This is a genomic window from Mesoflavibacter sp. CH_XMU1404-2, from assembly GCF_037029465.1.
GTDB lineage: Bacteria > Bacteroidota > Bacteroidia > Flavobacteriales > Flavobacteriaceae > Mesoflavibacter.
This window is the reverse complement of the sequence record NZ_JAYMEM010000009.1, coordinates 346,030-403,419: the sequence shown is the minus strand read 5'-3', so window position 1 is coordinate 403,419 and position 57,390 is coordinate 346,030. Positions and strand designations below refer to the sequence as shown.

The 57,390-nt window shown below is 32.9% G+C and carries 44 protein-coding genes (1 of these 44 only partly in view); 3 read left to right on the top strand and 41 right to left on the bottom strand.

The genetic code is table 11. The annotated features are described in order from the left end of the window. A partial coding sequence (locus WA327_RS07765) for a choice-of-anchor L domain-containing protein (protein ID WP_336068297.1) occupies positions 1 to 3,828 on the bottom strand: 3,828 nt, incomplete at its 3' end. A 198-nt stretch (positions 3,829 to 4,026) separates the two neighbouring features. Here WA327_RS07765 and WA327_RS07760 point away from each other — a divergent pair. After that, positions 4,027 to 4,836, top strand: a complete 810-nt coding sequence (locus WA327_RS07760) for a mechanosensitive ion channel domain-containing protein (protein ID WP_336068295.1) — start codon at positions 4,027 to 4,029, stop codon at positions 4,834 to 4,836. Here the strand turns inward: WA327_RS07760 and tsaB are convergent, their stop codons facing one another. The 28 genes from tsaB to WA327_RS07620 all read right to left on the bottom strand — a co-directional run bounded on the left by tsaB (position 4,837) and on the right by WA327_RS07620 (position 39,221). Then, positions 4,837 to 5,505 (bottom strand): tRNA (adenosine(37)-N6)-threonylcarbamoyltransferase complex dimerization subunit type 1 TsaB, encoded by a 669-nt coding sequence (gene tsaB / locus WA327_RS07755; protein WP_336068292.1) that lies wholly within the window; start codon positions 5,503 to 5,505, stop codon positions 4,837 to 4,839. A gap of 4 nt (positions 5,506 to 5,509) precedes the next feature. Beyond that, positions 5,510 to 6,847 carry a TolC family protein gene (locus tag WA327_RS07750; RefSeq protein WP_336068289.1) on the bottom strand — a complete coding sequence of 446 codons (1,338 nt, stop codon included), beginning with the start codon at positions 6,845 to 6,847 and terminating at the stop codon, positions 5,510 to 5,512. Then, on the bottom strand, positions 6,831 to 7,952 hold the full coding sequence (locus WA327_RS07745; RefSeq protein WP_106677493.1) for an efflux RND transporter periplasmic adaptor subunit: 1,122 nt from the start codon (positions 7,950 to 7,952) through the stop codon (positions 6,831 to 6,833). Before WA327_RS07745 ends, WA327_RS07750 begins: the two co-directional genes overlap by 17 nt. A 30-nt stretch (positions 7,953 to 7,982) precedes the next feature. Further along, positions 7,983 to 9,224, bottom strand: a complete 1,242-nt coding sequence (locus tag WA327_RS07740) for an ABC transporter permease (protein WP_336068285.1) — start codon at positions 9,222 to 9,224, stop codon at positions 7,983 to 7,985. Position 9,225: 1 nt separating this feature from the next. Beyond that, complete coding sequence (locus tag WA327_RS07735; protein ID WP_336068282.1) at positions 9,226 to 10,455, bottom strand: ABC transporter permease; 1,230 nt, start codon at positions 10,453 to 10,455, stop codon at positions 9,226 to 9,228. Beyond that, complete coding sequence (locus WA327_RS07730; RefSeq protein ID WP_336068279.1) at positions 10,448 to 11,149, bottom strand: ABC transporter ATP-binding protein; 702 nt, start codon at positions 11,147 to 11,149, stop codon at positions 10,448 to 10,450. Before WA327_RS07730 ends, WA327_RS07735 begins: the two co-directional genes overlap by 8 nt. Before the next feature lie 133 nt (positions 11,150 to 11,282). Next, the gene (locus WA327_RS07725; RefSeq protein ID WP_336068307.1) at positions 11,283 to 12,101 is read right to left on the bottom strand and encodes a carboxypeptidase-like regulatory domain-containing protein; all 819 of its coding nucleotides are present in this window, start codon (positions 12,099 to 12,101) and stop codon (positions 11,283 to 11,285) included. A 136-nt stretch (positions 12,102 to 12,237) separates the two neighbouring features. After that, the gene (locus tag WA327_RS07720; RefSeq protein ID WP_336068277.1) at positions 12,238 to 12,456 is read right to left on the bottom strand and encodes a hypothetical protein; all 219 of its coding nucleotides are present in this window, start codon (positions 12,454 to 12,456) and stop codon (positions 12,238 to 12,240) included. 36 nt (positions 12,457 to 12,492) lie between these two features. Then, positions 12,493 to 13,038: a DUF420 domain-containing protein gene (locus tag WA327_RS07715; RefSeq protein WP_336068275.1), complete on the bottom strand. Its 546-nt coding sequence runs from the start codon at positions 13,036 to 13,038 to the stop codon at positions 12,493 to 12,495. Positions 13,039 to 13,093: 55 nt separating this feature from the next. After that, positions 13,094 to 13,843, bottom strand: a complete 750-nt coding sequence (locus WA327_RS07710; protein ID WP_336068273.1) for an SCO family protein — start codon at positions 13,841 to 13,843, stop codon at positions 13,094 to 13,096. Next, complete coding sequence (locus WA327_RS07705) at positions 13,836 to 14,555, bottom strand: hypothetical protein (RefSeq protein ID WP_336068272.1); 720 nt, start codon at positions 14,553 to 14,555, stop codon at positions 13,836 to 13,838. Before WA327_RS07705 ends, WA327_RS07710 begins: the two co-directional genes overlap by 8 nt. An 89-nt stretch (positions 14,556 to 14,644) precedes the next feature. After that, the gene (locus tag WA327_RS07700; protein ID WP_336068270.1) at positions 14,645 to 15,025 is read right to left on the bottom strand and encodes a cytochrome C oxidase subunit IV family protein; all 381 of its coding nucleotides are present in this window, start codon (positions 15,023 to 15,025) and stop codon (positions 14,645 to 14,647) included. Positions 15,026 to 15,046: 21 nt separating this feature from the next. Beyond that, the gene (locus WA327_RS07695) at positions 15,047 to 16,027 is read right to left on the bottom strand and encodes a cytochrome c oxidase subunit 3 (RefSeq protein WP_336068269.1); all 981 of its coding nucleotides are present in this window, start codon (positions 16,025 to 16,027) and stop codon (positions 15,047 to 15,049) included. A 109-nt stretch (positions 16,028 to 16,136) separates the two neighbouring features. Further along, positions 16,137 to 16,721, bottom strand: coding sequence for a cytochrome c oxidase subunit 3 (locus WA327_RS07690; RefSeq protein ID WP_336068267.1), 585 nt, complete (start codon positions 16,719 to 16,721; stop codon positions 16,137 to 16,139). 3 nt (positions 16,722 to 16,724) lie between these two features. Continuing rightward, positions 16,725 to 17,618 carry a heme o synthase gene (gene cyoE, locus WA327_RS07685; protein ID WP_336068305.1) on the bottom strand — a complete coding sequence of 298 codons (894 nt, stop codon included), beginning with the start codon at positions 17,616 to 17,618 and terminating at the stop codon, positions 16,725 to 16,727. Between the two features lie 108 nt (positions 17,619 to 17,726). Beyond that, positions 17,727 to 19,862 (bottom strand): gliding motility protein RemB, encoded by a 2,136-nt coding sequence (locus WA327_RS07680; RefSeq protein WP_336068265.1) that lies wholly within the window; start codon positions 19,860 to 19,862, stop codon positions 17,727 to 17,729. Positions 19,863 to 19,973: 111 nt separating this feature from the next. Beyond that, the gene (locus WA327_RS07675; protein ID WP_336068263.1) at positions 19,974 to 20,789 is read right to left on the bottom strand and encodes an energy transducer TonB; all 816 of its coding nucleotides are present in this window, start codon (positions 20,787 to 20,789) and stop codon (positions 19,974 to 19,976) included. Between the two features lie 110 nt (positions 20,790 to 20,899). Continuing rightward, a complete protein-coding gene (locus WA327_RS07670) occupies positions 20,900 to 21,616 on the bottom strand; it encodes an energy transducer TonB (RefSeq protein ID WP_336068261.1) in 717 nt (238 codons plus the stop codon). Positions 21,617 to 21,674: 58 nt separating this feature from the next. Beyond that, positions 21,675 to 22,040 (bottom strand): VanZ family protein, encoded by a 366-nt coding sequence (locus WA327_RS07665; protein ID WP_336068259.1) that lies wholly within the window; start codon positions 22,038 to 22,040, stop codon positions 21,675 to 21,677. Continuing rightward, positions 22,033 to 22,413, bottom strand: a complete 381-nt coding sequence (gcvH, locus tag WA327_RS07660) for a glycine cleavage system protein GcvH (RefSeq protein WP_336068257.1) — start codon at positions 22,411 to 22,413, stop codon at positions 22,033 to 22,035. Before gcvH ends, WA327_RS07665 begins: the two co-directional genes overlap by 8 nt. Before the next feature lie 64 nt (positions 22,414 to 22,477). Continuing rightward, complete coding sequence (gene sprA / locus WA327_RS07655; RefSeq protein ID WP_336068254.1) at positions 22,478 to 29,710, bottom strand: cell surface protein SprA; 7,233 nt, start codon at positions 29,708 to 29,710, stop codon at positions 22,478 to 22,480. Between the two features lie 6 nt (positions 29,711 to 29,716). Beyond that, positions 29,717 to 30,298: a Holliday junction branch migration protein RuvA gene (gene ruvA, locus WA327_RS07650; protein WP_027879445.1), complete on the bottom strand. Its 582-nt coding sequence runs from the start codon at positions 30,296 to 30,298 to the stop codon at positions 29,717 to 29,719. Between the two features lie 51 nt (positions 30,299 to 30,349). Beyond that, positions 30,350 to 32,647, bottom strand: coding sequence for an NADP-dependent malic enzyme (locus WA327_RS07645; RefSeq protein ID WP_336068252.1), 2,298 nt, complete (start codon positions 32,645 to 32,647; stop codon positions 30,350 to 30,352). Positions 32,648 to 32,793: 146 nt separating this feature from the next. Then, on the bottom strand, positions 32,794 to 33,705 hold the full coding sequence (locus WA327_RS07640; protein WP_336068251.1) for a carbohydrate kinase family protein: 912 nt from the start codon (positions 33,703 to 33,705) through the stop codon (positions 32,794 to 32,796). Position 33,706: 1 nt separating this feature from the next. Beyond that, entirely contained in the window at positions 33,707 to 34,870 is a 1,164-nt protein-coding gene (locus tag WA327_RS07635; RefSeq protein ID WP_336068249.1) for a glycoside hydrolase 100 family protein, read from the bottom strand. A gap of 3 nt (positions 34,871 to 34,873) precedes the next feature. Further along, on the bottom strand, positions 34,874 to 36,172 hold the full coding sequence (locus WA327_RS07630; protein ID WP_336068245.1) for an MFS transporter: 1,299 nt from the start codon (positions 36,170 to 36,172) through the stop codon (positions 34,874 to 34,876). 5 nt (positions 36,173 to 36,177) lie between these two features. Continuing rightward, on the bottom strand, positions 36,178 to 36,531 hold the full coding sequence (locus tag WA327_RS07625) for a glutaredoxin family protein (RefSeq protein ID WP_336068243.1): 354 nt from the start codon (positions 36,529 to 36,531) through the stop codon (positions 36,178 to 36,180). 74 nt (positions 36,532 to 36,605) lie between these two features. Beyond that, entirely contained in the window at positions 36,606 to 39,221 is a 2,616-nt protein-coding gene (locus tag WA327_RS07620; protein WP_336068240.1) for a TonB-dependent receptor, read from the bottom strand. Between the two features lie 155 nt (positions 39,222 to 39,376). Here WA327_RS07620 and WA327_RS07615 point away from each other — a divergent pair, with 155 nt between their 5' ends. Continuing rightward, positions 39,377 to 40,408 carry a LacI family DNA-binding transcriptional regulator gene (locus WA327_RS07615; protein WP_336068237.1) on the top strand — a complete coding sequence of 344 codons (1,032 nt, stop codon included), beginning with the start codon at positions 39,377 to 39,379 and terminating at the stop codon, positions 40,406 to 40,408. Here WA327_RS07615 and queG read toward each other — a convergent pair. The 11 genes from queG to WA327_RS07560 form a co-directional block, all read right to left on the bottom strand. Beyond that, complete coding sequence (gene queG, locus WA327_RS07610) at positions 40,392 to 41,312, bottom strand: tRNA epoxyqueuosine(34) reductase QueG (protein ID WP_336068233.1); 921 nt, start codon at positions 41,310 to 41,312, stop codon at positions 40,392 to 40,394. The two genes, WA327_RS07615 and queG, sit on opposite strands and share 17 nt — an antisense overlap. A 2-nt stretch (positions 41,313 to 41,314) precedes the next feature. Beyond that, complete coding sequence (locus WA327_RS07605; RefSeq protein WP_336068231.1) at positions 41,315 to 42,643, bottom strand: cytochrome P450; 1,329 nt, start codon at positions 42,641 to 42,643, stop codon at positions 41,315 to 41,317. A gap of 16 nt (positions 42,644 to 42,659) precedes the next feature. Beyond that, positions 42,660 to 43,682: a Holliday junction branch migration DNA helicase RuvB gene (gene ruvB / locus WA327_RS07600; protein ID WP_336068230.1), complete on the bottom strand. Its 1,023-nt coding sequence runs from the start codon at positions 43,680 to 43,682 to the stop codon at positions 42,660 to 42,662. A gap of 67 nt (positions 43,683 to 43,749) precedes the next feature. Beyond that, a complete protein-coding gene (locus WA327_RS07595) occupies positions 43,750 to 45,540 on the bottom strand; it encodes a cbb3-type cytochrome c oxidase subunit I (RefSeq protein ID WP_336068228.1) in 1,791 nt (596 codons plus the stop codon). A 45-nt stretch (positions 45,541 to 45,585) separates the two neighbouring features. Beyond that, the gene (locus tag WA327_RS07590; RefSeq protein WP_336068226.1) at positions 45,586 to 46,659 is read right to left on the bottom strand and encodes a cytochrome c oxidase subunit II; all 1,074 of its coding nucleotides are present in this window, start codon (positions 46,657 to 46,659) and stop codon (positions 45,586 to 45,588) included. 30 nt (positions 46,660 to 46,689) lie between these two features. Next, entirely contained in the window at positions 46,690 to 48,072 is a 1,383-nt protein-coding gene (locus WA327_RS07585) for a quinol:cytochrome C oxidoreductase (protein WP_336068224.1), read from the bottom strand. Positions 48,073 to 48,098: 26 nt separating this feature from the next. Next, the gene (locus WA327_RS07580) at positions 48,099 to 48,656 is read right to left on the bottom strand and encodes a cytochrome c (RefSeq protein WP_336068222.1); all 558 of its coding nucleotides are present in this window, start codon (positions 48,654 to 48,656) and stop codon (positions 48,099 to 48,101) included. A gap of 9 nt (positions 48,657 to 48,665) precedes the next feature. Then, complete coding sequence (locus tag WA327_RS07575; protein ID WP_336068219.1) at positions 48,666 to 49,196, bottom strand: DUF3341 domain-containing protein; 531 nt, start codon at positions 49,194 to 49,196, stop codon at positions 48,666 to 48,668. A gap of 9 nt (positions 49,197 to 49,205) precedes the next feature. Continuing rightward, entirely contained in the window at positions 49,206 to 50,957 is a 1,752-nt protein-coding gene (nrfD, locus tag WA327_RS07570) for an NrfD/PsrC family molybdoenzyme membrane anchor subunit (RefSeq protein WP_106677451.1), read from the bottom strand. A 29-nt stretch (positions 50,958 to 50,986) separates the two neighbouring features. Then, entirely contained in the window at positions 50,987 to 54,094 is a 3,108-nt protein-coding gene (locus WA327_RS07565; RefSeq protein WP_336068214.1) for a TAT-variant-translocated molybdopterin oxidoreductase, read from the bottom strand. Positions 54,095 to 54,126: 32 nt separating this feature from the next. Then, positions 54,127 to 55,422 (bottom strand): ammonia-forming cytochrome c nitrite reductase subunit c552, encoded by a 1,296-nt coding sequence (locus WA327_RS07560; protein WP_336068302.1) that lies wholly within the window; start codon positions 55,420 to 55,422, stop codon positions 54,127 to 54,129. 213 nt (positions 55,423 to 55,635) lie between these two features. On the opposite strand from WA327_RS07560, the gene WA327_RS07555 reads away from it, so the two are divergent. Continuing rightward, positions 55,636 to 56,034, top strand: coding sequence for an SPOR domain-containing protein (locus tag WA327_RS07555; protein WP_336068212.1), 399 nt, complete (start codon positions 55,636 to 55,638; stop codon positions 56,032 to 56,034). A 73-nt stretch (positions 56,035 to 56,107) separates the two neighbouring features. Here WA327_RS07555 and infB read toward each other — a convergent pair whose 3' ends face one another. Continuing rightward, positions 56,108 to 57,390 carry the 3' portion of a translation initiation factor IF-2 gene (gene infB, locus WA327_RS07550; protein ID WP_336068209.1) on the bottom strand. Its footprint extends 1,477 nt past the window's final position, so only the last 1,283 of its 2,760 coding nucleotides appear in the window; its start codon lies beyond the right edge, outside the window; its stop codon occupies positions 56,108 to 56,110.

Sequence of the window (57,390 nt, the reverse complement as noted above, 5' to 3'; positions counted from 1 at the left end):
TGTTACTTGCGTGTCTGCATCGGTTAACATAAATTCTCCAAAACCATCACTGTCTGGATCACAAAACTCTAATGGTGTTGGTGTAAAGGCTGTTGGTGCTTGTTCTACTTGTAACTCTAAAGTTGTTGTATCATAACATCCTGTGTTTGCATCTTCTACTCTTACATGAATTATTTGTCCATTTACAAGGTTTGTGTATGGTATTGGTAGTGGATTTGTTGCTGTATCTGCATCGGTAAATGTTAGATAATAACTTGCCACATAAGTCGCTATACCTCCTGTTACTTCTGTATCTTTTAAAGTTAAATCAATTTGCGTGATACCATCTGGCACGTTATCATCACATACCTCTAATGGTGTTGGATCTATCGCAATTACTTCTGGATGCACCACTACATTTTGCGTCGTTGTTGTTGGACACGGTCCATTTGTTGTATACTCTACAGTATGTACTGAGCTTGGCAATGCTCCTGTTATGGTTCCTGTTACTGGATCTATCGTTGCGCCTGTTGTGGTTAATGCAAAGGTTCCGCCTGATAATCCTGTTACGGTTGCTGTTGCTCCGTCACAGGTTGGATCCAATATAAAACTTGAGTTATCTGCTGGTAATACATTTAATACAAATGTACTGGTCGCTGGACATTGGGTTGCTGTTGTATATTCTACTGTATAACTTGTTCCTGGTGTCGCTGTTGTTACTTCTCCTGTTGTTGGGTTTATTTGAACAGTGTCTCCTGCTGGTGCTGGTGGATTAAATGTATAGGTTCCACCTGGCATTGCTACTGTATCTACTATACCTCCATCACAATTTGGTATCATCGTAAAGCTTGGATCGTCTTCTGTTAATGTGGTCACGTTTTGAGTACTTACTTCCGGACATGGTCCTGATGTCGTATATTCTATGGTAAACGTTACACCATAGTCGCCTCCTGTAACTTCTCCTGTTGATGCGTCTATCGTTACTGGTGCGCCTGGATCTGGGTTTAAGGCAAAGGTTCCGCCCGCATCTCCTGTTATAGTCACTGTTGCGCCATCACAGGTTGGTGTTACCGTAAAACTTGGATCTTCTACTGGATATACTGTTACATCTACGGTTGTTGATGCTGGACATACTCCATTGGTAGTATGCTCTACAGTATATGTTGATCCTTGTGTTCCATTCATTATAGTTCCTGTGGCTGAATCTATCGTTGCTCCATCTCCTGGTAATGGATTAAAGGCGTAGGTTCCTGGTGTCGCTTCACTGTCTACTACTGCGCCATCACACGTCGGTTGCATCGTGAAACTTGCATCATCGGTAATTAATACTGTAAAGTCTACTGATGTTGTCGTTGGACATATACCTGCGGTTGTGTAGGTTACGGTATGTGTTGATCCTGATACTGCGCCTGTTACCGTACCGGTTAATGGATCTATCGTTGCTCCTGTTGTAGTCAATGCAAAGGTTCCCCCTGGTGTTGATACATTACTCATCACTGCCCCATCACAGGTTGGACTCGCTGTGAAACTGGAATCGTCATTAGTATTGACTATTAAATAAAATAATGGCATTGCTGTAGCACTATAACAAGTGGCATCGCCTGCTGCTTCTATCCTTACATATATTGGCTCGTTTGGCCCGCCAATGTATGGACTAACTAATGCGTTTGTACCTGAATCTGCCTCCGCAAAACTATTATGATACGTTACTACATAATCTGCTGCTGGTTGTGTCCCTAATATTAATGGCGTCTGACTCTCTAAATCAAAGGGCTCTACACCATCATTGGACGGATCATCACAAACCTCCATGTCGGGCGCTGGATTGATTGATAAGGAATAAATATCAAGAATAAAACTACTAGTATCAACACATGTTTCTGATGCAATATCTTCAATTCTTATATGAATCGTTTCTGGATAAGGACCTGAAGTTACATAGTTATCTGGAGTTGTAATGGCGTTAGTTCCATTTAGAGCATCTGTTGCTGAATTATGGTAGCTAACATTAAATAAAGATGCATCTTGAGTTCCTATAGCTTCAGTATCATTAACTGTTAAATCAAAAGTTTCATCTGCAGAAAACACATCACATTCTAAAATATCTATTGTGTTTTCTATTACTGGATTAGGTAGAAATTCAATATAGATAGAATCTGAGGTTTGACATGATGCAGAATAAACAATATCGACACTATAATTTCCTTCTTGATACACATCTATAGATGGTCCAGTTTCTCCAGAGATAGGACTACCTTCAAAATACCAAGTGTGTGTTGCTGTTGACAGCCCTGTATCAAGTGTTACAGCTCCTCCTTCACAAATAGCAGTTCCTGCAGATATAGTTACATCATCTCCTAAATCTCCTCCCAAATCGAAAGAACCAGCCCCTAAAAACACTGCTGCGTTAAATAGAGTATCTCCATCATCTGCTATAACCAACTTTATTCTGTAGTTGTTGTTAGGTGTAACATTTGAAAAAGCTGTCATTGATCTAGTGTAACCTCTAAAATCTATTGGATCGTTCACTAGAGGCTGACCTCCTGTACCATAGAAAGAGTCAAAATAACCTGGATTAACAGAAGCGCAACTTGCATTATATGCATTATCACGTACAGTAAACACAGAAACTACATCTGTAGTACCTGGTACTAAAGCTAGGTTAGTTGTTACGCCTGTTGTTAAATCTGTTAATAAAAAGGCAAATGCATCTGTAAAACCACATTGAAATGTTCCATATTCTTCAGATGCGAATAAAAAGTCGAAGCTTATAGAGTTGGCGATAGGAACAAAGTCAAATTCTATAAAGCTTGCATCATTTGTATCACCTGCATTTAAAGCTGGAATTGCGTTTTCTAAATCAGCATCACCTGGCCAACCTCCACTACTTTGGGTTCCTGTTTCCGGACCTTCTGCCTCCATTGCATCACCTGAATTTAAAATAATTCCTGCTTCGAAAGGAAAAGCTCCTGGTAAGGCTGTAAAATATCCAATCCCGTTTTCTTGACCAAAATTAGTTCCTGTGCTCCAGTTAATATTTGAAACTGCTGCACATGGACTATCTATCAAAACATCAGTAACCAACTCATCTACAGTATAAGTAGTCTGATCGACGTCTATATAAGGGCTTAAAACCTCAACTTGAACTTGATAAAACGTTGCACAACCCGTGGGATTTGTATCTGTAACCGTAAACGTTACTGTGAATGTACCTAAGTTATTATATGTATGACTTACTGACTGCCCTGTAGCCACAGCAGCATCTCCAAAATTCCAGCTGTAAGTAGCACCAGTTCCATCTTCTTCAAAAGTAGCGCTACCATCAAATAGTACAGTTCCGCCTAAAGGAATTTGAATAACACCAGAACCATTAGCAACAGGATCTGTAGAATCTATAGTCGGAATAATTGTTTGACAAGACTGCAAACACGATATATTAGCTGCCCAACCCAAAGTGTTAGCAGAACCATCTGAAGTAAATTGTATTGTAATACAGCCTGTTGCACTTGTAGTTGATGCAGAAACCGTACCAGGGTTATTTGCTGCTCCTCCACCAGAATATGTACCAATTACAGGTGCTGTTGTATCGTCTCCATCATAAATAGTCATGACATCTAGATTCATTTGCGTACTAAACAAAGTAAAATCTAACTGAATAAACTGATCAGGTCCATCAGGACAGATAGTCACAACAAAGTCTTCATCATTAGCATAATTAGCTGAGTCTCCTCCTGAATCATAAAAAACTCCTGAACATTGGTTAAATGTTCCATTTTGCATATTAATATCTTGTGCATATCCTAAGATTACAAAGAAAAAAGACAATAACGATAGTAAAAATTTCTTCATGCTTTTTGTAAAGAATTTGTTAAAATAAGGCTGAATTTACAACTTAGAGCGAATTCTGCCTAATAAATCTGATTATTTAACTATTTCATCGATAAAAATCGCTTTTCGACTATTTAAATAGTTTCACCAAATATAAAACAAGTTAACATAATAAATTCCTAACTTTGAACTTAAAATCAACTGAATAAATATTTAATTATGAAAGAAGAATGGATTGATACAGGTATTAAATACGCTGCTGATTATGGATTAAGAATTATTGCCGCAATTATTATCTGGATTGTTGGATCATGGATTATTAAAAAACTCCTTAGTTCTACTAAGAAATTTATGGAAAAAAGAGAGTACGACGAAAGCCTAAAAAAGTTTTTAGTTAACTTCTTAGGATGGGTTTTAAAAATCTTACTAATACTTGCAATTCTATCTAAACTTGGTGTAGAAACTACATCTTTTGCAGCAATTTTAGCAGCTGCTGGTTTAGCAATTGGTATGGCATTACAAGGTTCTTTAGGCAACTTTGCAGGCGGAGTTTTATTAATGATTTTTAAACCTATAAAAATAGGCGATTTAATTGAAGCTCAAGGTGAAATTGGTGTTGTAAAAGAAATTGAAATTTTTACAACAAAACTTATCGGACTATCCAACAAAGAAATTATTATCCCAAATGGTGCATTATCTAATGGAAACATTGTAAACTACACTACAGAAGGTACAAGACGTGTAGACTTAGTGTTTGGTGTTGGATACGATTCTGATATTAAAAAAACCAAAGAGGTTTTAATGAAAGTTATTACAGAAAACCCTAAAGTTTTAAAAGAACCTGCTCCTACGGTTAACGTTTTAGAACTAGCTGATAGCTCTGTAAACTTCGCTGTTAGACCTTGGTGTAAGGCTGAGGATTATTGGGCTGTATATTTTGAAACTATGGAAAACACAAAAGAAGCTCTAGACGCTGCTTGTATAGAAATACCTTACCCACATCAAGTTGAAATACAAAAAAAAGGCTAATTATTTAGCTTTTACAGCAACAAAATCTTTTAAATAAAAAGGTTCAAAATAAGCAACATCTTGTATGTTGCTTATTTTGTATGCTTCAAAAGACAATACACTCATTTCTTTAGCTGAAGGCAACTTTTCTTCTATAAAAATTGCGTTTTCGCTTTTAATTAAATCCATTGTCTTTTTTACACCATTCCCTATAAAATAGACTTTATTCTCTTTTAAATATTCAGAGAAAGAGTTTTCATCTAAAACTTGAGCTTCAATAGCTCTTACTTCTTGATAATCTGAATTGAAAATTGCTGAATACACTTCTAAGCGTCTCGCATCTAACATTGGTACAATTAAGCCGCTTTCAGCTTCAACTTGATGTGCTAAAGCCTCTAAAGTAGATACAGCAATTAAAGGAACTTCTAACGCAAAGCACAATCCTTTTGCTGCTGATACACCAATACGCAAACCAGTATAAGAACCTGGTCCTTTACTAACCGCAACTGCATCTAATTGTTGCTTTTCGATTTGTGCTTCTTTTAAAACTTCATCTATATAAACATGAAGCTTTTCTGCATGACTATAACCGTTGTCATAGTCTTCTTTTAAAGCTATAGTTTTACCGTCTTTTGCAACAGAAACAGAACAGTTTGTTGTTGCAGTTTCTATATTTAAAATGTATGCCAAAGTATTACTGAGTTATTGGTTTACCAAGGTAGAAATCTAACACTTTTGTTTTAAAAATAAAATCGTATTTAGCATTAATTAAAGATGATTCTGCATTGACCAATCTTAATCTTGATTGTTCTAAATCAAAAGCATTCATTGCGCCTATATCATATCTTTCTTGTGAGTTTTGAAATGCAATTTTTTGAGATTGCAGGCTAGACTTTGCCGCTTCGTAAGCTCTTAAAGCTGCTTTAGCATCTGTAAAGGCACGTTGTACATTTGCTTCTACATCTAACTTAGCTTGTTTAAGATTAAGCTGAGCATTTTCTTCTTGAATTTTTGCTTTAGCGACATTGGTTTTATTCTGAAACTGCGAAAATATTGGAACGCTTACATTTAAAGAAAATCTATGTCCTTTTTGGTTATTTAACTGATTGAAAAAAGAATCTTCTGTGTCTATAAGATTTGTAAAAAAGACATTCGATCCAAATGCGTAGTTAAATGAAACTGTTGGTAAATATCCACTCTTAGATATTTCTGTATTTAAAGCAGAGTTTTCAATGTTTTTTTGAGCTACTTTAATTTCGTATCTATTGTCTAGAGCATAACTAACTATTGGACTAGCATTCTTATACATCAATTCTGATGAAGGGTTATCTAACTCTATTACTTCTACTTCAAAACCTTCATAGGGTAATTGTAACAATTGAGATAAAGAAAGTAATGCTAATTCATAATTATTTTCAGCAACTGTTACATTTTGAAGATCACTGCTTAGTGTTGCTTCTGCATCATAAACATTGGCTTGAGGTTGTACACCTGCTTCAACCAACTCTCGTACTTGATCTAATTGTTTCTTACTAAAATCGTACTGCGCTTGTGCTATTTCAAGATTTTCGATATTGAATAGCACATTTAAATATGCGTTAACAACGTTTAAAGAAATATCGTCCTTTATTCTATTAAGTTCTAGCTTTGAAGTTTCTAAATTAAGTTGTGACTGCTTATAAAGATTTGTTAATCTAAATCCATTAAAAACAGTTTGACTCAAACTTATAGAGGCATTTGTAGAGTTATCTGTACGATCTACAAATTGCCCAGGGAAAAGTTCTCTGTTTCCTAAGGATACTGTATGACCTACAAATCCGCTTACACTTGGTAAAAATTGTCCATTGGCAGCATCTACATTTTGCTCATTAGTTAAAATAGCATTTTCACCTTGTAAAATAGTTATATTATTCTCAAGCGCATAATCTACACACTCTTGTAAGCTCCATTTTTTTTGTTGTGCTGAAGCAGATAATCCTACTAACAGCAATCCTGCTAGGGCTAGTTGTTTTATCTTAGTTGTTACCTCCATCATTATTATCTTTTGATGCTTTATTCCACACTTTTATTTTATCTCCTTCGCTTACACCTTCAGTAATTTCGATATTGATACCGTCTGATATACCAGTTTCTACATCTACTTTTTCAAAAGTGCCGTCTTCTTTTTGTTTTTCAACAAATGGCTTTTCTGTTATTCTATCAAACTGAAGTAATGATTCTTTAATTGAAAGAATACTGTCTTTGCTTTCCATTTCTATTTCTGCATTAGCACTATAACCTGCTCTAATTTTTGTAGATTGTTCTACATCTACATCTGCTTTAATAGTAAATTGTACTGCACCATTTTCTTCTATTCCTTTAGGCGCTACAAAGGTTAAAGTTGCAGGGAAGTCTTTTTCGTTTAAAGCTCCTAAAACTACTTTTATCTTTTTGCCTTCTTCTATTTTACCAACTTCAGCTTCGTCTACTTTTCCTTCAAAAATCATTTTACTCATATCTGCAATAGTAGCAATAGTTGTACCTGCATTAAAGTTGTTACTTTGAATGACTTGGTCACCTTCTCGAATTGGGATTTCTAGAATTGTTCCTGCAATTTGTGCAGTAATGTTTGTGTTTGCACTACTTCCGCCAGATAACGATCCGCGTTTTATGATTTGATAATCGTTTAAAGCTTGGTTATAAGTTTCTTTAGCTTGGTTGTAAGACAGCTCGCTATTTTCAAAATCTTGTTTAGAAACTACTCCTTTTTCAAAAAGAGTTTTGTTTCTGTTGTACAGTGTTTCAGCATTATTCATAGATAATTTAGCTGATGCAATACGACTGCTTGCACTTGCTAAATTTTGCTCGTTAGGAACGACTCTAATTTTTGCAATTAAATCTCCTTTTTCTACGATATCTCCTTCTTCTACTAACACTTTATCTACGATTCCTGAGATTTGAGGTTTAAGCTCAATTTCTTCCTCTGGATTTAATTTTCCTGTTGCGACAACTTTAGTGTTAATTGAGGTATAAAATGGCTCTTCCACTTTAAACTCTTCAATAGCTTTAGAATTAGCGTTATTAAAATACTTTAAAACTACAGCTAGCAGTAATACTATTACTATGACGCTAATTAGGATTTTTGCTGTTTTACTCATTGTATTGATTATTAATTTTGATTGTTTAGTTTATTCTTCTCTTAATGCTTCTATTGGTTTTATACTTGTGGCTTTAAATGCTGGTATTAATCCTATTAATGTTCCTAAAACAACAAGTATAATTAATGCTATAAAAACGACTGCTATAGAGACTGAAGCGTTTACTATAACCGCTTCATCACCTTGTCCAAAAGCTGCATCTAATGCTATTAATATCCAACCTCCAGAAATTATTCCTAATATTCCTGCAAATATGGTTAAGAAAACGGCTTCTACTAAAATTTGTCGTTTTATCTCAAAAGGTGTTGCCCCTAATGCTCGTCTTACACCAATTTCTTTAGTACGTTCTTTTACTGTAATTAGTAAAATATTTCCAATTGCAAAAACACCTGCAATTAATGTTGCTATACCTACAAACCAAGTTAAAAACTGCATACCAACTAAAAAGCCGGTTACTTTTTTAAACTCTTTACCTAAGTTAAAACTACCAAAAGCACGATTATCTTCTGGGTGAATTCTATTTAGATTACGCAGTAATAATTTTGCGTCTTGTTCTATTTGAGCGATATCATATTCTGGTTTACCGGTAATCATCATCCAACCAATTCTATCTCCTAAATTATAGATCTGCTGAAATGTTGTAAACGGTATGTGCATATCACTGGTTGGTCCCATATTTACATTTCCGTTTTGGAACATACCAACCACTTTAAAATTCATGTCGTTTATTTGAACGTATTCGCCAATCATTTCGGCATCTTTTTCAAATAATTGCTTGTAGACTTCTTCTGAAATCACAACAACTTTTCTATTATTATCTATATCATTTTGATTGATAAATCTACCGTGAATTAGCTTTTTCTTCTGTACTTTATCTAATAAAGGATAATCTCCATTTAAACTAAATGTCCCTGATAAAAAATTTCTAACAACTTGTGCTTGATTTTGATTACGAGGTACAACAAACTCAATCCCTTCTACATTTTCTTCTACTTTTTTAGCGTCAGATAATTGTAATTGTACTTGTCTTCCTTCTTGAAAACCTTTAAAAGGTTTGCTTGTACTTTGTCCCCAAACAAATACACTGTTTGTAGCAAAGTCACCAAATAATCTGTTAAACGAATTTTCTAATCCGCGTGCAGCACCAAGTAAACCGATAAGGAGTAAAATTCCCCACCAAACACCAACCATGGTTAATATGGTACGAAGTTTATTTTTGCTTAAACTTTCGTACACTTCTTGCCAAGTATCTCTTTCGAATAAAAACTTCATATTAATCGTTTCTAAGTGCTACTATTGGTTTTATTTTTGATGCCTTTTTTGCTGGTAAATATCCTGCTATAGATCCTGCAATAATTAACGTAATGGTTGCACTTACAACCAAACTGGTACTTACACCTGGATCTTTAATAAAGTAAGGCTCTAAAATTGGTCCAACAAATTCTAAAACACCAACACCAATTAACAATCCTACATAACCAGCAATTGCTGTAATTAGGATAGATTCTATTAAAATTATTGAAACTATTGATCGTGGTGATGCCCCAAGTGCTTTACGTATACCTATTTCTTTGGTACGTTCTTTCACTATAAAAATCATAATGTTGCTAATACCAACAATTCCTGCAATCAAAGTTCCAAACCCGATGACAATGATAATAACAGTTAAACCAAAGGTCATCATACCAATCTGCTGAGTTCCTTCTGCCATATTACGAATTCTAATGGCGCGTTGATCTTTAGGTGAAATTGTAAAACGTTCTTTTAATTTATTTTCTAATTGTCTTCCAAAATTTATAGCTTGATCATAATCCATCTCTGGATTATACCCTAAGTTGATCTGATCTATATAATCATTATTACCATAAACCTGTTGCGCAGTTGATACTGGCATATAAATCATTCGTTCTTCATTATCTCCACCATCATCAGTAAAAATTCCTACGACTTTATAAGGTATACCACTTAAGTTGATATATTTACCCAAAGCAGTTGTTTTTAAGAATAAATCTTCTTCAACTAAACGACCAATAACAACAACTTTAGACTTATTATCAATATCTAATTGATTTATATATCGTCCATCTCTTATCATCGTTTTTTCTAAAAACTGATGATCTGGATTTACAGCTCTTAAATTGTAACTGTTTTTTTCATTACGGAAAGATGCGTTGACGTTTTTGTAAATTCTTGAAGTGATATATTGTATTTTATTTCCGTATTCGTCTTCTATGAAATCTTGATCTTCATTTTTAAGTTGAATACGTCTACCTGATTGCAACCCTTTGTAGGCTTTGGTTGTCATACCAGCAAAAATATTAATAGAATTGGCGGCATCATCTACAAAAGCTTCTGCAAAGGTATTTTTAAGTCCGTTGGCAATACCAAAAAGTATAACAAACAACAAAATAGCAAATGCTACCGTAAAACCAGACAGTAAACTTCTAGTTCGGTTTTTGTTGATACTTTGAAATATCTCGCGCCAAAGATCTATATCAAACATATTGAGATGCTCTTACTTGTTCTACAACTGTATCTTCCATAATCACACCATCTTTAAGACGTACTATACGCTTGCACATATTGGCTATATCTTCTTCGTGGGTAACCATTAATATTGTTTTTCCTTCATCATTTAAAGACTGGATAAAATCCATAATCTCATAAGATGTTTTGGTATCTAAAGCTCCTGTTGGCTCATCTGCTAGTAACAGTTTTGGGTTGGCTGCTAAAGCGCGAGCAATTGCAACACGTTGTTTTTGTCCTCCAGAAAGCTCGTTTGGCAAGTGATGTGCCCATTCTTTTAAACCTACTTTTTCAAGATGAAATAAGGCTTTTTCTAAACGTTCTTTTCTTTTTTGACCTTGATAGTATAGCGGTAGCGCCACATTTTCTAAAGCGTTTTTGTAACTGATTAAGTTAAACGACTGAAATATAAATCCTAAAAATTTATTACGATAAATGGCTGCTTTTTTCTCGGTAAGATTTTTAATGGGTACGCCATCTAAAATATATTCACCTAAATCTGCTTCGTCTAACATACCAATAATGTTAAGCAGCGTAGATTTTCCTGAACCAGAAGAACCCATGATGGCAACCATTTCGCCTTCTTCGACTTGTAGATCAATTCCTTTTAAAACATGCAGACTAGAATCCCCAATTGGGTAAGACTTGTGTAGTTTTTTTATGGTGAGCATAATTGATGATTTTTGATTGATTGAAGTTACTCATTATCAATTAGACTACAAAGGACAAGATTTGTTACAATTTTTTTTGAAATATTTTGTTAAAAGTTAAAATCAACTTAGGAAGTAGAAATAAAATCTTTTTTTATTTAATGTATTTTACATCAATTGAAACGTAATTACTAGTATAAAATTTCTTTTTAAAAGGAGATTTTCTGTCATTTAAAAACCAATTCTTACCTCTATATCTATACCAAGACAATGGTGTTTCTGTATGTGATTTTGTTATTGCAGGAGCGACAACATACATTGAACTGTTTACAGTAACCGAAGATGGTTTAATGACCTCTAGACCAACAAAAACTCCATTCTTTGGAAATAAAATAAAATTATCCTCTAAATCTACTTTTACTTTCTGAGTCTTATTTTCAGGTTTAATAATTATATCATCATAAGACAATAACTTACCAGGCGCTTTAGTTATACTGTCTAATTCATAAAATTTGACTCTAAAATAAGCTTTGTAAGTTTTTATATTTTCTCTTTTGTTAGCTTTAAAGTTTAATTCGACATTAGTTATCTTCCCTTTTTTATTCTTCTCATTTTCAATAAATGTAATTGTTTCGTTTCCAAAGGGCTCAGAAGAAGCATATAAACCTTTATGTTTTACACTTAAAGATTTTGTTGATGAATATTTTGCTTTTTTTACATTAAGAATAACTTCGTCTAAAACTTGATTATCCTTTTTAAGTTTAATAGTCCTATGATTATTCAACAAACTTTTTACACTTATTTTTTTGGACGGATACCCAACAAAACTTATTAATAGGCTATCTGTAATTAAATCTTTATTTGGCAATGTTAACTTAAACGAGCCATCTTCTTTAGAGTAATTGCCTTTATTAACTTTTAAGAATGTAATATTCGCATAAGGTAATTTTTCACTGGAATCAAAATCTATTATTGTTCCCGAAATTTCTTGAGAAAATGAGATTAAGTAAAAAAAAAAAAAAAAACAATACTATTAGATTTCTCATAGTTATAAATATAAAAAAACTCCAAGATTAAATTATCATGGAGTTTTCTAAATTTCTTTACGTTTAAGCTTTCTTCCTAAAATATTTCCAATACACGAAAAAGCCTAAACCAAACACTAAGATATAAGGTATAGACATTAAATAAATAATACCGTCGTTAATTCCTTTTGCTGCAGATTGTCCTTCTTCGTTTTCTAAAACAGCACGACACATAGCGCATTGCGCGTTACTTTTTAGAAAGAAAAAGCATGATATAATTATAAAAAGAAATTTTGTTTTCATTATTAATTAGTTCTCGACTGCGCTCGAACAGACAAATTAAACATAATAAGGTGAAATCATTACATAAACTATAACTCCTGTTACCGCTACATACAACCACAACGGAAAAGTAATTTTTGCTATTTTTTTATGTCTTTCAAAATTATTTGTAATGGCTCTTACATATGTAATTAACACAAATGGTATTACTGCAACAGACAATACAATATGAGTGATTAAAATGAAGTAATAGATGTATTTTATTGCGCCTTCTCCTCCAAATTTGGTCGAGTCGCTAGTCATATGATATGCAACATACATGACTAAAAATAATACTGAAAGCGTTATCGCAAACTTCATTAAATTTTCGTGTTGTTGACGTTGTCCTTTTTTAATTGAAATTACAGCATACACTAAAACAATTGCCGTTACTGCATTAATTGCTGCATAAATTGGTGGTAAAAAGGTTAGTGGCTCTACGTCTATACCAAAATCTTTAAGTTTTATACCAAATAATGCTGCTACAGCTAATGGAATAATTACGGAAAGTGCAACAATCCATTTGTTGTACTTTTTTTCTTCTTGTAGGTTTTCTGTGTTCATGTTTTCTTCTCGATACAATTTTTCGTACCTCAAAATCACTCGAAGTGACGTTTGTTTATTCTTTTAATAATTTGGCTATATCTTCTTTTAGCATTGAGATTTCTTGCGGATTGCCGTCTTCGTCTACTTTTTCTTGCTCGCTAATTACGCCTTTGTAAAAGATTTTTGGATTACCAAAATCGTCTTGTCTAGAACGTAAAAAACCGTTTTTATCTACTAAAGCAAAATCGCCTGAATGCTCAAAATTTTCAACATCTACAAAGATGTTAAATCCAATATTTGACAAGTTATAAATATCTTGCTTATCTCCTGTCATTAAATGCCAATTAGGGTTTGTTATTCCATAATTTTCGGCATATTCCTTTAACTTTTCTGGTGTATCTGTATCTGGCATAATACTAAATGATGCTACACCAAAATCAGTTTCGTCTTTAAATGTGTTTTGAATGTCTACTAAATTCTTATTCATTCTTGGACAAATTGTTGGGCAAGTTGTAAAGAAAAACTCAACAATATATACTTTTCCTAAATAATCTTTATTGGTTATTGTGTTTCCGTTTTGATCAGTAAAGCTAAACTCTGGCACTTTTTTTCGTTTGCCATCTATAATTAAATACTCTAAACTTTCGCTTTTTGTATTATCAACTTCTGAAGCATTTTTTAATACACTTCCTGATCTGCTTTCGTAAGTACGGTTAACATCTTTATTAGTTATTCTATCTACTATTTTAGGGATAAAAATAATCCCAAATAATAAAATAATAAACGCGATACCTACGTAAGAATAGTTTGCTTTTTTACTCATTTTGCTCTCCTTTTAAATCTTCTGCTCTACGTAATGTAGAGTTAAATTCGCCTTTACGCTTTTGTCTGTATTCTGTAAATAACACACGTAAATCCTCTGCTGCTAATTTGTTTTTTAACTCAGAAACCATTGTTGCATTGTAAGACGTTAAAATGTATGGCTTCTCTTCCATTTTAATTTCTCTTTTTGTTCTATCATCAAATCTTCCTCTTTGATTTAAATCTTTATCAATTACAAATACATTATCTATTGATTGATTATAATCTAAGATTTGACTTGTTCTTAGACTATTGAACATCTTTTTTGTGTCAGAATTATTTAATGTTACAAAATGCCAATATTCTAATGGTTCGAATTTAGAAAGTTCTTTAGATAAACGTTCTGTTTTGTCTTCTGTTCCTTCTGCAACAATCATAACAATTTGAAACTTTTTAAATCCTTGAAACTTATCATAAATAAGTTCTTTTAGATTGGAAGTTTCTACAATTTTAGATTCTGGGTCATTTCCTAAAAATCCTAAAACTGTAATGTGATCTTTTAATAAAACATCTGTTTTTGCAGATGATAAATTTGAAAAATCTAAAACATCTTCATGCACTATATCTAACGGATTGTAATTATTTGTAGAAGGATATAAAAACAAAAGAAAAACAACTGGCAGAAAGAATAAGACACTAAGTATTACTCCTTTTTTTAAATTTTTCTTCTTCATTACAGTAAGATGTTTTTTCGTTATGCAAAAATAAAAAAGGTGGCTTTAAAAAACCACCTTTTTACTATTATTTATGTTAAGTTTCTTTATTAGAAATCTCTTTTTATAAATCCGTTATCGTAAACATCATAAACATATCCTCCTTCTTGTAGTAAAATAAATACTAAGTAACAGATTAAGAATACGCCTGTCCATACAACAGCACGTCTTAAACCTGGAGTTTCGTCACGCATGTGCATGAAATCCCAAGTAATGTAATATGCTTTTACAATAGTTAATATAATAAAGATCCAGTTTAAGGCTTTCATCCCTAAAACATGTCCTTCTAAAGCTTCTGGTTTATAAATACCTAAGATAACTTCTATAGCTGTAATAATAGATAATAGAATTAAAACGCCCCAAATTTTTTGTGTATTAGACTTAAATTTGATAAGTCCTCTCAATATTTCTAATTTATGTGTATCTGCCATGATAAATCTTTTTCTATTAAATTATACTAAGTAGAAGAATGTAAATACGAACACCCAAACTAAATCTACAAAGTGCCAGTAAAGTCCAACTTTCTCTACCATTTCGTAGTTTTTACGTCTTTCGTAAGTTCCTAAAATTACATTAAACCAAATAATGATGTTTATTACAACTCCTGAGAATACGTGAAACCCGTGGAATCCTGTAATGAAGAAGAAGAAATCTGCAAATAAAGGCGAACCATATTCATTAACCTCTAAGTTAGCACCTTCTACAACACGTTTACCGTTATTTTTGATTATAGCTAAAGACTCTTCACGAGAAAGCACAGTTTTTTGTCTTTCTTCGTTTAATATTTGAGTTCTTACTAAAATATTTGGATTTGCTTCTAATCCAGCAACAACGTCTTTCATTTGGTAAGGAGGTAATGTACCTTCATCTACAAACCAAAGTCCGTTTTTACGCTCGTGGTTAGTTCTTTCTGTAGGAGAAGCTACAACAAAATCTCTTACTGCTACTCTTTCTCCGTTTGTATCTACAAATTGTAAAATATTTCCACCTTTAGTTTGAACAGCACCGTAATCTCCTTTGATAAATGTTGCCCATTCCCATGCTTGAGAACCTACGAATATAATACCACCAATAATTGTTAAGAATAAGTACCAAGTTACTTTATTCTTTTTCATGTGGTGACCAGCATCTACAGCTAATACCATTGTTACAGAAGACATGATTAATATAAACGTCATAAACGCTACATAAATCATTGGCATTGGATCTCCGTGATAAAAAGGAATGTGAGTAAAAACCTCATCTGCAATTGGCCAAGAGTCTATAAATTTGAATCTTGAAAATCCGTAAGCTGCTAGAAACGCAGAAAAAGTAAGGGCATCTGTTACGATAAAAAACCACATCATCATTTTACCATAACTTGCTTTAAGTGGCTCATTTCCACCACTCCAAGTTTTACCTTCTGTATTGGTAGTTGCAACTGTCGTGCTCATAGTGTTAAATTAGTTGTTAAAAAGTGTGACAAAAATAATCATTTTATTGACTTAAAAAAATTGCTTCCTCTAAATTTTAAAGCGTCTAAATAAGGTTTTACTTCAATTTTTAGTTTAAGAAAAAGTATAAAAAGAAAAATAAATAGAGCCATAATAGGTCTACAAAATGCCAAAATATTTCGGCTAACTCAAAACCTACATAATCTTCTGAGCTATATTTTCCTCTTAAATGATTTACTATTACGACCAAAATTGGTATTAAACCTGCAAAAACGTGAATGATATGCACAACCGCAATCAAGTAGATATAACTTACGGTTACATTACTTGTTGGTCCCGTAAAATTATAGCCCATATCTATTATTTGACTAAATCCTTTAATTTGATTAAACACAAATAATAGTCCTAAAACAAATGTTACTACTAACATTGCTGTAGTTAGTGACTTATTGTTTTTTTCTAAAGCTTTTCTAGCTATTATAAATGTGATACTACTAATTATCATGATTATAATGCTTACCCAAAACGGTTGTGGCATTACAAAATCTGACAACCAATCTGGTCTAGAGCTACTTACTATAAATGCACTAGTCCAACCTGCAAAAGACATAATTAATGCGCCTATACCAACGTATAGCATCATTTTTCTTGATCTTCTGTGTTTTTCTTGAATTGTTCCTTCGGTTAAATCCATTGTTTATCTTAAAAATTTGTCTACGACGTAAATAACTTGAATTATTGTTATATAAAGCACGCTAGATAACATTAGTTGTTTTGCTGCTTTTTCGGTCATTTTTTTATAAAGAAGAATAGCATAATATAGCATTACCAAACCTAAGCCAAATACAATAATTGCTGCTACTATTGATAATTCTAATTTTCCTGTAAAACCAAATACAGGAATAATTGAAACTAAAATAGTCCAAATTGTATATAATATAATTTGAATTGCTGTTCCTTTATCTTGTTTTCCTGTTGGTAACATAAAAAATCCACCACGTTTATAGTCTTCAAATAAAAACCAGCCAATAGCCCAAAAATGTGGAAATTGCCAAAAAAACTGAAGCGCAAATAAAGTACCTGGTTCTATACCAAAATGATCTGTAGCTGCAACCCAACCTAACATAAATGGTATTGCGCCTGGAATAGCACCAACAAAAACAGACAAAGGTGTTTTTGTTTTTAAAGGCGTATAAACACTGGTATAAAGAAATATTGAAATTGCGCCAAACATTGCTGTTTGCTCATTAATAGTATATAAAATAACTATTCCTAAAATTGTAAATATGCACGCAATTACAAACGCTGTTCTTACAGTCATTCTACCCGAAGCAACGGGTCTATTTTTTGTACGATGCATTAAAGCATCTAAATCTTTTTCTATAATTTGATTGAAAGCATTACTTGCGCCAACCATAAAATAACCACCAAGAGCTAGTAAGATTAGGATTTTTACACTGATAGTATCTGCACCAAGAAGATAACCAGCAACCGACGAAAAAACAACACTAAGCGATAAACGCATCTTTGTAATTTCTTTAAAATCTGAAATTGCTGTATGTTTTACGACCGTTGTTGTTGTACTCAAAATTGTAGGTTACTTTTTTGCTTGCGCAAAGATACTGCTAATTGATTATTTAGCACAAAAAAACCTCAAGGTTTTTAGCTTGAGGCTTTAATATCATTTATTTAAATAATTTTAATAGTCAAAATACCAGTTAAACAGGTCTGTTCTTAATCCAAAATTAAACCAAACGGTACTATTATTATAGACGCTTAATGTTTCGGCTTCTGGGTTAAAATTTCTGTAATTGACATTAACAAATGCTTTTAAATTAGATGCTGGATTAACTAAATACCCTAATTGTGCACTAGCATTTATAGATGTTGTTTTTATACCTTGACCAATTTCTACACCTGTGTCAAATGGTCTATCGTTATAGTCTTTATAAATATCACCGCCATAACTAAAGTTATCTGTTCCATCGTTATAATCAAAACCTCTAACGCCCGTAATAAACTTAGCTTCTCCAAACCAACGTTCTTTTTGGTAGCGTCCAATTAAAACTAACTCTCTAAAATTTGCGCCCCAAAGATGCGCCATTGGCTGATTGTTGTGCGCATAATTTAAAACAATTGTATTGTGCGAATAAGTATATGGTCTTACTTGGTTGTATTCTGCTTGAAGCATTAAATTTTTCACTTTAAAAGCATTGTAATATTTTGCTCCTAATTGAAACCCATATTTATTCTTCCAACTTTTTTCTCCTCCTTTAATATCGTTTAGCGAAAATTCATCTAAAATAAATTGTCCATAAACATTAACATTATCGTTAAACTTATATTTTCCTGAAGCACCTAAAATAGCGTTACCAGCACCTTGACCAGTTTCAAACTCTATGGCTCTAAAAAAAATTACTGGGTTTAAATAGTTAACATCAAAACCTCTATCGTTGGTATTTTCCCAAATTACAGATTCAAATAATCCAATGTTTAATTTTTTAGATACATTCCAACTTAAATAATGGTTTGCAATATATTTTGTTCTAAATGCATCATCTACGACTGCTTCTGGTCTTACATCTTTTAACCACGTCCAAGTGTTGGTGTACTTAATTTTCCAAAATTTAGTATTTAACTTTAAAAAAGGATAAGGACTTGCTACATCACTTTGTAGCAAACTACGGTAACCGTCACCAATAAACTGTTTACCATGACCAAATTGCACATTTATAAATTTTGCTGGCGAATAGGATAAATATCCTTCTGCTACAGGATAATCATAGGCATCATCTTTAAATCGTTTTGCAATACCGCGACCAGGTATAACAGCTGGATCAGGACCAAATGCTTTTAAACTTTCTGCATATTGATTGACGTACTGTGCAAAGCGACCTTGATTTTCATAAACCGTTGCCGAAAAACTAAATTTATTACCTAATCCACCTTGTATATAAACTCCACGAGTGTTGTTATACGTATAATCAAATTCTGCATCGGTATCTTTTCCTAATTGCAAATCAAAAACCGGATCTATTGTAAACCAATAATCCTTACCTTGTAATTGTACTAAATGCTCGTTCCATAATTTTTGTCCTGCCCAAGTCTGTCTATCTTGTTTTAAAGTTTCATTTTCTACTTCAAAATCATAATAATTTTCAACATCTTCATACATATATGGTTTTGATGCTGTGTGACTATTGGTGCCTACTAAATTCATTGAACGATCAAAACGAAAATAATTTTCGTGACTAAAAGGAATGTTTACTTGACTTTTGTATTCTTTGTTTTGATATTTTGTTACTGCTTTCTGGACGCTATCAAATTCGGCTTTCGCCTTTTTTTCTAAAGCTGTTAATTGCTCAATTTCATTAGTTTTAGATTGATTATTATTGTTATTAACACTAAAATCTTCAATATCTGAAGGTTTATTAGCTTCGTTTAACGGTAAATAAATAGACATAGAATATTGTCTAAACGTAGGATTACCGTTGTAAGTTGCTGGTTCTATTTGAGGAAACTCATTAAAAACACGTTGCGTTTCTTCCTTTAAAGATTTATGTTTTGCTTCTACAAAAACTGTTTTAAAAGTTCCTTTTTCTGTGACTTCAAAAACTACAACTATTTCACCTTTATAGTTAGATTCAATATCTTCTGGAGTTTGAAAATTATTGAATATAAAGTTGAAAACCTCTTGATTAAAACAATTAAGTTGAGTAGCACCTTCTTGATTTTTACAATTTTCAAAAACTGGTGGTTTACTACTATAGCTTGTGCTTTGTGCGTAGGTTAAACACGTTACTAAAGTGAATATGATTAAAATGAATGACTTCATTTATTTTGGGTTTAAATTTTGCTGAAAGATAAGGCTTTTTTTAAAACAGCTTTAAACAAAAAAAGTCGCTATCTATTACGATAACGACTTTTAAAAAATGATAGTATCTGTTTAATATCTTACTTGAAATATTATAGGTAAGGTATATAAAACCGAAACTTCTTGTCCACCTTGCTTACCAGGTTTCATTTGTGGTATTTTATTAACCACACGATTAGCTTCGTCTTCTAAAAGTTTATGTGGTGCACGTGTTTGTAACACTTCAACATTACCAGATTTATTTATTCTGAAATTAACATAGATTTTTTGAATACCTTCTTTTAAACCTAAATCACTTCCTAATCCTGTATCAAACTTTTTTCTAACTAATGCTGAAAGTTTTTCTGATAGACATTTTTTACGTCCATCATTAGTGGTTTCACTTTCACAACCAGGATATACAGGAACTTGTTCTATTCTAACAAAAGGAACATCTTCTATAGGATCTTCAGGTTCATCAACAGTAATATCTCCAAGATCCACTTTATTTATATCAACATCTGTTGTTTGATCTGTTACATCGGAGATAAAATCTGTAGACTCTAATTCATCAGGTTCATCATTATCAATAATTTCTGGATCCTCAACATGTTGTGGTTGCTTCTTTGCAGGCTCTTCAACTTTCACCGCTTCCTTTATGATTTTGTACTTTTTTTGATCTAACGTGTATGTTTCAAATTCTGGTACTACAGAATTTTCGACAACAGCTAAATCTGTTGATTCGAAACGCATTTCTAAAGCGCCATAAACAGCCAATAAGCAAAGAATTAAACCCACTTGAAAATACAACGTCGAGTTTTTTTGTAAATTTGCATCATGTTTTTGTGGATGCTGCACACTTTTCTCATTTTGGCGAATGAGATTGTGCTCTTTTTTAAGATTTTTCATAATTAATAAAGTTTAAATGTTAATATTATGAAAACATCACAATAAACATACCAAAAACAAAAATCCCGCTACAATTGTAACGGGATTTTTAATTTATGATAGTTGTTTTACTATTCTACTCTAAAAGTAATTGGTAAAGAGTAAGGTACGTTTACTGGCTTACCTCTTTGTTTACCTGGCTTCATTTTTGGTAATTTTTGAATTACTCTTGCAGCCTCTTGCTCTAATCTTGGGTGAGGCGCTCTTGATCTAATTCCTACAATGTTACCTTGCGTATCTACTTTAAATGATACGAAAATTCTTTTTATACCAGAATCTAAACCTAAATCTTGAGCTAAGTCAGTATTAAAATTACGTTGTACAAACTTGTTAATTTTATCAGACATACATTTTTTCTTAGCGTCATTGTTACCACTTTCACAACCTGGGAAAACTGGTACATTTTCAATAATTGAGAATGGTACATCTTCAATCACCTCTTCTACTTCTTCTACTTCTTCTACCTCAACAATAACTTCTTCTTGAGTAGTTTCTGTAGATTCGATTACAGTTTCTTCCACTTCTTCTTCATCTTCAACAACTTCGATAACTTCTGGAGCTGCTGGTGGTGGCGGTGGCGGTGGTGGCGTATTTTGTATTTCAGTAATTGGAATTTCTTCAATATCTTCATCTGCAAGGTTTAATTGACCTATATCAATTATTTCCTTATCATATGTTTTATGGTTTATTGCCGTATATGATATAAACATCATTAGTGCTAAACCTACCGCTAGGTAAAGACTACTGTTACGACCTACATTTGCTTCTGGATTTTTCTTTGGTTCCATTCTTTGTAATTTTTACTGAATGCTAAAATAACTATTTATTTCCTAAAAAAACAAGGTATTAGTTGTTTTTAACTTTCATTTTTAACGCTAATTTAATAATCAAAACTGCTAAAAACGCACCTATCGTATTGGCTAATACATCTTTAATATCTGCTTCACGATGCTGTGTTAATGTATGTTGTAATATTTCAATAATTATGCCAAAGACTATGGCTAGCACTACTGCTTTTTGTAAAGCTTTTTCTGAAAAAGCACTTAACTTAAAAGTTAAATACCAAACTAAGGTAAATAACATGTAAGCAATTGTATGAAATATTTTATCACTATTACTTGGCATATTTTTTGGACCAACATGTGGCAACAAACTTAAAATAGTTAGCACTGTTGAATATCCTATACTAAGTAACGGTAATATTTTACGCACCAATTATGGCTTTATAATCGTCTGCTGAAAGTAAGCTATCTAATGAAGATACATCTGAAACTTTTACTTTTATCATCCAACCATCACCATAAGGGTCTGTGTTTACTTTTTCTGGCTCGTCTTCTAAAGACTCATTAAAAGCTACTATTTCTCCTGCAACAGGCAAAAATAAATCTGAAACTGTTTTTACAGCTTCTACGGTTCCAAAAACTTCTTCTGCTTCTAAAGTCTCGTCTAAAGTTTCTACTTCAACGTAAACAATATCTCCTAACTCACTTTGAGCAAAATCTGTAATACCAACTGTAATTTGGTCGCCTTCAATTTTTACCCATTCGTGGTCTTTGGTGTATTTTAAATCTGCTGGAATATTCATCTTCTATTTTTTTTTAGTTGCTACAAATGTATTTAAATGGGTAGTAATTTCAAATAAAGAATTACTAATTTCCGAAATTATATCTTAGGGTTAAACCAGATCTAATTGTTGTCTGCGGAAATGCTGTTGAAATAGCATATTCTGAGAAGGTATAATCAAAATAGAAAATACCTGTTAGATTTCGACTAAACGCGTATTCTGCATTGTATTTTAATCCCCAAATGGTTTGACCATTTGTGATTTGGTTATTGTCTACGTCTAAGTATCTAATTATTGTTTTATTATCTCTTACTGAAAGGTCTGCAGACATTATTAAATCTGAAACTATTGATCGTCTTGGTCCTGCTAATTTAGATTTAATACGCACATCTTTAAGTCTATATCCTAAACCTACTATATATTCATTTCCTGCAATTTCGGTCATTAAATTATTATCAAAACTTAATGAAAGCATACGGTCTTTTTTCATCTCTAAAAGCACTCTTACAGAGTTTTTCATTTCCATATCAAAACGGAATAACGGACTAAACATTTCTGTTAAAGTTACACCACTTAATAAGCTTTTAGCTTTATAGTTACCTGCTTGATCTAATGCATCGTTTGGTTGAGAATCATAATCAACCGTGAAATCTATTGGTGAGTAATCTAAGTTTGTTCTAAATTGTTGAATAGTATAAGTCGAACGATAACCATGTGTTAAAGAAAAACGTTTAAATCGTTTTTTAAACCAATTTAACTTCATGAAACCTGTATATTTTAAATCCCAGTTAGGAATTGGAATATCTCTTAATGCATCTAACGGAGTTTTGTTAGCGCCTCTTCCTGTATAAGCACTTACAAAAGCTGGTAATAATACTTGCTGACTTGTTTTACCAAAGCCTTTAGGATAACCTTCTGCGTCTAAGTTTGCAGGATCGGTTACGTCAATTCCTCTTTGTGTTGCTAAACGTTTAGCTACTTCAATTCTATTTGCTCTAAAATCGTCAAATGCTTGAGAACCATTCTCGTCACTTTTACCAAATGCTGTTGGCAACGTAAAAGCTGAAATACTAAAATTACCATACGTATTTGGTGTTAAAGACACATACTCATTATTTTCTATACGGTAATTTTCGGTGTAATTTTCAGCATAAGTTCTAAATCCAATTAGATCGATTTTTAAATCTTTTATTGGTTCTAAATTAGCTGATAAATCTAATTGTTTAGTTTGGTTAGATGTATACTGCTGGTTAAAATCTGGAAACACTGTTAACCATCCATTTCTTGCTGCAAGATCACGCACATCTCTTTGACTACCTAAAGTATAACCTAATGTTGGTTTTGATGTTCCTAAAAATCCTGGAGTTTGTAAATATCCTGGTAAATATGTCCCGTTAGTTTCACTATAAACAGCTTGTATACGTTTTACTGAAGTTAAGATTCCGATACCAAAGTTTCCTAATTTAGCTCCAAAACCATCACCTTTTTTCTTTGGTTTCGCTTTTGTTTCCTTATCTGCAACTGTTGGTGGTTGCGCGCCACGTGTTCTACTTACTCTATTGGTACCTCTTGGGCTTCTCTTTTTTGCAATACCTAAATATTTATACAACTTGTTCATATCTAAAGTTGAATTAATATTATGTGTGTTACCGTTAGAAATTGAATTTCCTAAATCGTATGTATTACCATCATCAGCTAGTAAATTACCAAACAGGTCAGATCCTTTTTGCCACTGGTATAACCCTGAGTAGCTATAGGTAGCTTTTATAAAGTTTAGTGTTGGAATTTTACTAAAAGGAATTTCGTAATTTATACCAACCTGTTGCTGTTGACGGTTTGGATCACCAAAATCAAAGAAACCATCCCAAACGTCTAACATTGGATCTGGCTCTCCGTTAATAATATTGTCTTTAAAATAATTACGAACAATATTATTGTTTGACGCAGATAAGTTAAGCTGAAGCGATTTGGTTAAATTCCAATTGATATTGTATTGATAATCGAAAGTATAGTTTCTTCTATATAATTCTTCTAAACCAATATTGTTTCCTCCTAAATCTATATCTCTAAATTTTTGACGGTTGTATTGACGGTTTAAATCTGTGTTTACAGTAAAACTTGCAGGTAATAAATTGAAATTTAAATCTTTTAATAGTTGCCAATATTCTCCTGTAAATAAAGAATCGTTTTTCTTGAATGGCTCAATAACTTTTGGTTCAAAATTATAAGCGTAGTTAACACCTGCTCGTACTTGTTTGTCTACAGAGTTTTTTATTTCGAAATCTCTATGTTCTGTTTTATTGTATGAGTAGTTTAATGTTAAATTTTCTACGTCATAAAAACGTGGTTTTGCTTCACCTGTTCTATTCTTTTTAACTCCAATAAAGTTAATGCTCTTTCTTTTTGTGTATTCTTCAGATTGTTCTAAGATTTGATCTGCTTCTGCACTATCTGCAGCTTCGTCAATACGTGTTTGAAGTTCTAAATCTTCATATTGTTGATCGTATTTTGGTGTTATAACCTCTACACCTTGACCGTAGTTAAATGGTATTTGTAATCCCCATTTTTTTGGCAATAATTGACCAACGTTAACATTTGTTACAACATCGTATTGTTTTACATCTTCTAAGCTACGTTCACTTGGTCCTTGGTTAACATCTCCAAAACCTGAAGTGCTCATTCTACCTGTAGCACTTACTGTTGCAAAATCTGCTAAATTAGTATCAACGCTCATTACTGCTGCCCAACCACCTTCATTATTCATATCTGATAATCTTAGCTCATTAAACCAAACATCTCCACACAAATTATTGTTGGTAGCGTTTTTAACACCAACCATTAAGGTTCTTATATCTCCAAAGTTAGGATTACCCTTAATTGCCACACGATGTTGACCTGAAACATAACCTTCAAACTGGTTAGAGAAAGGAACTTCAACTAAATCATCACCAACTACATCATAAAAAGTTGCATCACCACTTGTTAAAGTCTGGTTACTAATAGCTAAGGCTTTAAGACGTTGTAAAACTTCTAATTTTAAGTTTATTTCATTTACTTCAGGCCAATAATCTTCTGCTGCTCCACCACCATTATAAACTTGTAATGGGATTTCAATTTGGTAATAGTTTTGGGTTAAATCGTTACCCATTCTTATAAAACCAACCATTTCATTGTCTCCTAAACCAGGTGTTTCTCCTTGACGAGCATGCATAAACATACGTAGTTTTTTATACTGACGCATATCTATTGAAATATTTTTAAATACCGCTCTAGCATCTTTAGCTTTCAAGTCACATACTTTAACCACTAAAGATTGTTCATTTTGTCTAACAATAGTATTGTTATTATTTAATTGCTCTGGCACAACACTTGGTGGCGACACATAACTTCCTTCATTTTCTTGTGTACTAACTGCACCTACACTAAAGTCTGTATCTTCAAAAGTTGGATCTACTGGTCCGCCATCTAATGCTAACCTAAATCTTCTCCAATCACTTCTTACTAAGTCTAAAGTACCAAATCTAAAAACGGTTGGTTGCTCAAAACCATTTAAAAATAATCTTGTAAACCTAATAGATCTTAAATCTGTTATACCATTAACAGCTTCACCAGAGCTAACAGGTATTCTAAATTGATACCATCTAGGGTAAGCTGTATCTCCGTTTGGTAAAACTCTTGGGTTACTGTTTCCGTTGACATTTTTAGTATCAACAATAAACTCGTTATCTAAGTTTAATGTTGCTGGTGAAATTTCTATTTCATATTGATAGTAACTATCAATCGTATTCATAGTGTTGTCACGGTTAACATCTTCAACATCTGGTTGCGTTGTTGATCCTCTATTTGTATCACTAAAGAAATCTGGTGAGTTACCCTCTACTCCATTATATTGCTTATAACGCTCAAATAAGTCGCCTTCTGCATTTAAATAATAATTATAATTATCGTTTGCTGGATCTGCAATCCCTGAAAATCCTGCTGGAAAATTAGCCGCTTCTTCAGCATCATTATAACCATCAAAACCAACATCTTGATTGGTTCTTTCATCTCCTGTCGTATCAAACGCATAAATTAATGCTTGGTTTTGCGGTACTACAGATTGATAAGCTGTTTGCTGTAGTAAACTAATATTACCATCTTGTGGTAATCCATTTTCATATTGCTTGCGACCATCTTTTAGTATATCTTCTGAAATACTTCCAAGATTTATAAATAACTTTCCTCCAGTATTAGATGGATTATCTTGAAAAGGATCCTGAAGCCAAAACTCGATATATTCAACATTTGATTGTTCAAAATCTGTAGAGGTTATCTGTCTAGTTATTCCTGCCCAGCTTTCTTCCGGGTTAACCGTGCTTCCGTTTTCCGAACCTGGTTGAAAGTTGTATGGTCCACGCTCGTCAGGATAATATGCTAAATCTAAAGTGTTGATAACTGTTGTTTGTCCTTGAGCAATGTCTTGCTGAGGAAAAAGTTCGTTAATAAACACACGACTAGTGTAAAGACTTGACATATCATCATCTGAAATACCTGTTGGTCTTTGACTTCCGTAGAAAATTGGATCTATAGAGTACCAGTTTAACATCGCTCTACCGTAACCGTTTTCTATACCAACAGCGTCAAAAGCTGTTGTATTGTTTAAGTTTAAAGGTCTACTTGATAAAACCCATGCTTGTGGAGATTTTAAATCAATACCGTTTTGCGTTCCTTCAAAATCATCTATATAAGCAGTAGCTTCACCGTTGAAGTTTGTACCCTTTGGTGCACCTGGTAATAAATATGCAAAATCACCACGAACAGATAAATTAGATGGTGCGTCTGTATCTATATTTGGTAATTTATTAACTAATCTTGTGAAGAAGGGAACTTCTGTAGAAAAGTTACCATTAAAACCTAAAATTGTATTGTTTATTGGCTCTGTTGCGTAGTTAGCTTTTTGCGTTATTGGTCTTTCATTAAGATTTAAATAGGTTGCACCAACCACAAAGTTTTCGTTAAAACGATGCTCTACATTTATTCCTGTAAAACGCTTTGTTTGCTGACCAAAAATTGAATTATTTTCTGTAGAAACTTGAATTGGTGTATTTGAAGCTTTTAAACCTTCATCAATAATATATACACGACCTAATTGATAATTTACAGTATAATCAACACCTTCTACCAATAATCTTCCTCCTGCTTGCACACGCACAGATCCTCTAGGCACGTTAAATCCTCCTATCGGGATACCATCACCACCAGACGATTTGTAACGTCCTTTTATTTGGAATTTATTTTTTTCGGACTCGTCTAAAGCAGCTGTTTTTGTTGCTTTATATAACAAGTCATATACATATTTTTCTTGGTTTGGGTTAGTGTAAGTATCTGCTTCATAATCTGCAGCATTATCACCTGGGTTACCATCATCATCTAATAAGTCGAATAAATAACGTCCAAACGGTTCTACTTTAGTAAAAACTATTTTACCGTTTTCTGGTATTACAGTTATTCCTGATACAAAATCAAAAAATCCGTCTCCTCCTATTTGAGGATCATTATTAAAATTTAGTTTATCAAAATTGAATAATCTTAGCAGCGTAGTTTCTTGTATAACCTCATCATCTGTTGTTGGATTATTATCTAAATCTACAGTAGGAAAAGATGTACCTTCTACTGGTGTGATATAGTTAAGTGGTGCAGCTTCGTTATAAAAAATATTAAGCTTAAAATCTTCTTGACTTAATTGATAAGCTCCGGTATCGTAAATGTTTTTCATCATTAGATCCCAAATTGGCTGCTGTACACTAGTAATACTACTTTTTAAAAGTTTTAAAACTAATGCGTTGTTAGTTACATTAGTTACTTGACCTTGAGAGTTGGTATTAACATCTGTTGCATCAAGACCATCGTTAGCAAATTCTCCTACTTGAAATACTTGCCCACCAACAGTATATTGATAAGCTACTGCTAAAACTTCATCGTTATTAAGTCTTTGATTTAAAGAAATATATCCTAATTGTGTGTTTACTTTATATTCTTGTCCTTCTATTAACTTTCTGGTATTTTCTTGTTTTGCAAAATCAAAACCTTCATTAAAACCAGGTATTAAAATTCCGTTTTGTACGGTAGCAATATCTCTTACTGCATCTGTTAATTGAGACATTGGCTGCCCAATAATTGTTGGATCTAAACCGTTGTTTCCGTTATCCGGAAATGCGTTTGGACCTTGATAAACATTTACACCAGCATTACCTATAACACCTGTTTCTCCTAAATCTTGAAACGCTACGACGTTACGTACATTTTGCGTTTGATTACTTCTGTTTGTTACCCATACTTCAATTCTTGTAATCTGAATATTGTTATTAATAAACGGGTAGTTTTCTAATGCTTTATCATAGTTGTTACGGAAATATTGTGCTAAGAAGAAGTGACGGTTTTCATCATAATCTCTAATAAAAAAGTCAAATTCATCTAAAGTTCCGCCACCTTGAGCAACTACAGATCTTGTGTCTGATCTTTGATCTGAAAACACACCTGTAATTGTTGTTTTACCAAATTTAAGTTGCGTTTTAACACCAAATAAACTTTGAGCTCCTGAAATTAATGAGTTGTTTAGAGGCATATTAACGTTACCAACTTCAATTTTTTGAATGATATCGTCTTCTGTTGGTGTATATTCTAATTTTATTACGTTTTGAAAATCAAACGTAGACTGTGTATCGTAATTTGCATTTACTTGTAAACGTGTCCCTACTTTACCCAACATACTTAAGCTAATACGTTGGTCAAAGTCGAAAGTAAAGTTACGTCTGTTTCTTGGTGAAAATGAAGGGTTATCTTGCTTTGTAAAAAGGATACCTAAATCCATTTCTACAGATCCTTGAGGGATAAACTCAATAGTATTTCCTCCAAAAATGCTTTCAAAAAAACCTGAATTTACATAAAACTCTGGCAATAGGTTTTTTTGAGCTTCTTCAGAGTTTTCTTTCTTTCCATCATAAGCATCAATCTTTTCTTTATAATAAGATTGCATGTTTTCTTTATCTACTAAAGATTGATACTCTTGTGGTGTTAAAATTATTGGGTAATTTATGTTAAACTCTCCTACAGACTCTGTATAGATATATCTATCTGTTAAAGCATCATAAGTGTATTTTGAAACAATACTGCTTGGATTAGGCATTTGTATTTGTCCTAAATTAAAGCCTGTTTTGGTACTATCGGTTTCTGTTTCTGGAGTTTCTTGAGCTACAATAACAACACTAAATAATAATAAAAAAGTGGTAAATAGGTTAGTTAGTGTGGATTTATAAAAACTATGTTGAGCTGTATTCAAAATAAATTATAAATTTTTTAGTGCTAGTTTTATTATAGTTTCTACGTTGGCATCTGGTTGTTGAGCCACTATTTTATCTATAACTTTTTCGGCTTGCTTTTTAGCAAAACCTAAAACTTCTAATGCAGATAACGCTTCTTCTTTATTTGTATTGCTTTCTTTAACAGAAACTTCGTCTATATCATAGATTTTAAGAATCTTATCTTTTAGATCTATGATTACTCTTTGTGCTGTTTTTGCTCCAATTCCTTTTATAGATTGAATTAAAGCTACATCTTCTGTTGCAATACCTTCTCTAATTTGTTTTGGAGTTAATGAAGACAACATCGTTCTTGCTGTATTTGCACCAATACCACTTACTGATATTAATAACCTGAATACTTCTCTTTCTGCCAATGACGCAAATCCAAAAAGCGTATGTGCATCTTCTCTAACTTGAAGATGTGTATACAGTTTTAATGCTTCTTGGTCTGGTATTTGAGAATAAGTATGAAGTGATATATTTAACAAATATCCTACACCGTTGCAATCTATTACAACATCTGTAGGATTTTTTTCTACTAATTTACCTTGTATATGAGTAATCATAAAATAGCCCTATTAAACCCTCAAATGTAATAAAATTATTTGTACTAAAAATTACTTCTTTTTCCTTAGGCTTTCTTCTAATTTTTCCTTTTGTTGTGCATCTATTACGGCAATAGCAGCCATGCTAACTATTTCGTCAACACTAGCGTCTAATTGAAGGATATGAACAGGTTTTTTCATACCCATCATTATTGGTCCAATAGAGTCTGCTTTATTTAATTCTTTTAAAAGTTTATAAGTAATATTAGCCGCATCTAAATTTGGAAATATTAATGCATTAACCTTTTTTCCTGCTAATTTTGAAAACGGAAATATATCTTGAAGCATTTGGCTATTAAGCGCAAAATCTGTTTGCAGCTCGCCATCAACTATTAAATCTGGATATGCTCTGTGTAAATACCCAACTGCTTCTCTAACTTTTGAAGCTCTTGGATTTGTCGAAGAACCAAAATTAGAATATGAAGTCATTGCCATTACAGGCTCTAAACCAAACATTTTCATAGTTTTGGCTGTCATTTGAGCTATTCTTGCTAAATCTTTAGCAGAAGGATCTACGTTGATTGCGGTGTCACTTAAAAACATTGGTCCGCGTTGCGTCATCATTAAATTTGTGGTAGCAATTCTTGAAGAACCTGGCGCAAGTCCAAATAATTCTAACATTGGTTTTACTACTGAAGGATAATTACGAGAATATCCAGTAATTACAGCATCTGCATCACCTTCATTAACCATCATAGCTGCAAAATAATTACGCTCTCGCATAATCTTTTGTGCATTAAAAAGAGTTACGCCACGTCTTTGACGTTGTTCCCAATAGACTTGAGCATATTTATTTTTTTGCTCTAACTGCTCATCTGATTTTGGGTCTATAATAGGCACTTCTGCATCAAACTCTATTTCTTCTTTAAGACGCTCTATTTCTTCTTGACGACCTAACAAAATTGGATGTGCAATACCTTCTTCATATACAACTTGAGCTGCTTTTAGTACGTCTAACTGATCTGCTTCTGCAAATACAACACGCTTTGGATTCATCTTAGCACGATTAAATAATAATCGCATTAATTTGTTATCAGATCCAAGACGTTGCATTAATTCGTCTTTATATTTTTCCCAATCTTCAATTGGTTCTTTTGCTACGCCACTTTCCATAGCTGCTTTTGCTACTGCTGGTGGTACTTCAGAAATTAATCTTGGGTCAAATGGTTTTGGTATAATATAATCTTTACCAAATGCTAAACGTGTTTCGCCATAAGCTATATTTACTTGTTCTGGCACAGGTTCTTTAGCTAAATCTGCTAAAGCTTTAACTGCTGCCATTTTCATAGCTTCGTTAATTTTTGTTGCTCGAACATCTAAAGCACCTCTAAAAATAAATGGGAAACCTAATACGTTATTTACTTGGTTAGGATGATCACTACGTCCTGTAGCCATTATAATATCTTCTCTAGTTGCTATTGCTAAATCATAGGCTATTTCTGGATCTGGATTTGCCATAGCAAATACAATAGGGTTTACAGACATTGAACGTAACATATCTTGATTTACAATATCTGACGTTGATAAGCCAATAAAGACATCTGCATCTTGCATTGCTTCTTCTAATGTATTTATTTTTCTATCGGTTGCAAACTCTGCTTTTTGAGCTGTTAAGTTATCCCTATCGCTTCTAATTACACCTTTACTGTCTAACATGACAATGTTTTCGCGTTTTGCTCCAAAAGCTTGATATAGTCTTGTACATGAGATAGCAGCAGCACCTGCACCACTTACTACAATTTTCACTTCATCTATCTTTTTTTCTGCTAATTCTAAAGCATTTAATAATGCTGCTGCAGATATAATAGCAGTACCATGTTGGTCATCATGCATTACTGGAATATCCAGTTCTTCTTTTAATCTACGCTCTATTTCAAAAGCTTCTGGCGCTTTAATATCTTCTAAATTAATCCCTCCAAAGGTTGGAGCTATATTTTTTACGGTTTGGATAAATTCTTCTACATTTTTTGTATCAACTTCTATATCAAATACGTCAATATCTGCAAAGATTTTAAATAATAAACCTTTACCTTCCATTACTGGTTTTGAAGCTTCTGGACCAATATCTCCTAATCCTAAAACTGCTGTCCCGTTAGATATTACTGCTACTAAATTTCCTTTAGAAGTATATTTATAGGCATTATTTTTATCTTTTTCTATTTCTAAACAAGGCTCTGCAACACCTGGTGAATATGCAAGAGACAAATCTCTTTGTGTTGCATATTTTTTTGTTGGTACTACTTTTATTTTTCCTGGAGTTGGCTTTGCATGATATACTAAAGCTTCGCGACGTCTACTTTGTTTACTCATAAGGATATAATGTTTCTGCTTACGCGGAATTTTTTTAAGTTTAAATTGAATTACAAATGTAAGCTATATAATTGTTTGCTTAAAATTAGTGTATAAAAAAAGCCACCTTTAATAGGTAGCTTTTCATAAATTTATGAATATTTTTTTTAAAACTTAACATGATTAGGTAAACCTCCAACGTGTTGAAGTTTTTGTTTTGCTATTTTTTGAGCAAAATCAACACTATCTTCTAAATTTTTATTATTTAGTTGACTATATAAAAAACCTGTCCAAAAAGCATCACCAGCACCTGTTGCGTCTTTAATATTTTCTATTTTTAAGCTTGCTTTTTCTACTAACTCTCCAGACTTATCAGATACCACAACTCCTTCACTTCCTTTTGTTAAACATACTACTGATGCACCTAAAGAATGAAAATAATCAAAAATAAATTGGTCTTTTTTATCTTCTTTAAATAATCGCTTACAATCATCTAAACTTAATTTTACTAAAGGATCTAATTTTAAATATTCTTTAATTACAGAAATTGCCTCTTCTGTGTTTGGCCAAATTTTTTCAGAATAATTTATATCTATACTAAGTGACAATCCTTTTTCTTTTGCTTTTTTTGCTTTATTTAGAATTGTTGTTCTTGCCGGATTTTTACTTAACGCAAAACAAGTTGTATGGTAAATTTTTGACGACTCTATTAATTGTTCTGAAATTTGACTTTCATTTATATGAAAATCTGCTTGTCTAAATGGTAAAAAATCTGGAGTTTCTGTAGATTTTGACACTAAAATGATAGATGTTGGATACTTTTCAGTTTTATTTAGTGCACTTACATCTACATTGCTTTTGGTTAATTTATCTTCTACAAAACGTCCTAATCCATCATTACCACAAGTAGCAACTAATGCAGATTTTAAGCCAAGCTTTACTGCATTTACTGCAACATTTGTAGGAGATCCTCCTAAGTATCTTTTATATGCGCTTGTTGTTTGTACTGTTTTATTAGCTTCTTCTCCAATAAAATCTAACAATACTTCACCAACGCATAAAATATCTATAGTTTTCAATTTAAATAAATTTTATTTGTTGTTTTATAGATTGAGTAAGTAATACAGATGCTGCTGCGCTCCATGCGCAATAAGGCACTCCGTTAGGTTCTGTTGTTTTAGTATTAAAGTTTTCGTAAAACTTATAATCTTCAACTTGATTAACTTTATCTATATTTTTAAGTATTTTTTTTGCTTGTTCTGTTTTTCCTTGTTTAAGGAGTCCTAATCCAAAAAAACCATTAACCATTGCCCAACTACCACCGTTATGAAACTCGTATGGGTAATTTCTAAATTCATATTTACAGTTGTCTTTAAGCAAATCCCAATGTTGATCGTTTGGTTTTATAATTGGCCAAAAAGCAGGTAGCAAACCTAATTTTGTAGATTCTGCTAATTCTAAACTGTAATCTATTAGTTTGTTTTTAAATTTTTTATCTCCAAAATCTAAAATTAACAGTAATGCATTTGCAAATGCATCGTAGTTAGTTTTATATCCTGATGGAGAAAATGAACATGGTAAAAATGAATCTATCTTTATTGCATTATAGGCACGATCATGAAATTTTTCTTTATTAGAATTAGGAAAAAAGTTTGCTTTAATTTGATTTTTTATTTGAATAAGCTTATTACTTAAGCTTTGATCGTTTTCTAAATAATTAAAAGATTGTATTGCCCAATACCTTAATAGTTGGTCGTATAAGACATATCCGTCGGTAATATATTCGTCAGCCCAATTACCCGATAACGGAATATACATTAGGTGTTTATTATTAAATTCCCAAGCATTTAAAAGCTGTAATACTTTGTATATTTTTGATTTTAAATCATTAAAAAAAGCAAAATCATTAGTATAGTTAGCGTATTGGCAAACACCAATTACAAACCAAGTAGCAGCATCTACACGACCTGCCAATCCACCATAACTTACAGATTCATCTTTTTCTGAAACACCTACATTAGATGGTATTGTACCTACTTCGTGTTGATGCTTTGCTAGTGTAAGTAATGTGTTTTTAAATGTTTTTATTAACTCTCTATGTCCAGAAGCTAAAGCAGATAAGCCACATATTACTCCATCTCTAGCCCAAACACGTTTATAATTTGAAATATCTTGAGCGCTTGCAACAAATCCTTTTTCTGTACTGCATTTTAAAAGTAACTCTATGGACTTTTCGTAGTGCATATATTAAGCTTTATTTTTTGTTTTAATAATTAATGTTAGTGCAGCACTGATAACCAATAATACTGCTGCAAAAGTTATTGCGTTTCTTGGATCATTACCTAAAAAGTGTTTAAGTATGTATCCAAACGACAATGTTTGAATAATCATTGGTATAACTATCATCATATTGATAATTCCCATATAAACTCCGTATCTTTCTTTTGGTATGTCTGATACAACAATTAAATAAGGAATACCCATCATACTTGCCCAGCCAATACCAAATCCTGTTATTGCCACAAACAATAAATTTTTATTTTCTATAATTGGAAATGCAAAAAAACCAACTGCTGCTACAAGTAAACAGATAGCATGTACATGTTTTGGTTTTATTTTTTTTGTTAGATATACTAAACCAAAAGCAACTAAAAATGTTATAATATTATACCAACCGTTGATTAATCCTGTCCAACCAACTGCTTCTGCATATGCATCTGGATTAGAACTTGGTGTAGCATTCCACACAGAAAGCGCTACACTTTTTGAAGAGTTTTGCCAATAACAAAATAATGCATACCACTGAAATAGATATACTAAAGCTAATTGCCACATTACTTTTGGCATATCTTTGATAGCTTCTATTATCTCTAATAATGGATGAAAAATTCCTTTATCATTGCTTCTTATTAACTCTAACTCTTCTTTTGTTGGTGGATCTTCTTTAGTCTTACTCATACTCCACAAAATAGATCCGATAGAACATATAGATCCTAAAAAGAAAGATGCATAGACCCATGAAGGTAATGAACCTGTGGTACCAACTATAATTAAAGGAAAAATAAATAAAGATAAATTAGCTAATGTCTGTCCAAATCCTGTAAAAAAGCTTTGCATTTGAAAACCAAGTGGTTGTTGCTCTTCGCTTAATTTATCTGCAATCAAAGCACGGTAAGGCTCCATAGCAGTATTATTACCTGCGTCTAAAATCCATAACAAACTAGCAGCCATCCATAATGAACTACTAAACGGAAAAGCTAACAAAGCTATACTACATAATATTGCTCCTATTAAAAAGAAAGGCTTACGTCTACCTAACTTAGGATGCCAAGTCTTGTCACTTAAAGCACCAACTAATGGTTGTACAATTAAACCTGTAACCGGTCCTGCTAAATGTAGTATTGGGATTTGATCAGGACTTGCTCCTAGAAAATCGTAAATAGGTGTAACTGCGCTTTGTTGTAAACCAAAACTGTATTGGATTCCGAAAAACCCAACATTCATATTTAGTATTTGCCAGAAACTTAATTTTGGTTTTTTTAGCATTACGTTTATTCTTTTATCTTATTTAAAAAATCTTCAAACTTAATGTTATTTGTAAAGATGTTTCCGTTTTTATCTATTACCGGTATCTTTAAATCTGAAACACTTATTTTTTTTGCTCTTAGTTTATTAAGCATTTCATTTAATGCTTTTTCATTTTTATCAATATCATAGTACGTATACTTAATATTGTTTTTATTTAAAAATGTTTTTGTATCCAAACAGTAATGGCAAGTATCACTTCCATAAACTATTATTACATCTTGAATATTATTATTTTCAAATTGGTTTTGATCTTCAATTACACTTGTATTGAAAAGAAATATTAATGAAAAAAAAGTATTTAGAATTATTGTTTTCACAGTAAGCTTTATTTAAAATAGGCTGATACTTTTTTAAATACCAACCTATTTTTATCAATCAAATCAAATAAATTTTAAAATTTATATTGTAAACCAAGTGTCATAGATCTTCCTGGTAAAGGTCTAGCTCTAACATAGTTGTCTTGATTTTCTACAATGCTTCCTTCTTCTACCTCTGTTACACCTATACTATCAAAAATATTGTTAGCAGAAATGTTAGCAAAAAGTGAATCTGTAATCTTAACGTTAGCAAAACCACTTACTATAACAAAGCCTGGCATTACTAACTCGTTATTATCCTGTGCATAAGCTTCTGATTGACCAGTAAAGCTTAATCCTATAGAGTTTTGTTTTGTTTGACCAAAGTTATAAGATGGCATTATGTTATAAATAAAATCTGGTTGTCTTCTTGGTGTGTTACCCTCGTTAGCACCAGAGTCTACTTCTGCATCTGTGTAAGTTACAGCACCGCGTAAGTTAAAGTTATTAAAGTTGTAAAAACCTTCTACTTCTAATCCCTTAGATTTATAATCATTTTCTATGATACTATTTGTAGAGGCCTCAAAACCGCCTTCTTCGGCTGTATTAGCCATAAAGAAAGTTGCATACAAAGCTCCGTTTTTAAATCCTTGTTTAAAACCTAATTCTGCTTGTCTAATAAAGTCTAAAGCGTTTATTCTATCTCCGTCTGTATAGTTTAATCCAGAAAATAAAATTCTATCTGCTTTTGCTGAAGCACCTTTACTATATCTTGCAAAAACTGCTTGGTTTTCTTTAATCTTGAAGTTTGCTCCTATCGAGTATGAAAAATAATCGTAATCGTAATCTACCGGTGTTACATTAGCATTATCTATTGCAGCTACGCTTTGTTCTGGTACAGAAATAACTCCATCATTATTAACATCAAATTGAGTTGTTACTGCGCCTGCAAAATAACCATCTACTCTACCTTTATCATACCTTGCACTTGCATCAAAAGTTAATTGATCTGTAGCTTCTACTGTTACGTTAGCATATGGTGCAGAAACATTGTATTGTGTATCGTAGTTTCTTGTACAACAGTTACCCCAAAACGGAACTCCGTAAGCATACAATCCGTTTTCACTTAATGGATTATTTGATGCGTCAAATGCATTTATTAATCTTGCGTTATCATCATTAACTTCTTGTAAATAAGAATTCCATAACCAAGACATTGACACATTTTGTATAGATTTAAAGTAACCAACAGTTAAATCTACACCTTCAAAAGATTTTTGAAGTTTAAAATCATTCATAAAGTTGTTAAAGTTGTTTAACTCTACATCAAACATATGTATTCTAGCTACTAAACTGTTCGTAGGGACTGCTGTCCCATCTACAAATTGTAATGTTGATCCTGCTCCAAAACTATCTGCTATTGAAGATGCTGAAGCAACTTCTGCTGGAAATGGAGATACAAAGCTTCCGCTATTTGCAGAAAATCTTGCGTTGTTTTTAATTTTCCAACCTTCACCTATATCAAATTTTGCTTCCATACCTACAGATGTAGATTTAGGATGCATACCGTCTCTTACATCTCCTCTTCTTAACTGTCCGTCTGCACCTAAACCTACTGTTTGTAATAAATTTGACGAGTGTAAAGATCCTGTTGTTGCATCAAAATTAGGTGCATTACTCCAATCTGGATTACTATTTGTTCCTGTTACCTTCATTGGCATTGGTAAGTAAGCTGCAGCTTTATCATTTAAATATTTAGCATAAACTCTAATTTGACCTTTTTCAAATTCTTTTGTTAAACTTAATTTTAATTGACCTCCATTATTAGCCGTAAAACCTGTCTCTCTCACACCTTCTCCTACACGATAAAAACCACCTGTATGCAAGTATAAGTCTTCTCCTACTTTAGTACCGTAATCAAAATCTGCTCTAAAAGAATTATAATCTAAACCAACTGTTGTTGCTAAGTTACCACCTTCTGTTTTTCCGGTTTTACTAATGATGTTTATAATTCCACCTGGTCCATTTGATGTTAATGTAGATGCAGATCCACCTCTTATTGCTTCTATACGCGCTACATTAGAATCAAATCTTGTAAAAATATCTGCGGTACCAAAAGAAATATCACCAAATAACAACACTGGTAATCCATCTTCTTGTAGTTGGACATATTTTGATCCACCTGAAGAAATTGGTACACCACGAACAGCAATATTAGAGTTACCTTCTCCTCCAGAAGATTCTGATCTTATACCAGGTATCGTTCTAAAAATTTCTGCAGTTGTGCGAGGCGCTGACTGAGCAATAACCTTAGGCTTCATACTTGTTACAGATACACTAGATTCAATTTTTGATCTAGGATTAGTAACACCTGTTATAATAATTTCATCTAAAGATTCTGTATCTTCTTCTAAATCAAAATTTAATGTTACATCTGCATTATTAACTGAAACATTTTTAGATTGAGATGCATACCCTAAATAAGATGCTTTTACAATGTAAGTACCATTTTCTACGTTAGAAATCGTGTAATTACCTTCAAAATCTGTTTGAGATCCTTTGGTTGTTCCATCTAAAATTACATTAACACCTGGTATTGGTGTACCGCTAAGGTCTTTAACTTTTCCTTTTATCGTTGATTGGGCCAATACAAACGATAATGAAAAGAAAAAAGAAACTGCTAAAAAGCATTTTGTTTTAATCGTGTTCATCATGTAATGAGTTTTAAATATTCAAAATTGTTAGTTGTTTGTTGTCAAATTTATAACTAGATCTTAATAAAAATATAAATTTCTAAACGAAAACGTTTTCGAAAATAACAAAAACGTTTTCGTAAATTTTAGTTACTTTTACAAAAACATATAAAATGCCAACTACTTTAAAGGAAATTGCAGAAAAAATTAATGTTTCTGTATCTACTGTATCTAAAGCTTTAAAAGGTTACGCTGATGTAAATCCTGAAACCAAAAAGCTTATTCTTAAAACTGCTAAAGAGATGAATTATAAACCAAACTCTTTTGCAGTAAATTTAAGAACTAAAGAGTCTAAAACTATTGGGTTAATAGTTCCTGAAATTGTACATCATTTTTTCTCTAGTGTTATTAAGGGTATTATTGCGCAGGCAGAAAAAAAAGGGTATTTAGTTATAATCTTACAGTCTAATGAGTCTTATGAGCTAGAGAAGAAACAACTAGAGCTATTACAAAACAAAAGAGTGGATGGAATTTTAGTTTCTATAGCAAATGGCACTTCTAAATTTGATCATTTTAAAGAGGTTATAGATAATGATACACCTTTGGTTATGTTTGATAAAATTGCAAAAATTATTGACTGCTCGAAGGTAATTATTGATGATAGAAAAGCTGCTTATGAAGCTACAAAGTATTTGATTGAAATTGGTTGTAAAAAAATTGCCCATTTTAGAGGTCCATTGCTACCTCAAAACTCAATTGATAGATTTTTAGGATACAAAAAAGCACTAGAAGATTTTAACATACCTTACGATTCTAAACTAGTTTATGTTTTAAATGATGTTAGTTTTGAAGAAGGGAAATATTATGCAAAAAAATTAGTTGAAGAACATAAAAATGTTGATGGTATTTTTGTAAATACAGATTTAGTTGCTATCGGAGCAATTACTGCTTTTAATGAAATGAATATAAAAGTTCCTGAAGATATTTCTATAGTTGGATTTAGTAATTGGTTTATGTCTACAGTTGTTTCTCCTTCTCTAACAACCATAAATCAACCAGGATTTAAAATGGGTAAAGAAGCTTTTAAAGTTTTATATAAAGAAATTAAAGCTAAAAAGAAAAATGAGGAATTTAGATATAAAAAGGTTGTACTAGATACAGATTTAATAGTTAGAAACTCTACTAAACCTATTTTAAAAAGTTAATATTTCTTTGTAAACCAGAAAATTTAGTACGTTTAACCGCTGATTTTTTAAATAGTTTATTAAAAACATCCTTGGTAATATCTTGCCAATCATTTTTAGTCATAGATAGCAATTCTGGATGCGGATTAAATAATGGTTCATTATGAGGTTTACTAAACCTATTCCATGGACAAACATCTTGACACACATCACATCCAAACATCCAATCGTCAAATTTGTCTTTCATATTGGACGGTAATTCGTCTTTTAACTCGATAGTAAAATAGCTAATGCATTTACTTCCGTCTACCACATAAGGTTCTACAATTGCTTGTGTTGGACACGCGTCTATACAAGCTGTACATGTCCCACAATGATCTGTTGTTGGGTTATCGTAATCTAACTCTAAATCTATAATTAGTTCTGCAATAAAATAAAAGCTACCTGTTTTTTGACTTAATAAGTTACTATGTTTGCCTATCCAACCTAATCCGCTTTTTGCTGCCCAAGCTTTATCTAAAACTGGTGCAGAATCTACAAAAGCACGACCGTAAACTTCTCCAATTTCTTCGTTTATAAATTCTAGAAGTTGCTTTAATTTATCTTTTATTACAAAATGATAATCTGTACCGTAAGCGTATTTTGATAGTTTATAACTATCTTCTGTTTGCGTTTGGTCTGGATAATAATTAAGTAGCAATGACACAACGCTTTTAGAATCTTCTACTAATTTTGTTGGGTCTAAACGCTTATCAAAATGATTTTGCATGTAAGACATTTGACCGTGCATATTCTTATTTAACCATTTTTCTAATCGTGGCGCTTCTTCTTCTAAAAATTGAGCTTTACTAATTCCGCACGACAAAAAACCGAGACGTTTTGCTTCGGTTTTAATTAATTGCGTGTATTTAGTTTTAGTATTCAATATTATCTAGCTTCAAAATTTAAGATAGCATTTTTTGGTTTTAAAGTAATAAGAGGCAAAATATCTATAGATTTAAATTCTGGTTTGATTTTGTAGCGTTTTATTATTTCGTTGATTGCTAAAATCATTTCAAACATTGCAAAATTATTACCAATACATTTTCTTGGTCCAGCTCCAAAAGGAAAATATTGTGATGAAAATTGCCTGCCACCATCTTCAAATCGTTCTGGTAAAAACTTATTTGGTTGTTCCCAGAGTTTTGGGTGACGATGGATTTCGAATACCGAAAACAACAGATTTGAATTTGCTTTAAAATGATAATCCTTAAAATTATCGTCTTCAATATTTACGCGATCTATAAAATATACTGGCGGATACAAACGCATAGATTCTTCAATAACTTGCTGACAAATTTTTGAATTCATTACTTGATTCATCAAGTCATGCTCATCTTCATTCGCTTTTATTTCAACATAAATCTTGTCTTGCCATTCAGGATGTAATGCTAATAGTTGCAGAGTAAATGTTAGCGCATTTGATGTTGTCTCATGACCTGCAACAAATAGTATTAAAATTTCGTCTAACAGCTGCTTCTCTTCCATTGAAGAACCATCATCATATCTTGCAGACAACAACATATCTAATAAATCGTTGTACTTAACACTAGATTGCTGGCGTTGGTTTACAATTCGTTTTAAAATATCTTTAGACTCTTGCCCTAAATCTAAGTGATCTTGTAATGTACCACTTATTTTAAACCACCAACCTAGGTACGGTTGTCTAAGCTCTTTGACCAACATTTTCTGAACTTCTTCAGTAATGTGTTGTAGTCTATTAATCTCGTCTGCATTTGCGGCACTACTAAATAAAGATTTAACTACAGTTTGAAACGCTAAATCATTAAAAACTGGAAAGACATCTATCGCTTTATTGGTTTCGAATTTATCATATTCTGCATTGATTGCAGACTGAATCGTATCTAATAACTGTTGAAGATTTTTTTTATGAAATGCAGGTTGAATAAGTTTTCTCTGCGTTTTCCAATGCTCATCTTCTGCAGTTAATAATCCTTTACCAACATATTTTGCTAGGTCTTTAGTTTGAATTCTAGACTTTGTATAATTTTTTTGATTTTTCTGAAGTACATGAATAGCTAATTCGGCATCACGAGAAAAGAAAATATGATTTTTTGCTCCAATGTTTAGCCTAAAAATATCACCATATTTCTTGAAATTTCTATGATGAAATGGTAATGGGTTTTTAAGAATTTTGAAAGAATGCTTTATAAACTGAAGCAATGAAACCTCAGAAATATGTGTTTGTTGCTTCATAAATTTTATTCTTTTCTTAAAACAAACCGCCTTGTGTTGGTCCTTTTATTTTTCCAAGATGCTTGTAGGCTAGTTCGGTCACTTCTCTTCCTCGTGGCGTACGAATAATAAAACCTTGCTGAATTAAGAAAGGCTCATAAACTTCTTCAATAGTTTCTGAGCTTTCACTAACAGCAGTTGCAATGGTTGTAATACCAACTGGTCCACCTTTAAATTTATCAATGATGGTAGAAAGTATTCGGTTATCCATTTCATCTAAACCATAAGCATCAACATTTAAAGCTTCTAAAGCGTATTTAGCTATTTTGATGTCAATAGACCCATTACCTTTTATTTGTGCAAAGTCTCTAACACGACGCAATAATGCATTGGCAATTCTTGGTGTACCACGACTACGACCTGCAACTTCTATTGCAGCTTCCATAGAGATTGGCACATTTAATATATCTGCACTACGTTGTATGATGGTTGTTAATAATTCGGTACTGTAATATTGTAATCTACTTTGAATACCAAAACGTGCACGCATTGGTGCTGTAAGCAATCCTGAACGCGTTGTTGCTCCAACTAATGTAAACGGATTTAGATTGATTTGAACGGTTCTTGCGTTTGGTCCAGACTCAATCATAATATCAATTTTATAGTCTTCCATAGCGGAGTATAAATACTCTTCTACAATTGGACTTAAACGATGTATTTCATCTATAAAAAGCACATCACGATCATCAAGATTTGTTAGTAATCCAGCTAAGTCACCTGGTTTATCTAAAACTGGACCAGAAGTCACTTTAATACCAACATTAAGCTCGTTAGCCAAAATATTAGCCAAAGTCGTTTTTCCTAATCCTGGAGGACCATGAAATAGCGTATGATCTAATGCTTCTGATCTTTTATTGGCTGCTTGAACAAATATTTGAAGATTCTCCAATACCTGATCTTGACCAGTAAAGTCGCTAAAGTTTAGAGGTCTTAAGGTTTTTTCGATCTCAAATTCTTCAGGAGAAAAATTATCGTTTGTTGGATCTAGGTTTTCGTTCATACAATAGCAAATATAAAGAAAAAGCCTTTCTGTTTAGAAAGGCTTTTTAAATATTTTAAGCTGATGATTAGTGTTGTAACTCTTCTTCGCCTTCTTTTAGAGGAACGCTTTGAGGAACAAAATCGTCATCATGTCCTGGTTTACTATAATCGTAAGCCCATCTGTGTACTGTTGGGATTTCTCCTGGCCAGTTACCATGAATGTGCTCTACTGGAGTAGTCCATTCTAAAGTGTTAGACTTCCATGGGTTTTGTTCTGCTTTCTTTCCGTAGAAAATACTAGCGAAGAAATTGTAAAAGAACACTATTTGGAAAGCTCCACCTACTAAAGCAAATACTGTAATAACAACATTCACATTTGATAAATCATCAAATAATGGGAATGCACTATTTGTATAATAACGTCTTGGTAGTCCTGCCATACCTATAAAGTGCATTGGGAAAAATACACCATAAGCACAAACTGCAGTAATCCAAAAGTGAACGTAACCTAAGTTTTTGTTCATCATTCTACCAAACATTTTAGGGAACCAGTGATAAACACCTGCAAAGAAACCATAAAGTGCAGAAATACCCATTACTAAATGGAAGTGAGCTACTACAAAATATGTATCATGTACGTTAATATCTAATGCGCTATCTCCTAAAATAATTCCTGTTAAACCACCAGTTATAAAAGTAGAAACTAATCCGATAGAGAATAACATCGCAGGGTTAAGCTGCAAGTTACCTTTCCACAATGTGGTTATATAGTTAAATGCTTTTACCGCAGAAGGTATTGCAATTAATAATGTTGTAAATGTAAATACAGAACCTAAGAATGGATTCATACCTGATACGAACATATGGTGACCCCAAACTATTGTCGATAAAAATGCAATAGCTAAAACCGAAGCAATCATGGCACGGTAACCAAATATAGGTTTACGTGAATTGGTTGCAATAATTTCTGAGGTGATACCTAATGCTGGTAATAATACAATATATACTTCTGGGTGACCTAAGAACCAAAATAAGTGCTCAAATAAAACAGGAGAACCACCTTGGTAATGTAAAACTTCACCTTGAATGAATATATCTGATAAGAAGAATGATGTTCCAAAACTTCTATCCATTATTAATAATAAAGCAGCTGATAATAATACAGGGAATGAAACCACACCAATAATTGCAGTTACAAAGAATGTCCAGATTGTTAAAGGTAATCTTGTCATAGACATACCTTTAGTACGTAGATTTAATACAGTTACGATATAGTTTAAAGACCCTAAAGCTGAAGAAGCAATAAAGATAGCCATAGAGGTTAACCATAATGTCATACCTAAACCAGATCCACCTTGTGCCATAGGTAAAGCACTTAATGGAGGGTATATAGTCCAACCTGCAGCTGCTGGTCCTGCTTCAACAAAGAATGAAGAAACCATTATCACACAAGAGATAAAAAATAACCAATAAGACACCATGTTTAAGAAACCTGAAGCCATATCTCGTGCACCAATTTGTAACGGAATTAATAAGTTACTAAACGTACCACTTAAACCAGCAGTTAATACAAAGAATACCATTATAGTACCATGTATTGTAACTAAAGCTAAGTAAATATCTGCGCTCATTACACCATCTGGAGCCCATTTTCCTAAGAAAGTTTGCAAGAAAGCATTAGGTTCTCCTGGCCATGCAATTTGCATACGCATCATTAAAGACATTACAACTCCAATAATTCCCATTATAAGCCCAGTAATTAAATACTGCTTGGCAATCATTTTGTGGTCTTGACTAAAAATGTATTTAGTTATAAAAGTTTCTTTATGGTGATGACCATGATCGTCATGTGCATGTGCTTCTACGTGTGCTGACATAATCTTATAATCTTTTCTTTAATTAAAATTTTTCTTTTTCTGAAATTATAAATTTAATGAATTTTTGAACTGCTTTTGTTCTTTCATCCATGCGTCAAACTCTTCTTGAGTTTCAACAATAATTTTCATTTGCATGTTGTAGTGAGATGTACCACAAATTTTATTACATAAAAGTAAGTAATCAAACTCGTATGGCTCTAAAGCTTCTTCACCATTAGCAATAAGCTCTTGACTATTTTCAGTTCTGATCTTATTGATGTTTGCTACTTTATCTTTAATTTCAGGTAACTCTCTCATATCAGCAGTAGTCTTTGTTGGTGTAAAACTAAACTGAGTAATCATACCAGGAACACAGTTCATTTGTGCTCTAAAGTGAGGCATATAAGCAGAGTGTAATACGTCTTGAGAACGCATTTTGAATAATACTGGTTTACCTACTGGTAAGTGTAATTCAGTAACAATTACATCATCTTGAGCATTTGGATCAGACTCATCAACACCTAAGATGTTAGCTTTGTCTAAATCTATTAATCTTACGTTTGCTTTACCTAACGCGTTGTCTGCTCCAGCATATCTTGCTTTCCAGTTGAATTGTTGTGCATAAAGTTCTACTACCATTGGATCTGCATCTTCATCAACATTCATAATGCTAGTCCAAGTAAATAGTCCTTGAATGATTAAACCTGCTAAAACTATTACAGGAATAATTGTCCATATAGCTTCTAATTTGTTGTTATCTGCAAAGAATAATGCCTTTCTTCCTTTTTGACCTCTATATTTAAAAGCAAAATAGTGTAATAAAAATTGGGTTACAGTTTGAACAAAGAAGATTACGACTAAAGAGATTATCATTAATCTATCTACACTTGGTCCATGCTCTGATGCCGAATTAGAAAGTAACGGTAAATCACCATATTTTGCAATACAAACAATTGTTATTGCATAAATGAAGATTAAGAAACCTATCATTAAGTAACCGTTTACTTTGTTGTCATTATCATTAGCAACTTGGTTATTTTCTGTTGATTTACCCGTTTGAGTTAAGTCAAAGATTTTAACCATTTGCCAAATGGCAACGAAAATAAATACTAAAACTAAAATTGATATTAAAGCCGTCATTGTTGTCGTTCTTCTTAATTTATTTTTTTATTAATAATGGAAATGTTCACTTTCTTTTACAAAAGGATTTCCTTTTGCTGTTAAAGGTGCTTTTGATATTGCATAGAATACTATCAATAAGAATAATCCAGCAAATAATAATATTGATCCAATTTCTGGTACACCAATAAACCATCTATCTCCTACTGTTGCAGGCATAATCATATTGAATATATCTAGATAGTGACCTGCTAATATTACTACTCCTGCCATTACTACAAACCAAGGAATACGTTTGTAATCGCTGTTCATTAATAATAATAATGGGAAAATAAAGTTCATTGCTACCATACCAAAGAATGGTAATTTATAATCTTCTATTCTAGTTACAAAGTATGTTACCTCTTCTGGAATGTTTGAGTACCAGATTAACATAAATTGAGAGAACCATAAGTAAGTCCAGAAAATACTGATACCAAACATGAACTTTGCTAAGTCATGAATATGACTATCATTAACTTGTGGTAATAACCCTTTAGATTTTAAGTAAATTGTGATTAATGCTATTACAGTAATACCACTTACAAACATACTTGCAAATACGTACCATCCAAATAATGTAGAGAACCAATGAGGATCAACACTCATAATCCAATCCCAAGACATCATAGACTCAGTATAGATAAAGAATACTAAAAACCCTGCTGCTATACGGAAAGACTTTTTAAAGTTACTGTTATCTCCTGCAGCAGCTTCATCTTGAGCTAATGAAAATTTACGTGCAAAGAAACGATATAAGCTCCATCCTGCTATAAAAATGATTGCTCTTATTAAGAAACCTGTAGAATTTAACCAACCTGATTTTCCTGCTACTAATTTATCAAAGTGTTCGCTTTCTGGATTTACCATATCAGGATTCATCCAAACAAAAATATGATCTCCAGCTAGCATTGCAATTGCAACAACAATTATTGCTCCTGGTAAAAGGTAATAAGTAATACCTTCCATGACTCTAAATAATAATGGAGACCAACCCGCTTGAGCTGCAAACTGGATAGCATAAAAGGCTAATACACCTAATGCTATCATCATAAAGAAAAATGCAGCCACATATAATGCTGACCATGGTCTGTTATGTATTTGGTGCATTACATGTTCTGCGTGTGCATCACCATGGTGAGCATCTTCTTCTGAGTGAGAACTTGTTGTTGCCTCATGATGTGTAGCTTCTTCAGAATGTGAATCATGTGATACTGCTTCATGAGAAGCTTCTGCACCATGACCACCATGACTTGCTTCTTCAGCAAGTAATTCTTTTACACTTTCCACAGTATCATAATGGTGTGCATTTGAAAAACCTGCAATTACACCAATTGCTCCTAATATAATTAAGACAACTGCAAAAATCTTTAGTCTATTTGAAAATGTGTACATATCTATATATAAACTTTATCTAAATCTTATTTTTCTAAATCTGCTTTTAAGCTTAACACATAAGCAACTACTTGCCAACGCTCTTCTTCTCTTAATTGGTTAGCATAGCTACCCATTGCGTTTTTTCCGTAGTAAATAACGTGGTAAATACTTCCTTCGTTGATAGCTCTTCCTGCATCTGCATAACTAGGAACTCCAAGTATTTTTTCTCTCTTTACTAATTGTCCTTGTCCTGCACCTTTATTACCGTGACAAATACCACAATAAATATTGTAAAGTTCTTTACCTCTATTTAAATCAACTTGAGTAGAATCTAATGGACTTGTTAATTCAGCTTTAGCTAAATTGTATCCATCAGTGTCTCCTGCATAATCAAAAGGCATATATCCTCTTGAGATTGTTCCTTCAACAGGCAATTGTGCTTCTACACCATTTGCAAAAGCATCAGATTCTTGATAAGCCTCATAAGCAACAGATTCGTACATGTTTGGCATGTATTCGTAATTAGGTCTTGTCCTTTTATTACAAGACGTAAACGATACTGTAATTAAGGCTACTATTGTTATTTTAATTAAATGTTTCATTGTATCTAATTAATGCGCTTTATCTACTATGTTAATTTCTACTGCACCAGTTTCTACTAACAAGTTGTGTAATTCGTTTTCGTTTCCACTAACAGGAATTTCCATTAAGAAATGGTCATCTGTAGTTCTAGGATCTGGATTTTCAGCTTTTTTGAAAGGCCACATTCTACTTCTTAAATAGAATGTAATTACCATTAAGTGAGCTGCAAAAAATACAGTAAGCTCAAACATAATTGGTACAAATGCTGGCATGTTTTCTAAGTAGCTAAAACTTGGCTTACCTCCAATGTCTTGAGGCCAGTCTTCAATCATGATAAAATTCATCATTAAAACTGCAACTGTTAAACCTACACAACCGTATAAAAAAGCTGTTATTGCTATACGTGTTGGTGCTAATCCCATTGCCTTATCTAGTCCGTGTACTGGAAAAGGTGTGTAAATTTCTTCTATATGATGTTTTGCAGCTTTAACTTTTTTTACTGCGTTCATTAAAACATCATCGTCGTTATAAATAGCGTGAATTACTTTTGAAGCTTCCATATGCTACTTTTAGTTTATTAAATTTTTAGCTTGTCCTGACCAATCATCACGTTCTGCTCTTCCTGGGAAAGAACCTGTAATTTCGTCTAACAAGTCGTATTCTTTCTTTGTCATCTTACTTACTTGAAGGTAAGTATAAATACCTATACTGTTAAGTACTTCTTCCATTTTAGGGCCAATACCATTGATTTTCTTTAAATCATCAGCAGTTTGTGTTGCTGGGTCAAAGGTTCCTATTCCTGAAAGTAAATTACTTACTTTTTCAGTGTTTTCAGGTTTTGGTAATGCTTCTGTTGTTGGAGCTGCCTCTACTTTAGGTGCTTCTACTTTATTATAAACAGAAGTTCTTTTGTCTGCGCCTGTTCCTACTAAACTGTCACCTCTTTCTCTTATGTTTTTATAGCGTTGTCCTGAAGATTTCAAGATTGTTTTAACCTCTGCTTGTGCTATTACAGGGAACGTACGAGAGTATAATAAGAATAATACAAAGAAGAATCCTATTGTACCTACAAAAATACCTATATCTACAAACGTTGGAGAGAACATTGTCCAAGAAGATGGTAAGTAATCACGGTGTAATGATGTAACGATAATTACAAAACGCTCAAACCACATACCTATATTTACTACAATAGAAATAAAGAATGAGAACATGATACTTGTACGTAACTTTTTAAACCACATAAACTGTGGAGAGAATACGTTACAAGACATCATCATCCAGTATGCCCATGCGTAAGGTCCTGTTGCTCTGTTTAAGAATGCATATTGTTCAAACTCAACTCCTGAATACCAAGCTACGAAAAGCTCAGTAATATATGCCACACCTACGATAGAACCAGTAATCATGATTACGATGTTCATTAACTCGATGTGTTGTACTGTAATGTAATCTTCCATATTACACACTTTTCTCATAATGATAAGAAGTGTATTTACCATTGCGAAACCAGAGAAAATTGCTCCAGCAACGAAGTATGGTGGGAAGATTGTTGTATGCCATCCTGGTATAACAGACGTTGCGAAGTCAAACGATACAATGGTGTGTACCGAAAGTACTAATGGCGTTGCTAAACCTGCAAGTACTAAAGATACTTCTTCAAAACGTTGCCAGTCTTTTGCACGACCTGTCCAACCAAAACTTAATAAACTATATATTTTCTTTTGAAATGGTTTAATTGCTCTATCACGTAACATTGCAAAGTCAGGTAATAAACCAGTCCACCAGAATACAAGTGATACCGATAAATAAGTAGAAATTGCAAATACGTCCCAAAGTAATGGCGAGTTAAAGTTAACCCATAACGATCCAAATTGGTTTGGAATTGGTAATACCCAATACGCTAACCATGGACGACCCATGTGAATAATCGGGAATAAACCTGCTTGAACAACAGAGAAAATTGTCATTGCTTCTGCAGAACGGTTAATTGCCATTCTCCATTTTTGACGGAATAATAAAAGTACTGCTGAAATCAGTGTTCCTGCGTGACCAATACCAACCCACCAAACGAAGTTAGTAATATCCCAAGCCCAGTTTACTGTTCTGTTTAATCCCCATGTACCGATTCCCGTTGAAACGGTATAAATAATACAACCTATACCCCAAAGAAAAGCAACAAGAGCAATTGAAAATACAATCCACCATTGTTTATTTGCTTTACCTTCTACAGGAGCAGCGATATCTACTGTTACATCGTGGTACGATTTCTCGCCAGTAACTAGAGGTCTTCTAATAGGTGCTTCGTAATGAGACGCCATAATCCTTATATAAGTATTTCTTAGTTAATTTATGATTCTTTTGTATTTCTTACTTTAGTATGGTACATCACATTTGGTTTAGTACCTACGTGCTCTAGTAAGTGATACATTCTGTTATCTTCTGTAAGTTTTGCAACTTTACTTTCTTTATCATTGATATCTCCAAAAATCATTGCTCCACTACTACAAGCTGCAGAACATGCTGTTTGGAATTCACCATCCTTAATCTCGCGTCCATCACGTTTAGCATCAAGAATTGTCTTCTGTGTCATTTGGATACACATAGAACATTTTTCCATAACACCACGAGAACGTACAGTTACATCTGGATTAACTACCATACGACCTAAATCGTTGTTCATGTGGTAATCAAACTCGTCATTACCATTGTATAAGAACCAGTTGAAACGACGTACTTTATATGGACAGTTGTTTGCGCAGTATCTTGTACCTACGCAACGGTTATATGCCATATGGTTTTGACCTTGTCTACCGTGTGCTGTTGCAGCAACTGGACAAACAGTTTCACAAGGTGCATGATTACAATGTTGACACATTACTGGTTGGAAAGCCACTTGCGGATTATCTGCTGGATGTTCTAATTCTCCAAATCCACCTAATGACCCATTATCTCCAAATAATCCAGAGAAACCTTCTTTCTTCTCATCATCAGCAGCAAAAGTTTCTTCAGAAGAATAGTATCTATCAATACGTAACCAGTGCATATCACGGCTACGTCTCATTTCTTCTTTACCTACAACTGGCACGTTGTTTTCTGCATGACAAGCTATAACACAAGCTCCACATCCTGTACAAGCGTTTAAGTCTATAGATAAGTTAAAATGATGTCCTATTGATCTATCAAATTCATCCCATAAATCTACTTCTGGTGAAGTTACCGGAGTTTCTTCATGGTTTAATGATACTTCTGGAATTGGGTTCCAATAATGTTTATCTTTAGTATTGAATACTTCTAAAGTTGTTTCTCTAACAATATCTCCACGACCCATTAAAGTGTTTTGTAATTGTACACAAGCAAACTCATGCATACCAGTAGCTTTTTCTACTGTTACAGATTGTACATTGTCAAAGTCTTTGTATAAAGGATAAGCATTAACACCTGTTTGCATTTCTTCTTTTAATCCAGCCGAACGACCGTATCCAAAAGATAAACCAACAGATCCTTTTGCTTGACCTGGCTGAATAATAACAGGAACCGTAACACTTACTCCATTAGCTTTTACAGTAGCATAACTACCATTTAAAGCTCCTGTAGCTTCATGCTCATTTACTAATCCCCAAGCTTCAGCATCTGCTTTTGAAACTGTTAAATAGTTATCCCAAGATGCTCTTGAGATTGGATCTGGAAACTCTTGTAACCAAGGGTTATTTGCTTGTTGTCCATCTCCCATACCTGTTTTAGTATAAAGTACTAATTCAGTTCCGTTTGATTTAGCTGAAGACGCTAACGTTCTTGCAGCGTTACTTGCAGGTGTTTCATCTTGCTCAACTTCTTCAGTTTCTACTGCTTCAGCTGCGCTAGTTGTCGTTCCTACAAATATTCCATCATGTAATGCTTTGTTGAATGAACTTCCGTTAAGTACATCTGCATTCCATGTTGTTTTAATATATTCATTTAAAGAAGAATCGTTTCCGTTCCACTTTAATAATGCTTCTTGAAATTGTCTTGTATCAAATAAAGGACGAATTGTTGGTTGCATTAAACCATAGTGACCTTTTTTGAATTCTACGTCTCCCCAAGATTCTAAGTAATGTGGTGCTGCAGCAACGTACTCTGAAACAGATGCCGTTTCATCTTCTTTCATTGTAAAGTAAACAGAAAGGTCTGTTTTCTTGATTGCCTCAGCAAAATCTTTAGCGTTTGGTAAAGTATACATTGGGTTTACACCACTCATAATTACCGCTCCAACTTTACCAGCTTTCATATCTGAAATTAAAGTTTGAACAGCTTTTACGTTACCTTGACGTGTTTTTATAGGTGTTTTAGTATCAAATGCTTTACTATTTAAAGCTTCGTTAATTTCTAAAACAACTGTTTGTGCGTTTACATCTTGAATACCTGAAACTAACACACCATTGCTTCCTGCTCTTTTTAATTCTGAAGCTGCTTTTTGAACTGCTTCTTTAACATTAGCTGGTAATGCATTAGCATTTACAGATCCACCAACAATTAAACTATGTAATTGAGCTAACACTAATTTTTGGTTAGTTGGTGTTACAGGAACACGCTTATCTGCGTTTGCACCTGATAAAGACATATTAGATTCAAATTGAATATGACGAGACATTTTACCATCTTTTGGTATACGTCCTTGTGCATATCCAGCATCAAATCCTCCACCTTGCCAATCTCCTAAGAAATCTGCACCAACAGAAACTATTGTCATTGCTTTAGCAAAGTCGTAACTTGCTAAACCACGTTCTCCGTATTTAGCTTGGAACGCGTCTAAAGCAGCAGATTCTGAAACAGCATCATAAACCACATGGTTTACATTACCGTAAGCTTCAGTAAACTCAGCTACTAATTTATTGGTAGATGGACTTGCATATGTTTGTGTCAATAAAGCAATTTGCTTTCCTGACGCTTTAATATCGTTTAATTTTTTTGTGGTTTCAGCATCAAAATCAGACCAAGAGATATCATTACCTCCTTTTTTTGGTCCTTGAAGTCTTAAACTGTCATACAAATCTAAAACTGAAGCATTAACTCTTGCATTAGCACTACCATGAGTTGGTGCTAAAGTGTTATTTTCAATTTTAATTGGACGACCTTCACGAGTTTTTACTAAAACACTAGCATAATCAAAACCATTTGCAATTACAGTAGCATAATAGTTAGCTACACCAGGAACAATTCTTTCTGGCTGAACTACGTAAGGAATTGATTTTACAACTGGTCCTTCGCAAGCCGCTAATGAAGCTGCAGCTGTACTAAAACCAACATACTTTAAGAAATCACGACGTGTTGTTGAAGAACTCTCTAACTTATCTTTATCTCCTAAAAACTCGTCAGTTGGAATTTCTTGAACAAATTCGTTTTGTTTTAGCGTCTCAACAATAGAGCTATTCTCATTTAGCTCCTCAACACTTTTCCAGTATTTCTTGTTTGATGACATATTATATAATTGAATTTATTTCTTATTAATAATTAATAGTGACATTTACCACATTCTAATCCACCCATTTGAGCTGCTGTAAGGTTTTCTACACCGTACTTTTTAGATAATTGCTCGTGGATTTTAGTGTAATAAGCATTGTCTTTAACTTTTACATTGGTCTCTCTGTGACAGTTAATACACCATCCCATAGTTAATGGCGCGTGCTGACTCATGATTTCCATTTCTTCAACAGGACCATGACATGTTTGACACTCTATACCTGCAACTGTTACGTGTTGCGAGTGGTTAAAGTATGCAAAGTCTGGCAAGTTGTGTATTCTTATCCATTTAACTGGAGACGTTTCACCTGTATATTTTTGATTAGCATCATCCCAACCAACAGCAGCGTAAAGCTTTTTAATTTCAGCGTTATAATCAACTCCGTATTCAGCTAAACCTTTTTGTTGAGTTTCTGGAGCTACTTCATAGATTGATTTGTGACAATTCATACAAACGTTTAATGAAGGAATACCTGAAGTTTTACTAACTCTTGCAGAAGAGTGACAGTATTTACAGTCTATACCATTATCTCCAGCGTGAATACGGTGAGAATAATGAATTGGCTGTACTGGCTCGTAACCTTGATTAACACCTACTTGCATAAAGAAACCATAAACAAAATATGCAGAAGCTAATAATAATACAATTGCAGTTACTAATACTAAAAATTGGTTTTGTATAAATGCTTTCCAGATTGGCGTACGTTTTGTAGACTCTAAGTCAACACCTTTAGCCTCAGCAAAACGACGTAATGTTTTGTTTACTAAAAATAGCGCAATTGCTAATAATGCAAATAACACTCCTAAAGCACCTAAAATGATATCGTTTGAAATACCACCTTCAGCTTGAGCTGTTCCTGTCTCAGTTCCAGGAGTTGGAGCTGGTGGAGGAGCTGCTTCTGTAGCTGTGTAAGCTAAGATGTTATCTATATCTGCATTTGATAATTGAGGAAATGGTGTCATTGCTGCACCACCATATTCTTCATAGATTTTGTTTGCATACGCATCACCCGACTTAATCATTGACGGACTGTTTTTAATCCATGCGTATAACCATTCTCTATCTAAGCCTTCATCGTCAGATAGACGTTGCTCTACATTACGAAGCGCAGGACCTGTCATTTTCTTATCTAGCTTATGACAAGCAGCACAATTTGCATTAAACAAAGATTTTCCTGCTACAGGATCGCCATCTTGGGCGAAAAGTGAGGTAGAGAAAGTTAGTAAAAAAATTAAGCTTAAACGAAGGAAGTTACTGCCTAACTTACGGTGAATCACCTGTTTCATATTATATATTGAATTTACTTCTTGACTTTGGTATGATTTTTTCATCTATATTTTACAAACACAGTTATAAAAAATGCTACGCAAAAGTAATATTTAAAGTCGATTTTAGAAATGTTAGCGAAGTGTTAATTGGTAATTTAGAGCAATTCTAAATAATAAATTAGACAAGAAATAAGTTTATTAGATTTACATTTGCATTAAATAAATACAAAAATGAAAAGAAGCAACACCTTAAAAACCTTATTATTAGTCACTGGATTAATGTTATTTAGTGGTAAAATTTCTGCTCAAAATGGCAACGTTATTGTTAATGAAGATGCCAAATTAACTAAGGTTATAGAGATAAAAAAAGAATTAAATAAAGACAACGAAAACCATAACAAATATAAGATTCAAATCTTTTCTGGCTCTTTAGCTGCTGCAGAAAATGAAAAGTCAAAATTTGCAAATTCTGTTGGTAATTGGTCAAGTGAATTAGTTTACGAAACACCAAATTATAAGGTTTGGGTTGGTAAATTTAGAAGCAGATTAGAGGCTGATAGAGCGTTGTTAGAAATTCAGAAAAAATTCCCTTCAGCTTTTATTTTTAAGCCGAAAAAAGAGAAAGATTAAACGAAATAAGCAGATATAAAAAAAGCGATTCAATTAAAATTTGAATCGCTTTTTTTATGATTGAAAGTTAAAATTATTTCAACTTCTTTTTTACTTCTACTTCATGGAATGCTTCTATAACATCACCAATTTGTATGTCGTTGTAGTTTTTAATTTGAAGACCACAATCGTATCCTTTAGATACTTCTTTAACATCGTCTTTAAATCGTTTTAATGAAGCTAATTCACCTGTATGAACCACAACTCCATCTCTAATAATTCTAACTTGAGATGATCTTAAGATTTTACCGTTAGTTACCATACATCCTGCAATTGTACCAACTTTAGATACTTTAAACAGTTCTCTAATTTCTACAGTACCTGTAACTTCTTCTTTAACTTCTGGAGATAACATACCTTCCATAGCGTCTTTAAGATCGTTAATAGCATCATAGATAATTGAGTAAGTTCTGATATCTACTTCTTCTTGATCTGCAATTGTTCTTGCATTACCAACCGGACGCACGTTAAATCCAATAATGATAGCATCTGAAGCTGATGCTAACAATACATCACTTTCTGTAATTGCACCTACACCTTTGTGTAAGATTTTCACTTGAATTTCTTCAGTTGAAAGCTTTTGGAATGAGTCCGTTAATGCTTCTACAGAACCATCAACATCACCTTTAAGAATTATATTTAACTCTTTAAATGTTCCTAAAGCAATACGACGACCAATTTCATCTAAAGTTAATGTCTTAGTTGTTCTAACATCTTGCTCACGTTGTAATTGCATACGCTTGTTTGCAATTTGCTTAGCCTCACGCTCATCTTCAAAGACATTAAACTTATCACCTGCTTGTGGCGCACCATCTAATCCTAATATAGACACTGGTGTTGATGGACCAGCAACTTCTACATCATGACCTCTTTCGTCATGCATTGCCTTGATCTTACCACTGTGTTTACCAGCTAATACGTAGTCACCAATTCTTAATGTACCTGCTTGTACTAAAACAGTTGCAACGTAACCACGACCTTTATCTAAGAACGCTTCTACAATTGTACCAACTGCAGGTTTATTTGGATTAGCTTTAAGCTCTAATAATTCAGCTTCAAGTAAAACTTTTTCTAATAATTCTTTTACACCAGTACCAACTTTTGCAGAGATATCATGCGATTGAATTTTTCCTCCCCAATCTTCTACAAGTAAGTTCATATTTGCTAAACCTTCTTTAATCTTATCTGGGTTAGCTGTAGGCTTATCTATTTTGTTAATTGCGAAAACAATTGGTACTCCTGCAGCTTGTGCGTGAGCAATTGCTTCTTTTGTTTGAGGCATAATATCATCATCCGCTGCAGCTACAATAATTGCTA

Bases quoted from the DNA above. Each gene is read 5' to 3' on its own strand.
- WA327_RS07590 (WP_336068226.1), bottom strand. From the start codon at position 46,659: ATGACGGCTTTAATATCAATTTTAGTTTTAGTATTTATTTTCGTTGCC.
- WA327_RS07585 (WP_336068224.1), bottom strand. From the start codon at position 48,072: ATGTACACATTTTCAAATAGACTAAAGATTTTTGCAGTTGTCTTAATT.
- WA327_RS07555 (WP_336068212.1), top strand. From the start codon at position 55,636: ATGAAAAGAAGCAACACCTTAAAAACCTTATTATTAGTCACTGGATTA.
- WA327_RS07730 (WP_336068279.1), bottom strand. From the start codon at position 11,149: ATGCTCACCATAAAAAAACTACACAAGTCTTACCCAATTGGGGATTCT.
- WA327_RS07630 (WP_336068245.1), bottom strand. From the start codon at position 36,172: ATGCTAAAAAAACCAAAATTAAGTTTCTGGCAAATACTAAATATGAAT.
- WA327_RS07740 (WP_336068285.1), bottom strand. From the start codon at position 9,224: ATGAAGTTTTTATTCGAAAGAGATACTTGGCAAGAAGTGTACGAAAGT.
- WA327_RS07715 (WP_336068275.1), bottom strand. From the start codon at position 13,038: ATGAACACAGAAAACCTACAAGAAGAAAAAAAGTACAACAAATGGATT.
- WA327_RS07695 (WP_336068269.1), bottom strand. From the start codon at position 16,027: ATGAGCACGACAGTTGCAACTACCAATACAGAAGGTAAAACTTGGAGT.
- WA327_RS07735 (WP_336068282.1), bottom strand. From the start codon at position 10,455: ATGTTTGATATAGATCTTTGGCGCGAGATATTTCAAAGTATCAACAAA.
- WA327_RS07720 (WP_336068277.1), bottom strand. From the start codon at position 12,456: ATGAAAACAAAATTTCTTTTTATAATTATATCATGCTTTTTCTTTCTA.
- ruvA (WP_027879445.1), bottom strand. From the start codon at position 30,298: ATGATTACTCATATACAAGGTAAATTAGTAGAAAAAAATCCTACAGAT.
- WA327_RS07615 (WP_336068237.1), top strand. From the start codon at position 39,377: ATGCCAACTACTTTAAAGGAAATTGCAGAAAAAATTAATGTTTCTGTA.
- WA327_RS07750 (WP_336068289.1), bottom strand. From the start codon at position 6,847: ATGGAGGTAACAACTAAGATAAAACAACTAGCCCTAGCAGGATTGCTG.
- WA327_RS07635 (WP_336068249.1), bottom strand. From the start codon at position 34,870: ATGCACTACGAAAAGTCCATAGAGTTACTTTTAAAATGCAGTACAGAA.
- WA327_RS07580 (WP_336068222.1), bottom strand. From the start codon at position 48,656: ATGAAACATTTAATTAAAATAACAATAGTAGCCTTAATTACAGTATCG.
- WA327_RS07690 (WP_336068267.1), bottom strand. From the start codon at position 16,721: ATGGATTTAACCGAAGGAACAATTCAAGAAAAACACAGAAGATCAAGA.
- WA327_RS07745 (WP_106677493.1), bottom strand. From the start codon at position 7,952: ATGAGTAAAACAGCAAAAATCCTAATTAGCGTCATAGTAATAGTATTA.
- WA327_RS07575 (WP_336068219.1), bottom strand. From the start codon at position 49,196: ATGGAAGCTTCAAAAGTAATTCACGCTATTTATAACGACGATGATGTT.
- WA327_RS07680 (WP_336068265.1), bottom strand. From the start codon at position 19,862: ATGAAGTCATTCATTTTAATCATATTCACTTTAGTAACGTGTTTAACC.
- WA327_RS07560 (WP_336068302.1), bottom strand. From the start codon at position 55,422: ATGAAACAGGTGATTCACCGTAAGTTAGGCAGTAACTTCCTTCGTTTA.
- ruvB (WP_336068230.1), bottom strand. From the start codon at position 43,682: ATGAACGAAAACCTAGATCCAACAAACGATAATTTTTCTCCTGAAGAA.
- nrfD (WP_106677451.1), bottom strand. From the start codon at position 50,957: ATGGCGTCTCATTACGAAGCACCTATTAGAAGACCTCTAGTTACTGGC.
- WA327_RS07675 (WP_336068263.1), bottom strand. From the start codon at position 20,789: ATGAAAAATCTTAAAAAAGAGCACAATCTCATTCGCCAAAATGAGAAA.
- gcvH (WP_336068257.1), bottom strand. From the start codon at position 22,413: ATGAATATTCCAGCAGATTTAAAATACACCAAAGACCACGAATGGGTA.
- WA327_RS07705 (WP_336068272.1), bottom strand. From the start codon at position 14,555: ATGAAGAAGAAAAATTTAAAAAAAGGAGTAATACTTAGTGTCTTATTC.
- WA327_RS07670 (WP_336068261.1), bottom strand. From the start codon at position 21,616: ATGGAACCAAAGAAAAATCCAGAAGCAAATGTAGGTCGTAACAGTAGT.
- WA327_RS07595 (WP_336068228.1), bottom strand. From the start codon at position 45,540: ATGTCAGCACACGTAGAAGCACATGCACATGACGATCATGGTCATCAC.
- WA327_RS07645 (WP_336068252.1), bottom strand. From the start codon at position 32,647: ATGAGTAAACAAAGTAGACGTCGCGAAGCTTTAGTATATCATGCAAAG.
- WA327_RS07605 (WP_336068231.1), bottom strand. From the start codon at position 42,643: ATGAAGCAACAAACACATATTTCTGAGGTTTCATTGCTTCAGTTTATA.
- WA327_RS07710 (WP_336068273.1), bottom strand. From the start codon at position 13,843: ATGAGTAAAAAAGCAAACTATTCTTACGTAGGTATCGCGTTTATTATT.
- WA327_RS07760 (WP_336068295.1), top strand. From the start codon at position 4,027: ATGAAAGAAGAATGGATTGATACAGGTATTAAATACGCTGCTGATTAT.
- WA327_RS07700 (WP_336068270.1), bottom strand. From the start codon at position 15,025: ATGGCAGATACACATAAATTAGAAATATTGAGAGGACTTATCAAATTT.
- WA327_RS07620 (WP_336068240.1), bottom strand. From the start codon at position 39,221: ATGAACACGATTAAAACAAAATGCTTTTTAGCAGTTTCTTTTTTCTTT.
- WA327_RS07565 (WP_336068214.1), bottom strand. From the start codon at position 54,094: ATGTCATCAAACAAGAAATACTGGAAAAGTGTTGAGGAGCTAAATGAG.